The organism is Anaerotignum neopropionicum (assembly GCF_001571775.1).
Classification (GTDB): Bacteria; Bacillota; Clostridia; order Lachnospirales; family Anaerotignaceae; genus Chakrabartyella; species Chakrabartyella neopropionicum.
Genome location: NZ_LRVM01000010.1, coordinates 1 through 57,671 on the forward strand (window position 1 = coordinate 1; position 57,671 = coordinate 57,671).

At 36.8% G+C, this 57,671-nt stretch carries 57 protein-coding genes, 3 pseudogenes and 2 riboswitches; of the genes and pseudogenes, 17 read left to right on the top strand and 43 right to left on the bottom strand.

Annotated elements, in window-relative coordinates:
• Positions 1–783: 783 nt before the first annotated feature.
• The 3 genes from CLNEO_RS12400 to CLNEO_RS16785 form a co-directional block, all read right to left on the bottom strand.
• On the bottom strand, positions 784–1,086 hold the full coding sequence (locus tag CLNEO_RS12400) for a hypothetical protein (RefSeq protein WP_066089569.1): 303 nt from the start codon (positions 1,084–1,086) through the stop codon (positions 784–786).
• A 716-nt stretch (positions 1,087–1,802) separates the two neighbouring features.
• Complete coding sequence (locus CLNEO_RS12405) at positions 1,803–3,599, bottom strand: methyl-accepting chemotaxis protein (RefSeq protein WP_066089571.1); 1,797 nt, start codon at positions 3,597–3,599, stop codon at positions 1,803–1,805.
• 610 nt (positions 3,600–4,209) lie between these two features.
• Positions 4,210–4,341 carry a chemotaxis protein CheW gene (locus tag CLNEO_RS16785; protein WP_083532005.1) on the bottom strand — a complete coding sequence of 44 codons (132 nt, stop codon included), beginning with the start codon at positions 4,339–4,341 and terminating at the stop codon, positions 4,210–4,212.
• Positions 4,342–5,512: 1,171 nt separating this feature from the next.
• On the opposite strand from CLNEO_RS16785, the gene CLNEO_RS12410 reads away from it, so the two are divergent.
• The 6 genes from CLNEO_RS12410 to CLNEO_RS12440 all read left to right on the top strand — a co-directional run bounded on the left by CLNEO_RS12410 (position 5,513) and on the right by CLNEO_RS12440 (position 8,976).
• Positions 5,513–5,860 (top strand): NifB/NifX family molybdenum-iron cluster-binding protein, encoded by a 348-nt coding sequence (locus CLNEO_RS12410; protein ID WP_066089574.1) that lies wholly within the window; start codon positions 5,513–5,515, stop codon positions 5,858–5,860.
• A gap of 49 nt (positions 5,861–5,909) precedes the next feature.
• Complete coding sequence (locus CLNEO_RS12415) at positions 5,910–6,134, top strand: DUF5320 domain-containing protein (RefSeq protein WP_066089578.1); 225 nt, start codon at positions 5,910–5,912, stop codon at positions 6,132–6,134.
• 29 nt (positions 6,135–6,163) lie between these two features.
• Complete coding sequence (locus CLNEO_RS12420; protein WP_066089580.1) at positions 6,164–6,484, top strand: DUF5320 domain-containing protein; 321 nt, start codon at positions 6,164–6,166, stop codon at positions 6,482–6,484.
• A 223-nt stretch (positions 6,485–6,707) separates the two neighbouring features.
• Entirely contained in the window at positions 6,708–6,920 is a 213-nt protein-coding gene (locus CLNEO_RS12425; RefSeq protein WP_066089583.1) for a hypothetical protein, read from the top strand.
• Positions 6,921–7,361: 441 nt separating this feature from the next.
• On the top strand, positions 7,362–7,694 hold the full coding sequence (locus CLNEO_RS12430) for a CGGC domain-containing protein (RefSeq protein WP_066089586.1): 333 nt from the start codon (positions 7,362–7,364) through the stop codon (positions 7,692–7,694).
• Positions 7,695–8,499: 805 nt separating this feature from the next.
• Positions 8,500–8,976, top strand: a complete 477-nt coding sequence (locus tag CLNEO_RS12440; RefSeq protein WP_066089796.1) for a DUF134 domain-containing protein — start codon at positions 8,500–8,502, stop codon at positions 8,974–8,976.
• A 557-nt stretch (positions 8,977–9,533) separates the two neighbouring features.
• Here CLNEO_RS12440 and CLNEO_RS12445 read toward each other — a convergent pair.
• Entirely contained in the window at positions 9,534–10,700 is a 1,167-nt protein-coding gene (locus tag CLNEO_RS12445; RefSeq protein WP_066089591.1) for a YibE/F family protein, read from the bottom strand.
• Between the two features lie 65 nt (positions 10,701–10,765).
• Positions 10,766–12,304 carry an alkaline phosphatase gene (locus CLNEO_RS12450; protein WP_066089594.1) on the bottom strand — a complete coding sequence of 513 codons (1,539 nt, stop codon included), beginning with the start codon at positions 12,302–12,304 and terminating at the stop codon, positions 10,766–10,768.
• A 438-nt stretch (positions 12,305–12,742) separates the two neighbouring features.
• On the opposite strand from CLNEO_RS12450, the gene CLNEO_RS12455 reads away from it, so the two are divergent.
• From CLNEO_RS12455 to CLNEO_RS16125, 3 genes are all read left to right on the top strand, one after another.
• On the top strand, positions 12,743–13,366 hold the full coding sequence (locus CLNEO_RS12455) for a DUF4397 domain-containing protein (RefSeq protein WP_066089597.1): 624 nt from the start codon (positions 12,743–12,745) through the stop codon (positions 13,364–13,366).
• Positions 13,367–13,417: 51 nt separating this feature from the next.
• Complete coding sequence (locus CLNEO_RS15940; protein WP_157723575.1) at positions 13,418–13,555, top strand: hypothetical protein; 138 nt, start codon at positions 13,418–13,420, stop codon at positions 13,553–13,555.
• Positions 13,556–13,694: 139 nt separating this feature from the next.
• Positions 13,695–13,853, top strand: a complete 159-nt coding sequence (locus tag CLNEO_RS16125; protein WP_164493070.1) for a hypothetical protein — start codon at positions 13,695–13,697, stop codon at positions 13,851–13,853.
• 349 nt (positions 13,854–14,202) lie between these two features.
• Here CLNEO_RS16125 and CLNEO_RS12460 read toward each other — a convergent pair whose 3' ends face one another.
• Both CLNEO_RS12460 and nifJ read right to left on the bottom strand, forming a co-directional pair.
• Positions 14,203–15,690 carry a 4-hydroxyphenylacetate 3-hydroxylase family protein gene (locus CLNEO_RS12460; protein WP_066089600.1) on the bottom strand — a complete coding sequence of 496 codons (1,488 nt, stop codon included), beginning with the start codon at positions 15,688–15,690 and terminating at the stop codon, positions 14,203–14,205.
• Between the two features lie 59 nt (positions 15,691–15,749).
• Positions 15,750–19,277, bottom strand: coding sequence for a pyruvate:ferredoxin (flavodoxin) oxidoreductase (gene nifJ / locus CLNEO_RS12465; protein WP_066089604.1), 3,528 nt, complete (start codon positions 19,275–19,277; stop codon positions 15,750–15,752).
• Positions 19,278–19,613: 336 nt separating this feature from the next.
• Here nifJ and CLNEO_RS12470 point away from each other — a divergent pair, with 336 nt between their 5' ends.
• A complete protein-coding gene (locus CLNEO_RS12470; protein WP_066089606.1) occupies positions 19,614–20,261 on the top strand; it encodes a GntR family transcriptional regulator in 648 nt (215 codons plus the stop codon).
• A gap of 546 nt (positions 20,262–20,807) precedes the next feature.
• On the opposite strand, the gene CLNEO_RS12475 is transcribed toward CLNEO_RS12470, so the two are convergent.
• From CLNEO_RS12475 to CLNEO_RS12490, 4 genes are all read right to left on the bottom strand, one after another.
• Positions 20,808–22,049, bottom strand: a complete 1,242-nt coding sequence (locus CLNEO_RS12475) for an L-lactate MFS transporter (protein ID WP_066089609.1) — start codon at positions 22,047–22,049, stop codon at positions 20,808–20,810.
• The gene (purE, locus tag CLNEO_RS12480; RefSeq protein ID WP_066089612.1) at positions 22,006–22,572 is read right to left on the bottom strand and encodes a 5-(carboxyamino)imidazole ribonucleotide mutase; all 567 of its coding nucleotides are present in this window, start codon (positions 22,570–22,572) and stop codon (positions 22,006–22,008) included. Before purE ends, CLNEO_RS12475 begins: the two co-directional genes overlap by 44 nt.
• A 70-nt stretch (positions 22,573–22,642) precedes the next feature.
• The gene (locus CLNEO_RS12485) at positions 22,643–23,839 is read right to left on the bottom strand and encodes a 5-(carboxyamino)imidazole ribonucleotide synthase (protein ID WP_066089615.1); all 1,197 of its coding nucleotides are present in this window, start codon (positions 23,837–23,839) and stop codon (positions 22,643–22,645) included.
• 109 nt (positions 23,840–23,948) lie between these two features.
• Positions 23,949–24,311 carry a DUF2294 domain-containing protein gene (locus tag CLNEO_RS12490; protein ID WP_066089617.1) on the bottom strand — a complete coding sequence of 121 codons (363 nt, stop codon included), beginning with the start codon at positions 24,309–24,311 and terminating at the stop codon, positions 23,949–23,951.
• Positions 24,312–24,833: 522 nt separating this feature from the next.
• Between CLNEO_RS12490 and CLNEO_RS12495 the strand changes: the two genes are divergently transcribed.
• Positions 24,834–25,583 carry a GNAT family N-acetyltransferase gene (locus CLNEO_RS12495; RefSeq protein WP_066089799.1) on the top strand — a complete coding sequence of 250 codons (750 nt, stop codon included), beginning with the start codon at positions 24,834–24,836 and terminating at the stop codon, positions 25,581–25,583.
• Between the two features lie 332 nt (positions 25,584–25,915).
• Complete coding sequence (locus tag CLNEO_RS12500; protein WP_066089621.1) at positions 25,916–26,392, top strand: YbhB/YbcL family Raf kinase inhibitor-like protein; 477 nt, start codon at positions 25,916–25,918, stop codon at positions 26,390–26,392.
• Between the two features lie 165 nt (positions 26,393–26,557).
• On the opposite strand, the gene CLNEO_RS12505 is transcribed toward CLNEO_RS12500, so the two are convergent.
• From CLNEO_RS12505 to CLNEO_RS16790, 6 genes are all read right to left on the bottom strand, one after another.
• Entirely contained in the window at positions 26,558–26,977 is a 420-nt protein-coding gene (locus CLNEO_RS12505) for a pyridoxamine 5'-phosphate oxidase family protein (protein WP_066089624.1), read from the bottom strand.
• Between the two features lie 152 nt (positions 26,978–27,129).
• The gene (locus CLNEO_RS12510) at positions 27,130–27,519 is read right to left on the bottom strand and encodes a VOC family protein (protein WP_066089627.1); all 390 of its coding nucleotides are present in this window, start codon (positions 27,517–27,519) and stop codon (positions 27,130–27,132) included.
• Positions 27,516–27,722 carry a hypothetical protein gene (locus tag CLNEO_RS16555; RefSeq protein WP_330382602.1) on the bottom strand — a complete coding sequence of 69 codons (207 nt, stop codon included), beginning with the start codon at positions 27,720–27,722 and terminating at the stop codon, positions 27,516–27,518. The genes CLNEO_RS12510 and CLNEO_RS16555 overlap by 4 nt, the downstream gene beginning before the upstream one ends.
• A gap of 29 nt (positions 27,723–27,751) precedes the next feature.
• Positions 27,752–28,075 carry a hypothetical protein gene (locus tag CLNEO_RS16560; RefSeq protein ID WP_330382603.1) on the bottom strand — a complete coding sequence of 108 codons (324 nt, stop codon included), beginning with the start codon at positions 28,073–28,075 and terminating at the stop codon, positions 27,752–27,754.
• A gap of 36 nt (positions 28,076–28,111) precedes the next feature.
• On the bottom strand, positions 28,112–29,005 hold the full coding sequence (locus CLNEO_RS12520) for a helix-turn-helix transcriptional regulator (protein ID WP_066089630.1): 894 nt from the start codon (positions 29,003–29,005) through the stop codon (positions 28,112–28,114).
• 159 nt (positions 29,006–29,164) lie between these two features.
• Entirely contained in the window at positions 29,165–29,404 is a 240-nt protein-coding gene (locus CLNEO_RS16790) for an AlbA family DNA-binding domain-containing protein (protein ID WP_083532007.1), read from the bottom strand.
• 644 nt (positions 29,405–30,048) lie between these two features.
• Positions 30,049–30,179, top strand: a riboswitch (cyclic di-AMP (ydaO/yuaA leader).
• A gap of 157 nt (positions 30,180–30,336) precedes the next feature.
• On the opposite strand from CLNEO_RS16790, the gene CLNEO_RS12525 reads away from it, so the two are divergent.
• Positions 30,337–31,101 (top strand): 4-hydroxy-tetrahydrodipicolinate reductase, encoded by a 765-nt coding sequence (locus CLNEO_RS12525; protein ID WP_066089633.1) that lies wholly within the window; start codon positions 30,337–30,339, stop codon positions 31,099–31,101.
• A gap of 485 nt (positions 31,102–31,586) precedes the next feature.
• Here the strand turns inward: CLNEO_RS12525 and CLNEO_RS12530 are convergent.
• From CLNEO_RS12530 to CLNEO_RS12560, 7 genes and pseudogenes are all read right to left on the bottom strand, one after another.
• Positions 31,587–31,748: pseudogene (locus CLNEO_RS12530) on the bottom strand (transposase); the annotation flags it as partial.
• A gap of 88 nt (positions 31,749–31,836) precedes the next feature.
• Entirely contained in the window at positions 31,837–32,505 is a 669-nt protein-coding gene (locus CLNEO_RS12535) for a DUF1287 domain-containing protein (protein ID WP_330382604.1), read from the bottom strand.
• Between the two features lie 130 nt (positions 32,506–32,635).
• Complete coding sequence (locus tag CLNEO_RS12540) at positions 32,636–33,424, bottom strand: hypothetical protein (protein WP_066089639.1); 789 nt, start codon at positions 33,422–33,424, stop codon at positions 32,636–32,638.
• A 438-nt stretch (positions 33,425–33,862) separates the two neighbouring features.
• Complete coding sequence (locus CLNEO_RS12545; protein WP_066089642.1) at positions 33,863–34,192, bottom strand: hypothetical protein; 330 nt, start codon at positions 34,190–34,192, stop codon at positions 33,863–33,865.
• 97 nt (positions 34,193–34,289) lie between these two features.
• Complete coding sequence (locus CLNEO_RS12550) at positions 34,290–34,829, bottom strand: hypothetical protein (protein ID WP_066089645.1); 540 nt, start codon at positions 34,827–34,829, stop codon at positions 34,290–34,292.
• Between the two features lie 246 nt (positions 34,830–35,075).
• The gene (rsmH, locus tag CLNEO_RS12555; RefSeq protein ID WP_066089647.1) at positions 35,076–36,125 is read right to left on the bottom strand and encodes a 16S rRNA (cytosine(1402)-N(4))-methyltransferase RsmH; all 1,050 of its coding nucleotides are present in this window, start codon (positions 36,123–36,125) and stop codon (positions 35,076–35,078) included.
• Between the two features lie 266 nt (positions 36,126–36,391).
• Positions 36,392–37,252, bottom strand: coding sequence for a radical SAM/SPASM domain-containing protein (locus CLNEO_RS12560; RefSeq protein ID WP_066089650.1), 861 nt, complete (start codon positions 37,250–37,252; stop codon positions 36,392–36,394).
• 161 nt (positions 37,253–37,413) lie between these two features.
• Between CLNEO_RS12560 and CLNEO_RS12565 the strand changes: the two genes are divergently transcribed.
• Positions 37,414–37,911 (top strand): amidase domain-containing protein, encoded by a 498-nt coding sequence (locus tag CLNEO_RS12565; RefSeq protein ID WP_066089654.1) that lies wholly within the window; start codon positions 37,414–37,416, stop codon positions 37,909–37,911.
• 263 nt (positions 37,912–38,174) lie between these two features.
• Here the strand turns inward: CLNEO_RS12565 and CLNEO_RS12570 are convergent, their stop codons facing one another.
• Positions 38,175–38,831 (bottom strand): cyclic nucleotide-binding domain-containing protein, encoded by a 657-nt coding sequence (locus CLNEO_RS12570; RefSeq protein WP_066089657.1) that lies wholly within the window; start codon positions 38,829–38,831, stop codon positions 38,175–38,177.
• Between the two features lie 107 nt (positions 38,832–38,938).
• Here CLNEO_RS12570 and CLNEO_RS12575 point away from each other — a divergent pair, with 107 nt between their 5' ends.
• Positions 38,939–39,853: a DMT family transporter gene (locus tag CLNEO_RS12575; RefSeq protein WP_066089660.1), complete on the top strand. Its 915-nt coding sequence runs from the start codon at positions 38,939–38,941 to the stop codon at positions 39,851–39,853.
• A gap of 137 nt (positions 39,854–39,990) precedes the next feature.
• Here CLNEO_RS12575 and CLNEO_RS12580 read toward each other — a convergent pair whose 3' ends face one another.
• The 11 genes and pseudogenes from CLNEO_RS12580 to CLNEO_RS12635 form a co-directional block, all read right to left on the bottom strand.
• Positions 39,991–40,254 carry a hypothetical protein gene (locus tag CLNEO_RS12580; RefSeq protein ID WP_066089662.1) on the bottom strand — a complete coding sequence of 88 codons (264 nt, stop codon included), beginning with the start codon at positions 40,252–40,254 and terminating at the stop codon, positions 39,991–39,993.
• Between the two features lie 92 nt (positions 40,255–40,346).
• The gene (locus tag CLNEO_RS12585; protein ID WP_066089665.1) at positions 40,347–40,784 is read right to left on the bottom strand and encodes a flavodoxin domain-containing protein; all 438 of its coding nucleotides are present in this window, start codon (positions 40,782–40,784) and stop codon (positions 40,347–40,349) included.
• A gap of 173 nt (positions 40,785–40,957) precedes the next feature.
• A pseudogene (locus tag CLNEO_RS16795) lies at positions 40,958–41,359 on the bottom strand (lactate utilization protein).
• A gap of 189 nt (positions 41,360–41,548) precedes the next feature.
• Positions 41,549–41,740, bottom strand: coding sequence for a YwbE family protein (locus tag CLNEO_RS12595; protein WP_066089667.1), 192 nt, complete (start codon positions 41,738–41,740; stop codon positions 41,549–41,551).
• A 511-nt stretch (positions 41,741–42,251) separates the two neighbouring features.
• Positions 42,252–42,431: a hypothetical protein gene (locus tag CLNEO_RS12600; protein WP_066089670.1), complete on the bottom strand. Its 180-nt coding sequence runs from the start codon at positions 42,429–42,431 to the stop codon at positions 42,252–42,254.
• Between the two features lie 106 nt (positions 42,432–42,537).
• Entirely contained in the window at positions 42,538–42,954 is a 417-nt protein-coding gene (locus CLNEO_RS12605; protein ID WP_066089674.1) for a DUF3788 family protein, read from the bottom strand.
• A gap of 290 nt (positions 42,955–43,244) precedes the next feature.
• The gene (locus CLNEO_RS12610; protein ID WP_066089678.1) at positions 43,245–44,354 is read right to left on the bottom strand and encodes a hypothetical protein; all 1,110 of its coding nucleotides are present in this window, start codon (positions 44,352–44,354) and stop codon (positions 43,245–43,247) included.
• A 526-nt stretch (positions 44,355–44,880) separates the two neighbouring features.
• A complete protein-coding gene (locus CLNEO_RS12615; RefSeq protein ID WP_066089680.1) occupies positions 44,881–45,207 on the bottom strand; it encodes a ParA family protein in 327 nt (108 codons plus the stop codon).
• Positions 45,208–45,523: 316 nt separating this feature from the next.
• On the bottom strand, positions 45,524–46,042 hold the full coding sequence (locus CLNEO_RS12620) for a YehS family protein (RefSeq protein WP_066089683.1): 519 nt from the start codon (positions 46,040–46,042) through the stop codon (positions 45,524–45,526).
• A gap of 91 nt (positions 46,043–46,133) precedes the next feature.
• Positions 46,134–46,523 (bottom strand): hypothetical protein, encoded by a 390-nt coding sequence (locus CLNEO_RS12625; protein WP_066089686.1) that lies wholly within the window; start codon positions 46,521–46,523, stop codon positions 46,134–46,136.
• 858 nt (positions 46,524–47,381) lie between these two features.
• Entirely contained in the window at positions 47,382–47,828 is a 447-nt protein-coding gene (locus tag CLNEO_RS12635) for a staygreen family protein (RefSeq protein WP_066089690.1), read from the bottom strand.
• Between the two features lie 380 nt (positions 47,829–48,208).
• Here CLNEO_RS12635 and CLNEO_RS12640 point away from each other — a divergent pair, with 380 nt between their 5' ends.
• Together CLNEO_RS12640 and CLNEO_RS12645 are read left to right on the top strand one after the other, a co-directional pair.
• Entirely contained in the window at positions 48,209–49,714 is a 1,506-nt protein-coding gene (locus CLNEO_RS12640) for a phytoene desaturase family protein (RefSeq protein WP_066089693.1), read from the top strand.
• Between the two features lie 111 nt (positions 49,715–49,825).
• Positions 49,826–50,821: an SPL family radical SAM protein gene (locus CLNEO_RS12645; RefSeq protein WP_201032933.1), complete on the top strand. Its 996-nt coding sequence runs from the start codon at positions 49,826–49,828 to the stop codon at positions 50,819–50,821.
• A gap of 655 nt (positions 50,822–51,476) precedes the next feature.
• Here CLNEO_RS12645 and CLNEO_RS16800 read toward each other — a convergent pair.
• From CLNEO_RS16800 to CLNEO_RS12675, 7 genes and pseudogenes are all read right to left on the bottom strand, one after another.
• Positions 51,477–51,677: pseudogene (locus CLNEO_RS16800) on the bottom strand (hypothetical protein); the annotation flags it as partial.
• Between the two features lie 37 nt (positions 51,678–51,714).
• Positions 51,715–51,918 carry a hypothetical protein gene (locus CLNEO_RS12650; RefSeq protein WP_066089699.1) on the bottom strand — a complete coding sequence of 68 codons (204 nt, stop codon included), beginning with the start codon at positions 51,916–51,918 and terminating at the stop codon, positions 51,715–51,717.
• 129 nt (positions 51,919–52,047) lie between these two features.
• Positions 52,048–53,226: a cation:proton antiporter gene (locus tag CLNEO_RS12655; protein WP_066089701.1), complete on the bottom strand. Its 1,179-nt coding sequence runs from the start codon at positions 53,224–53,226 to the stop codon at positions 52,048–52,050.
• 10 nt (positions 53,227–53,236) lie between these two features.
• Entirely contained in the window at positions 53,237–53,638 is a 402-nt protein-coding gene (locus tag CLNEO_RS12660; protein ID WP_066089705.1) for a universal stress protein, read from the bottom strand.
• 45 nt (positions 53,639–53,683) lie between these two features.
• A complete protein-coding gene (locus CLNEO_RS12665) occupies positions 53,684–54,682 on the bottom strand; it encodes a GGGtGRT protein (RefSeq protein WP_066089709.1) in 999 nt (332 codons plus the stop codon).
• Positions 54,683–54,695: 13 nt separating this feature from the next.
• Positions 54,696–55,388, bottom strand: a complete 693-nt coding sequence (locus CLNEO_RS12670) for an iron-sulfur cluster assembly scaffold protein (protein WP_066089711.1) — start codon at positions 55,386–55,388, stop codon at positions 54,696–54,698.
• A 45-nt stretch (positions 55,389–55,433) separates the two neighbouring features.
• A riboswitch (Fluoride riboswitch) is annotated at positions 55,434–55,507 on the bottom strand.
• 663 nt (positions 55,508–56,170) lie between these two features.
• Positions 56,171–57,493: an EAL and HDOD domain-containing protein gene (locus CLNEO_RS12675; RefSeq protein WP_066089713.1), complete on the bottom strand. Its 1,323-nt coding sequence runs from the start codon at positions 57,491–57,493 to the stop codon at positions 56,171–56,173.
• Positions 57,494–57,671: the final 178 nt, after the last annotated feature.

Here is a 57,671-nt window from a genome sequence, read left to right on the forward strand (position 1 = left end):
CATTTATCAAGGAGGGAGCCTGAAATATCATATTCACGTATGATATCGCATTTTCTCTTACCGCTTCGGGAGAGATCAACAATTTGTTGTTTGAATTCGGACGTAAATGTACGACGATTTTTGAGTTCATTGTTTTGAGACATAGGGCATCATCCTTTCTTCATTAAGAATATCATATATGCCCTTAAAAATTCTGTCTAGTTAATTATAGCCGATCCAGCTACTTTGATACTAGTTCTGTTTGTTTTATCTTTATATAAGTTTGCATTTCTTATAAGTCTAGGGTTAGGCGTATCAGGTGGGTTAATTTTTATGCAAAGAGTTTGCTGTAAGAATATTTGTTTGCAGTTAATTTCTTAAAGTACTTTATTAACTTATGTCAATATCGTGGGCACAGAAAATGAAACTTTTACGCAATATGTTCTGTAGTCTGTTGAACTATCTCTGGGGTGATATGATTAAAGAAGCATCAGAATTCGAATATGGAATGATGCAAGCTACGATTGATACGCTTTGACTTGTAACCATTGCGGTAATCACCTCTGTCAGAGTGTTCTGACTTTTCATAGCTAAGATGGTCTTGATTGTGTAAAGAAAAGTCTGTACATACTAATCTTCTATGATAAGAACTGGTCTGAGGTCTGAGGGCTTAGGTATAAGCCTTCAGACCTTGTTTTATGGAGTCTGTGAAAGTTTTTTTGTAAACTAAAGGGTATGTGAAACAAAGTCTGTAAATTAAGTATTAAACTAAAAGCCTTCTATGATAAAATAAAAAATCATAGGTCAAGCTTGCCTTTGGTGAAATTTTAGTTGCTGTTGTATCATTAAATACAAGGCTGATAATATATTCTTAATATTTGTTTTTGCCCAGTCACTTACTTGGCTATAGTCCGTGTAACTTTCACATCTGCTATCATCACTTCCTATAAGCTTCGTAATCTTCATGGCTCTTGGGTACATAACCATGGCTTCTTCCCTTGCAATCTGGTTATCTCCTCTAAATGTTCTGGTATATGTACCTTTCCCTGCCAAAACCTCTGCAAGTATTTCTTTGACGCTTTCATCCTGTTCCTGCACAATTACCATTTCTCCATCCACATTGGTATAGCCAAAGGGTGGATAGGCAGCAACACGCAGTTTTTTTATTTTTTCATTTTATTACTTTTAGGAGGTTTTATTACTCTCTCACCTCCTCGTTCTGTTTGTTAATATTACCTCTGAAGTGGCACTATATCAAGGTTTTAGGGCAATAATTCAACCAAGGAAGGAGAGAATGATTTCTATTTAGTGCTGTAATTTTGTGAAATTTATGATAAGAACACTATGTATAAGACTGCCAGATGGAAGTTTTTCTTAACCAACCCGAAAACAGTTTGTAATACAAACAGGGCAAGAACCACAGAAAAATGGCCTTACCCATAAATAACTATCAATTTTTTATGTCAGTTTACACAGACTTTGAAAAGGGTTCTAATTTTTCACAACAAGGCTGATATAGCACCATGTATGGTCTTAGACACTTCACTCTTTGTCCTCACCTTTTAATTGCCTCGTACTTAGTATATTTTGTTTTCTTATAACATATCAACAACATTATAAACTGAACGCCAATCGAGTTACCACATGGCATACTGTCATACACCGTAAGCTTTATATGGCTAAAGGTAGAGAAGCTTTTTACGAAAGTACCGAATTTAAAACTTACAAACCTTGGTTTCAATTACGAGCGAACCCATCACAAAAATATTAGCGAATGAAAAACTGTGGCAAATCTCTTTGCTGACAGTGCTACTGTTTAGGTATCAGTATTTTTCATAAGGATTTGATTTAGATAGAGAAGTATAGGGTTCCTGACTATGATTTTTTATATTTGTCCTGTCACCCCCCGACATATGAAAGCTTTCATTCTCTTTACACAACTTAAACTTTCCTATCTCCTCTTGTAAAATCTGTGCTTGCGCTGCAAGTTCTTCACTGGCGGCAGAGCTTTCCTCTGAGGTTGCAGCGTTGGTTTGCACTACTGTAGACACCTGCAAAAGTCCCTGATTAATTTGTTCAATAGCTGATGCCTGTTCCGTGGATGATGCTTCGATTTCCCCAATTGATTTTACAACCATACTGGCTTTTTCCGCCACCGTAGCCAAAATCTTGCGTGTCTGTTCGGCAAGCTGTTCCCCCTCAGAAACGGTCTCCACAGATTTCTGGATTAAGTCTGAAGTTTGCTTTGCTGCCTCAGCAGATTTTGCCGCAAGATTACGAACTTCCTCTGCCACCACCGCAAAGCCCTTTCCTGCATCTCCGGCACGAGCGGCCTCTACTGCGGCATTAAGCGCAAGAATATTTGTTTGGAAGGCGATATCTTCCACAAGTTTGGTAATCTTTGAAATTTCCTGAGAGGACTGTCCGATTTCCCGCATGGCGTTATTCAGCCTATCCATATACTCGTTGCTGACTGTTACGCCTTGCCCAGCCTGCTCTACATATTCCCCTGCTTTTAGCACACTGTCGGCATTTCGTACCGCCTGCTCAGAAATACTGACAGCTGAGGCCGTTAATTCCTCAACAGTCGCTGCCTGCTCAGTAGCACCAGAGGATAATGCCTGTGCACCGTCAGAAACCTGCCCAGCGCCAACGCCGACCTGCTCTGCGGTTAATGATACCGATGAAATTAGAACATGTAGTTTTTTTACAAGATTCTCAAGGGCTTTGGCCATAACATCTTTATCAGAGCGGATAATTACAGTTGTAGTCAAATCTCCTGTTGCAATGATTTCCGCCGTTTTGCTAAGAGTAACAGTTTCTTCAATCAGTTTGTTGAAAGCAAGGGCGACCTTGCCTATTTCGTCCTTTCGATATTTCACTTTTTTGTCTTCTTCTGTTAGTAAACCATAGATGTCAACATCCCCAATCGCAAGATACTCGGATACCATAGCAAGCATCTGCATTGGCTTGCTGATGATTCCGGATATGTACATGCTCAAGAAAAGTGCAATGATAAGGGATATCGCAATTACAGCAAGCATAATAAATACTTCAATCCATGCCACCTTCTTACTACTTTCAAGATTATCTTTTGCAATTGTATGGTTATATTCCGTTATGGATTCAAAAGCATCTGTTGTATTCTGTGCAGTAGACGCTGCCCCTTTTATTAAAGATAGTATGTTTTCCTTTGATTCTCCTGAATGGGAAGCATTCACAATTTCATCAGCTACTTTTTTATAAGCTTCGAAAGCCGTTTTGGTTGAGTCATAATTCTGCTGATCTTGACTGCTCGAAATTGTTGTTGTGTAGTTATCCAACTGTGTCTGAACGAGATCCATTGAATCAGAAATTTCTTGCAAGTATTTTTCTTTATCTGTATCGTAGTTGATATATAAATAAAGGATAGAGTTTCTGAGTTCTTTCATATGATTTTCTGCTTCTGAAGAATATTCTATTCCCTTTGTGCAATCATCATATGTCTTTTGCTGGCTGTTAATCATGCTGATCATACTGATAATGCCAACAACGCCAATTATCACACCCATAAACGCTGTAAACAAAAATCCCACTTGTAACTTTTTGGATATTTTTTGATTTTCAAACCACTGTTTCATTTTTATATACCTTCTTTCTTTTAAAACAGAACAACTATTGCCTGTTCATCTTTTATAATGGAATTGTTTTAGTAAGACAGAACCCAATGTCCTTACAATATTTAAACATTTCAACACTTTTGTTACTTTAAAAATTGTAGCTTAAGATGCCTTGGTTTCCGCGAAAATAAATGATTGGGCTCTTTATTTTACGAAATGGCAGTTTGCATAGGAGCAAACCTACTCGTTGCCTTTTTTTGCTCCTACTATAACGTTTTGTTAATTTTAATGAAGTCTATAACAACTGTAAAACTTATCCAGCTAATGTAACTCCTGCTGTTGTTACATTTAAATCAAAAATATTATTCGGGCAGGTTATAAGCTCAATTGCCGCACTTTATGCATATTACTCCAAATTGTTTATCATTTATTCAGATAATAATTTAGCGCTGTCTATGAGAAAAACAACCTCACTTTCTAACTTTGCAATATCAGAAAGGTAATTTTACTTATTTACCCCTTTGTTTAGGTGGTTGAGCAATGCTTTTTCCATAATCGCTATTACAGCATCTACCTCATCTACAATTAACCCAACCTCTTTGTCCTGTATTAACACAACAACAAAACAGGTTCAACCATCGTAGGCTTTTTCTTTTTTCCCTAGCCTTAAACGAATGTCAATAACAGGAATAATACTTCCTCTTAAATTGATAACCCCTTTCATGTAATTGATAGAATCCGGAATCTCTGTAATCTTCTGCAATCATACAATTTGCACTACATTAAATATTGGAATCGCTATTATTTGTTTATCAATAAAGAATGTCAGATATTTACCTTCCATATCCGAATCCAGTTGTTTCATTTAAGGCTCTTTCTCAATACACACAGTATTTTTCATTTTTTCCTCCTTTTCATTTATAAATTTTTCGAATAATTATACAATATTGTTATAAACTTCCACAATCATAAACTAATACTATTTCTTTTTCAACTCGGAAACTAAAAATTTTGTTGTTTATTGTTTTTTTTGCTTTGATTTGAAATTTTTTATTTATTCTTTTAATTTATAGGATTTAAAATTGCTTGTAGTTGAATCATCTATTTCCTTTGTTTTTTCTAAAATTTCTTCGATAATTTATACCTTCTTCAACATCTAAAATAATATTTTGAGACTAATCTTGCATTTCACTTCTTGTTTCTACTCCTTCAAAATTTGCTTGTTTTAGCTCTTTTAATTTAAAATAGCTTCTTCAGTATTACTCATTTGATTTATATCATCTTTTGTAATACTTGAAACTACACTTAAAACTTCTTGTGCCGAATTTGCAAGCTTCTGGGCCAAATTTGCAAGCTTCTGGGCCGGAAATATATCCTAAAATTTTGCATTTAAACATCTTCAGTTGCTTGATTCCCCTCTGCTGTTCCATTGCATTCCACGTTTTCACTTGGTTCACTTTCACCGCATGTCCTAAAACCGGAAATAACAACAGCGTAGAGAAGCCAAGGTACATTACTAAATTTATTCTAAAAAAATGATGCTAAATATAGTTACGATGGGTTAGCCAATATAAATATTCTAAAGGCGATAGTTGATCGTTATTAACTGGCATAAAGTAGTATCTCTTGCTCATTTTCTCAACAAAATTATTGACGTATGTTTTTTCTCCAGCATTTAAGCCGGATATAAAAGAAATTTCTCATAAGCTAATATGCGTTTGAAAAAAATCAAAAATTTCAAATATTTTATTGACATATGCCCATAATAGCCTTATTATATTAATGAGCATATGCCAATAATAAATAATTCAATGACATTAGGGAAAAATGCAAACTTAAAATTGTAAATTAAAATAATGAAAACTCTTATGCATTAGCAACACATTAAATAATTTCTTAAACCAAAAATTTATTGTAAAAAGGAGGAATCTATATTGAAAATAGCCATAGCAGTTGAACAGAAAACAGTATCGGCGCATTTCGGAAAATGTCCAGAATTTTTAATCGCAGATATAAAGGGCGGAAAATTAATTCAATCAGAAACACTCCTCATCCCCAAACATTCACCTGGGTCTGTTCCTGAGCTATTGCATTCTAAAAAGATTCAAAGAATACTCTGCGGTGGCATGGGAACAACGGCAGCCGCTTTCTTTCACACTTATGGAATACAAGTAATTACCGGCGTTACAGGAGATGTAAATCAGGCCCTAAATGCCTTTATGAATGGAACACTTTTGGCAAATGGCCCAAGCTTTTGTACTCCAGGCAGCAAAGGCTGTTAAGATGAAACACACTCATATACAGTATAAAAAACTCTACGGAGGGTTCGCTATGGCAAATAAAGATCAAACAGGCCCTTTTGGAAAAGGACCACTGACAGGGCGAGGAATGGGTGTTTGTCAAGGCTTTCCAATGCCTCGCTTCGCCAAAACAAGAATGGGCCATGCCATGGGATTTGGGCAAAGACAAGGCTATCGGCATAGGTTTTATCTTGCAGGGTTACTGCCGGGATGTGCTTACTTGACTTATCGGTTATTCAACCGTAAAAAACACTAAAAAATATTTTTGAGAAAGGTGGAATTATTATGCCAAGAAGAGATGGAACAGGCCCCATGGGAATGGGCGCAAAAACAGGAAGAGGTGCAGGCTTTTGCGCCGACCTTGCAACGAAGAAAAATTTAGTGGGCTTTGGCTGCGGCTTTGGGAAAGGGAATGGCAACAGACGGATGTTGCATGCAACGGGTTTGCCAAGATGGGCACGCTTTGGAGCCCAAAAAGAAACCGAAGCATTCGCATGGGATGTTGGAGAAAAAGAACTTTTGAAAAAACAGGCAAATTTATTGGAAAGCCAGCTTAACGAAGTAAATAGGCTGCTTGCAAGCTTTGAAGAACATACCGGAGAATAACCTTTTATACGATGAAGGGCAGGCATATTTGCCTGCCTTATTCGCATTTCACCATTCATTCAATAATTAAAATAATACCATATCTGTTGAAAAGTTTTTAACGAATTAAAACAAAAAATAATTTTAAATAAATGATATAGGCTTTCTTAATCCACCGAAATATCAATTTAAAAGGAGATGCGATTATGATAAAGGCGACTTATCAAATGCGGATTGGGTTTCCGTGAAATTGAATGCAGTGAATGAGGGAATCTGGCACCAAATTGACAGGCCCCACGGCAGATTGAAGCTTGAACGCATTTTAGATGGTATCATTGACTTCTCAAAATCTTATCAAGGAACTCTTGTTACTGAAACCACGCTTGTTTCAGGAATGAATGATGGCACAGATCATCTTGAAAGCATTGCAAAGCAAATTGCAAAAATTAAGCCATAGAAATCTTATATACTGGTACCCACAAGGGCGCCAGCAGAGAGTAACATTTATAGAGCAACCAGCGAAAGTTTGATTGAGCAGCTGGTATCATTAACAGTATTTCCGGCGTTAATATTGAATGTATTACTGAGAATGATACCGAACAGGTTTTTTTCTTTACGTACAATATTGCAGAAGACCTATTAAGCATCGCTTCTGTGCATCCCATAAGAGAAAAAATTATTCAGCATTATATCCAAGGGAAGAACGCAGACCTTTCCATTTTAAATGAGCTGTTAGAACAAAACAAAATTGCGGAATATATCGATGTGGGCAAAAAATTTTAAAAAGAATCCTAATGCTACTCATAAAGAATCGTTAGCCCCCCCCCGAATAATTGACATATGCTAATAATCCAACTATAATAATAGTAAATTTTTAGTGATGGAAGGGTGAAATAATATGAAAGTAGGAATCATTCGATGTATGCAAACTGAAGATATGTGTCCCGGCACATCAGATTTTAAAGTAATGAAAGAAAAGAAAGGTGCCTTTGCAGGAATCGAAGAAGAAATTGAATTAATAGGCTTTAGTTCCTGCGGAGGCTGTCCAGGGAAAAAAGCGATAACAAGAGCAGAGGAAATGGTAAAAAGAGGTGCGAATACCATAGCTTTGGCTTCCTGTATAACCAAAGGCGCCCCTATAGGCTTTGTCTGTCCCCATGCAGAGGCTATGAAAAAAGCAATTTCCACAAAAATAGGGGCAGATATTAAAATCTTAGATTATACCCATTAATAAAGGTGTTACTATAGAAATTTTTCTTGCTTGCCTTCTGTGTATACTCAAGCAGATACTTGAAGCTGCCAGAATGGCTACTAACGATATAACTATACAGGATAAAATATTGATTGAAATGACAGGTATCCTTTCAAATTATAAAAACTACTGTAGTTCGCCAGATTTGGCATCGGTTATGCATCAAATTGTAAATATACCCATTTTTAAAATCCTTTTTGGAACAGAAAAATAACAGCTTATATTGGGCATTGAAAATCGTCCAACGGGAAATAACATTGATTCAGACATTTACAATAACATTGTTATTGAGAGTTGTAAAAAATCCGAGTTTGAAAAGGACTCTTGTTTTTGTGATATTGCTGGCTTTGAAGAGAAGCTTAAAAAAGCAAAACCTTTACTCATCCTCGGTAATAGTTCTGGAGAAACAGTGTTTGATAGAATTTTGGCAGAGCATCTTTCTCTGTATAATATAAAATACTATACGCCGTAAGAAGCCACCGATTATCGACGATGCCACCTTAAAAGAGGCCTACGAATTGGGTTTTATGGCTGCACCACAATCCTTCCCTTGTGGTCTGATTCACCAAAGATAATTCTTGAAATTTGCAACACTTATTTTTTAGATTTATTTTTGAAGCGGACCTGATCATTAGTAAAGGATAGGGAAATTACGGGGCCCTTTCCCATTGCATTCGATATTTTTTCTTCTGAAAGCAAAATGCACAGTCATTGCAAAAAAACTTGGTGCTGCTCTAAATGAATATGTTTTATAGGAAAATTAATTGAAATGGAGTTGAATGTTTTGGCAAGACCAACGAAATGGCGAATCATAGAAAATGCGCCTGCTATACCCTTCTTTGTGCCTTCTGAACAAGGTATCCCTGAAGTACCTAGTAATATTCTATTAATTGAAGAACTGGAAGCCCTACGCTTTAAGGATTTAGAAGGCCTCGAACAAGAAGAAGGTGCGGAAAAAATGCAGGTTTCACGGGCAACATTTCAGCGTATTCTGCTTTCCGCAAGGAAAAAGGTTGCAGATAGCCTTGTGAACGGTAAAGTGATTCATATCGATGGAGGTAACTATACTTATCATATCTGCGCCGTGAAATGCTTGGACTGTGGCAGAGAATGGAGGGAAAGCTATGAAAACCTTATGGCAATCAAAAACGAAGGATATTCCTGCCCCGACTGCGGCTCCTCTAATGTGATATGCGAACAAAACTGTAAAGGAAGGTCGCGCCATAGAAATTGCCGCCATCATGGCAGAAACCATATATAATTTTAACATAGACTTAAGATTCAATCAAAACCAAAAAGTTGATAAACATGAAATTTACAGTTTTAACTAACGACAAGGTACAAAAAAGAGGGATTCTGGCTAAGCATGGTTTATCTCTTTTTATTGAACATTAAGTGCGCAACATCTTATTTATACAGGGCAACGCGATGTTTTTATACACAATGCCTCCTCTTTCGGAATTGATTTAAACAAAACAGATTGCAGTCAAAATTCAGGAATACGGAAGCTAAAATAAATTATTTTCCTATATAATAATGTAATTTTTTCCTTGATAAATTTTGCATGATAATCAGCGGCTTTGAAAAGAGTCGCTTTTTTAGTTTATTGGCATAAGTCTGGGAATCCGCCCTCTTACATCATAGAAGGTTAGTCACAGACCCTCCCCCAGTTTCTTAGGGACGTATTTCAATTTCAACAACCTCAAAAGTTATCAACTAAAGCCAGCCGACTATTGGGTAAATAAAATATTACTTGATCGACCTGATAACGATTAAAATAAAATCACAGGCCACACCCGAAAGTTTTCTACCTTTGATTTATTTTAGATTTGGTGGATCAAGTTTTTTTTCTAAAGTATCCTCAGTTAAATGATCCTTTTTTGTTAGGAAAACACCAGCACAAAGGGCGGTTAAGGGTGCAACACTAACAAGACCAAAGCTCCCCACCAAGGTGTCTAGAATTTCTGCTGAAACATATTTATAATTTAAAATGTTGGATATGGGCGTACCCTGTGCCATGAAAACCATGAGGGACGCCATATATCCACCAGAATAAGCCAGCAACAATGTGGTTGTCATGGTACCCATGGCCGCACGTCCCACATTCATGCCGCTTTTGACAGCCTCAAAAACAGAAATATCCGGTTTTTTTTCTGTCACCTCTTGGACAGCAGATGTGATATCTACTGCTAAATCCATTACAGCCCCCGATGAGCCGATAAAAACACTTGCCATAAAAATTTGAGTTAGATTTAAATGGGCATAGCCGCTATATAGCAGGCTTTCAGAATAGGGCATAATGGCACCGTGAATTTTAAATTGCTTGGTAAAAAAAATGCCCAAAACTGCCGTTACCAAAAGCCCAGTTATTGATCCACAAACGGCACTTAGGGTACGGCGGTCAAAGCCAAATACCAAAGCGATGATGATTACCGTCAAAAAAGCTGTAAGGGATAGTCCAATATAAATGGGATTATAACCCTTTAGATATAAGGGTACCAAAACCTTCCAAAGCATAAGAACTGTAATGGCAAAGCTAAGAATTGCCCGTATGCCTGTTTTACCTGCCACCAAAATGAGGAAAACAGCAAAGGAAATTGCCAAAAAAAGTTCTATTGGATGGCGATAATGGTCAATCATATTGACAGAAACAATGGTGTTCTCTTGATAATTGATAACAACAAGGACTTTATCCCCCACCTGAAATATTTTATCGGTTTCTAGCGAGCCGTTTAAGATGTTAAAGCCATCCACAATTTCCCCCTTGAATTTACCTCCCAAAAGTTCCAGTGTACAATCCTGTTCCCCACTACGGACAAGGCCTGTATCAATGATATTGCTATTGTTGGTATCTAAAACCTTTGCAGCACATCGATCTGCACCTTTATAAATAACAGCATCCTCAAAACCGGTTGGGAGTAGTATTAAAAAAATGAGAATAAAGATACCTGCCAAAACAGGTGCGTTGTTTTTTAAAAAATTCATATTTTCCTCCCTAATAAAAAGGGGCAACTGCCATATCTAGGTATGGCAGTGCCATTTTGTGTTTCTTATTTCAAGTTGAGAAGTGATGCCAGCTTGTTGTAAATATCAGTGTTATCGTAGTAGCTAGAAAATAAATCTTCGCCTACACCTTCTGCAAATACACCTACCGGCAAACCTGTATGGGAATAAGATGAAAAATTAATACCACTTTTGTTATTCAAGATATGGGTGATAGTTACAGAAAGTGGTTCGTAGGTGCCATAAAGTACATATTCTTCTTGATTTGATTCATCCACTGCAACACCACTCATTGTTTTGTCATAAGCTGCTTTCAGCTTTTTTAATTCGTAGTCAGTTAAAATTAACTTCGAGTCTGCGCTTACAGTTTTATCCGAAGCAGTGGTTAAACCAAAGTTGGTTTTGATGTCTTTTAGTACTGTTTCAAAGGGCGTTTTATTTTCCTTATATTTGGCTACATAATCAGAATCATATTTTGCATAGGAAATCTTCTGGTTTGACAAATTGGTTAAATATGTATCATAGTTTGTTCCAGCATATCCAATCGTAAGTCCGCCTGTTTCGTGATCCCCTGTGACAAGAATTAATGTTTCATTGGGGTGCTGGTTGTAAAATTTAATCGCTTCCTGTACAGCTTCGTCTAATGCTAAGGTGTCAGCAATGGTACTCCCTGCGTCGTTAGCATGGCAAGCCCAGTCGATTTTTCCGCCTTCTACCATCATAAAGAAGCCCGTACTGTTATCTAAGACTTCAATGCCTTTTTTCACATAGTCTGCAAGGCCCCATTCTGAATTTTCTTTGTCGTTTGCATAGGTCATAGAGTCACTATCAGCAAGCCTTTCAGCAATGACAATGGATTTCCCATCCTTTGCGGTGAGTTTTTCAGCTTCAGACTGCGTTTTGATTACATTATAGCCCGCTTCCTTAGCAACTTGGTATACATCGGTTTGGTCGTTATTTTTGCCTGTGGTCTGCTTTAATGCACCTCCGGCAAAGTAATCAAAATCGCTTTCCACCATTTCAAGGGCAATTTCATAGTAGTTATTTCTGCTTGCCTGATGGGCATAAAAAGCAGCGGGGGTGGCATGGTTTATATTTACACTGCTGATGATCCCAACCTTATAACCAAGCTGATCTCTTACCTTTTCGGTAATAGCAGTATATTCCTTTGTTTTACTTTCATCCATATTTATAACGGAGCTATGGGTTTTCTTACCCGTGGAGATAGAGGTTGCGGTAGACGCAGAATCAGGACAGAATGATGTAGAATCGAAAGTGGTCGCACTGCCTACAACATCAAAATTCATAAAAGATAATGCTTCTCCCCCTGTGAGGATGGAGCTGTTTTTTGCCTGCGCCATTGCACCCAAATAGTCGCTGGCAGCTTGAATTTGGGGATAGCTCATACCGTCGCCGATAAAGAGAAAAATGTACTTGGGCGCAGAACTTTTTGCCGCAGAAGTGGCGTTAGTGGTACTGGGGTTGATGATGGTGTTTTCGGTAGAACCAAAGGCAACAACCGTGGAAATTGCCATTGCACCAACCAAAGCAAAGATCAAAGCCTTTTCTAAAAAATTTCGTTTCATCTGAAAACCCTCCATTTTCGTTTTTAATTAATTGATATTAAATACAAACAAATTATAACAAAAGGAAAAAATGGCAAACCACCTTTTTAATGTAAAATAAGGTTAAGATTTTGTTAAAGCAACAAACAATAACCTATTCTTTTTTTTGATGAATTTCTCTCGTGCACTGAGATATTCCTTCATCAAGCAATTAATTGTAGTTCTTGTGCTAAAACAAATATCAGCTTGGGAATAATGTCTTTTCTTACCCATTAGGCTATGGATCAGTTGCAAGAAGATTGGCAATCAGAGCAAATAAGCCTAAGTCGTTGCCCCTGATTAAATCTTGACAGAGGACCAATGACAGTATTTGCTAAGATAAATTTTCAACATAAAAACATCACAAATAAATATATCAAAACATATTTTATACCATACTGTATTTGGGAGAGATAAAACATGTATAAAAATAACATATCTAACCAAAGAGAAATGCCAATGGGTTACGTACGTGTAATTCACACTGTACCAGATGCTCCTAATGTTGATATATATGCTAACGACAAACTAATCGTAAGTAATCTTGCCTATGGAAAATATACAGATTATTTGCCTATACCTGAGGGAATTTACAAAATATCTCTATATGTTGCTGGAACTAAAGATTCTCCTGTCTTATCAGATATGTTAACCGTGGATAAAAATTATATATTGACTGTAGCAGCAGTCGGAAATCTTAAAGATATAGAATTTCGTGCTATTACTGATGCTAACGAAGTTAAAAAGACAGGCAAAGCAATGGTACGGTTTTTGCATCTTTCGCCAAATGCTCCCGCAGTAGACATTACATTGCCAGATGGAACAGTGATTTTTAGCAATATTCCATTTGAACACATTACGTCTTATATTGATGTTATGCCGATGAATTATACGCTTCAAGTTAGAGTTGCCGGAACTGACAATGTAGTTCTTACGGTACCAAATGTAAATCTGAGTGCAGACAAATTCTATACAGTTTATGCAATAGGTCTGGTAGGCGAAAAACCTGAACTTCAAGCATTATTAATTCAAGATGAAAAATAGCATTACTAAACATTAGACTAGGAAAGTGCTGATTTAATGAAGGGTGCGCAGATGGTTGAGGAAATTATTCAATTGGCAAGGAAAAAAATCGTAGGAATCGTACCCCTATTGCGGGGCTATGATGCCCAGCTAATGGCAGCACAACATATCCCCTTGCCTGGGTGCGTGGCAAATACGGCAAACAGATAAAACTAAGCACACCGCATATTTGTTTTATACAAATTTGCGGTGTGCTTGATTTTACTATAATTGATGCAGTGACAAACTTTTCATAAATGTTATATATGCTTATAATTTATGTAAGCAAGGCACTTGGAGGTGATTGCGAATGGAAAATATTAAAAATTTACTTGATAATACTACGACTGCTGAACCATATAAATGCTATGAAAAAACCAAAGCATATCAGTATTCTAGCAATGTACTTTCTCAGATTATTGAAAAACATGGTGCAGAGGTGTTCGATGAAATCAATCGTATTGTCTAAAAGTACCGTGATTAGACAAATTCCAACGTAATTTCTGTAAATCTATCAATAACTCCAAGTAAAGCAAAAGAACACATCTAAAAATCACACCTAAACCTCCTATTGAAATTGCTACGAACACACGCCCCCAGTATTCCCAACACCCAAGTAAATGGGAGAACTATACAGCATAGCCATTGAACGTATTAATAAAAGATTAATTATTTAAAATTGGATAGAGTAGATCATTGTTTTCAGGTTAATGTTGGGCATTGCCCCCTACAAATACAAGAATTTTTAATATTTAGTAGGGATACAGCTTGCCTCATCCCTTTACATCTAAACACAAATCTTATGTTCTCTAAGATTTTTACTCTTTAATACCTACAATATTCTTAGCCAGCTGTTTTTTGCCTTGAATGTTTCCTTGACGAGCAATCATAATACGTTGCGCCTGGGGAGAGCCTGCACCATGTAAAGATTCTGTACGATACCCCACTGCTGCTGCACCTAAGCATATATTCTCAAGAAAACGCATCACGCGCTGACGATCCTCCGCAGAGACACCTTCTCTGGTAGCAAAGTACTTATTACAAATTTGACTGATGGTTTCTCCCTCTCGTCCCACGGGAAGGTCGGACTTAAAATCCTTTTCTGATGGCATGGTAACCATCAAACCGCCTGCAATATCTTCCGCAAGACGTACGATTTCATAAGGAAATCTTGTAACATTTTGCTTGCAAACATTTGCCAATAATAAATCGATTTGGTAATTACCGGCTTTTGTAGCACAACCCTCGCAAGAGCAAGCAATCCCACAGGAGTATAGTGTTTCATTAAGATGGGTCATTTCAATCAGCTTATCCTTAACCGCACTGGCTTTTTCTACGCCGTTATATTCTGCTGCCAAAGCGGTTGCACCAATGATGACATCACCTACGCCAACCTTACAACCACCATAGCTTTGACGATGATAACCGGCAAATCTCTCTACCATCATGCCGGTAAATTCATGTTCCCCATTTAAGAAAATATTTTCATTGGGTATAAATACATGGTCAAGAATAACAAGTGCCTCCTGCCCGCAGAATTTAACATTACCCACGTCTATGGCTGCATCCTCCAGTTTACGGGTATCACAGGATTGGCGTCCATAAATCATATACATACCCTCTGCATCAGATGGACATGCAAAAGAAATTGCCCAGTCCTTATCGGCTTCACTCATGGCAATTGTTGGCATAAAAATGTGCCAGTGAGAGTTTATTGAACCCGTCTGATGACATTTCGCACCGGAAACTACAATGCCATCCTCACGTCTTTCTACAACACGAAGATACATATCTGGATCGCTCTGTTCATGAGGCGCTTTCGAACGGTCACCCTTTGCGTCGGTCATCGCACCATCTACAGTGAAATCGTTATCCTGTACCATTGTCAAAAACTTCTTGAAATTCTCGTGGTAGTCTGTTCCGTGTGCCTGATCAACTTCAAATGTTGTAGAAAACACCGCATTGAAAGCATCCATGCCTACGCACCGTTGGAAACAGCTGGCGGTCTTTTGACCCAATAAACGCAGCATTTTTATTTTATAAATCAAATCTTCTGATGATTGATGTAAATGCGTAAAACGATTAATTGTATGTCCTGTTAAACTGGATTTTACTGTCATCAAATCCTTATGTTGCGGGTCTTGTGCCATGGCATAGGTCATAGCAACACAGTTTATGGATGGACGAATGATAGGATCGTCCACCCAGTTATCAATCTTTTTGCCGAACATGTAAACACGGGTGTTCATCTTGCGAAGGGACTCAATATACTCTTTCGGGGTCATTAATTTCGCAGTTGTTGTCATTTTTGTTCCTCCTTTTTATCTCAAATAATTAGTTGCTTTCCAAACCAAAAAGTTTTCTTTTATTTCTTTGCTAAATCTTGATAAGTAGCCAGTCTTTCTTTCGCCTCTTTTTCTGCTTTTGCATATAACTGTTCCGCTCTTTCAGGGAATGACAATTTTAATGAGGCATAACGGTTTTCTCCCAAAAGGAATTGTTTGAATTCCTCAGATGGTTCTTTGGAATCAAGAGAAAATGGATTTTTGCCTTGTTCCTTTAAATCAGGATTGTAGCGATAAAGATGCCAATATCCCGCTTCAACTGCACGTTTTTCTTCTAACTGGCTAAGACCCATACTTGATTTCATACCATGCTCAATACACGGGCAATAACAAATTACAATGGATGGCCCATGATAGGCTTCTGCCTCGCGAATTGCCCGCAAAGTCTGTGCAGGGTCTGCACCCATAGCCACCTGTGCCACATACACATAGCCATAGCTCATAGCCATCAGTCCTAAATCTTTCTTTTTTGTCATCTTTCCACCAGCAGAGAATTTCGCAATCGCTCCTGTTACCGTAGCTTTTGAGGACTGCCCGCCGGTATTCGAATAAACCTCGGTATCTAAAACTAATAAATTAATATCCTTCCCCGACGCTAACACATGGTCTAAGCCACCATAACCAATATCATAAGCCCAACCATCACCGCCAAAAGCCCATACACTTTTCTTTGTCAAAAATTCTTGGTTTTGACGAACAAAAGCAGCCTCCTCGCTATTGTTATTTTCAAGGGCAGTTAATAAAGAATCGCTAACGGTGCGTGATTGTTCGGAATTATCACCGTTTTCCAAATATGCTTCACAAGCTTCTTTTGCTATACCTCTCTTTGCAAGGGTTTTAATTTTTTCAACCAATTGCAATTTTACAGCGTTTTGACCTAATAAATAACCGTAAGCATATTCAGCATTGTCCTCAAATAAAGACATTGCCCATGCAGGTCCAAACCCTTTCTTATCCGTACAGTATGGAGAAGATGGCGTAGAACCACCATATGCAGAAGAACAACCGGAAGCATTCGTGATATACATCCGCTCACCAAATAATTGTGTCACTAGCTTTATGTACGGTGTTTCTCCACAGCCTGCACAAGCACCTGAAAACTCAAAATAAGGTTTCGCAAACTGTGAATTTTTAATGGATTTATTATTTACAGCATCTTTTTTAATTTCTACAGCTTCAACAGCGTATGTCCAGTTTTCTGCTTCCCTAAGTTGACTTTCTAATTCTTCCATGATTAAAGCCTTACTTTCATTATTTTCTGCTTTTTTATTTACAGGACATACATTTGCACAGCTTCCACAACCAGTACAATCATAAGGAGACACTTGTATACGGAATTGATACTTCTCTAAACCGGAACCCATCGCTTTTTTCGTAGCAAAGCCATCAGGTGCAGCCTGAACCTCTTCAGCATTCAGCAGAATCGGACGAATGGCTGCATGAGGGCATACGAAAGAGCATTGATTACACTGAATACAAGCATCCATTTGCCATTCTGGAACCTCAACAGCAGCACCTCGTTTTTCGTATTTAGAAGTACCTGCAGGCCATGTACCATCTTCTAAGCCGTATTTTTTTAATGTTGCTACAGATAAACTGTCGCCCTCTTGTCGGTTCATAACCGATACAACTTCCTTAATGAATTCCGGACTGTTGTCCTGTATAGAAGGGTCTTGAACATTAAGCCAAGCACTTGGAATTTCAATCTCTTTAAGCTCTTGAATCCCATGCTCTATAGAGGCATTGTTCATATCAACAACAGCTTGACCCTTTTTCTTATAATATGACTTGTAAATCGCTTCCTTCATTTCTAAAACAGCTTTTTCCACAGGAATAACATTGGTAAGCTTGAAAAATGAAGCTTGTAAAATCGTATTTGTACGGTTTCCAAGTCCTAGCTTACGGGCAATCTCTATGGCATTAATGGCATAGAGTTTCACTTTCTTGTTTGCCAAGCTTCGTTTCATAGAGGCAGGCAAGTTTTTCTCAAGCCCTTCCATGTCCCAACTACAGTTGAGTAAAAATATACCACCTTCTTTTAAATCCTTTACCATATCATATTTATTTACATAGGAAGACTTGTGACAAGCAACAAAGTCTGCTGAATGAACAAGATATGGAGAACGAATCGGTTCTTTACCAAACCGTAAGTGAGATTGGGTTAAACCACCTGATTTTTTAGAGTCATAAACAAAATAAGCTTGACAATACAAATCTGTAGCATGACCAATAATTTTAATGGAGTTCTTATTTGCACCAACAGTACCATCAGAACCCATACCCCAAAGGATTACATTTGATTGATCCTCTGGCGAGGTTTTAATCTCACATGTAACAGGCAAAGATGTAAACGATACATCATCCTCTATGCCAATGGTAAAATTGTTCTTCGGCGCTTTTTGCTTAAGGTTTTCATAGACTGCCAAAATTTGGCCAGGGGTAGTATCCTTAGAGGAAAGTCCATAACGTCCACCCACAATTTCCATGGGTAATCCACTTTCTTTATATAAAGCACAAATATCTTGATACAATGGTTCACCTATGGCACCGGGTTCTTTTGTTCTATCCAAAACAGCCAATCGTTTCGCAGAAACAGGCATGCTTTTTAAGAAATGGGCGGCAGAAAAAGGTCTATATAAGTGAACATTAATCAAACCTACCTTTTCACCCTTTGACATTAAATAGTCCACCGTTTCTTTTCCAGTGTCGGCAGCCGAACCCATAAGAACAATCACATTCTCCGCATCGGATGCACCGTAATAATCAAAAAGATGATGAGTGCGACCTGTAATTTTACCAATTTCCTGTAAATAATGTTCCACAGCCCCAGGAATTGTAGAAAACTTTTCATTGCAAGCCTCACGACATTGAAAGAAAATATCAGGATTCACAGTGGTTCCTCTTGTTGCCGGATGCTCTGGATTGAGGGCATGTTTTCTAAAAGCCTTCATTGCGTCCATATCTACCAACGGACGCAAATCCTCATAATCTAAAGCTTCAATTTTCTGAATTTCATGGGAAGTACGGAAGCCATCAAAGAAGTGTAATATGGGCATGCGGCAATGAATTGCAGCCAAATGTGCCGCAGCACCAATATCCATTACCTCTTGTGTAGAGGATGAGGCCAACAGCGCAAACCCTGTGCTTCTTACCCCCATAACATCTGAATGATCACCAAAAATGGATAATGCGTGAGCCGATAGTGTACGGGCAGAAACATGGAATACCCCCGGTAGCATTTCCCCGGCAATTTTATACATGTTCGGTATCATAAGTAATAAGCCTTGGGAAGCCGTATATGTAGTCGTTAAAGCACCGGATTGCAAAGAACCGTGTACCGTACCGGCAGCACCGCCTTCTGACTGCATCTCAACAATCTGAACCGGTTGATCAAACAGGTTCTTTTTTCCATTTGCCGCCCATTCATCTACATACTCTGCCATAGGTGATGACGGCGTTATGGGAAAGATGCCAGCTACTTCAGTAAAAGCATAAGAAATATACGCAGCAGCTTGATTTCCGTCCATAATTTCAATTATTTTTGACATGCTTCGACCCCTCTCGTGTTAAAAAAATAATTGCATGTAATTACTAATTATGTATTCAATATTATATTGATGCATGCAATTTGTCAATGAGCTTTGTTATTTACCCTATACTTCACAAAAATGAAATGTGATATTTAGTAAAAATTTCGATAATTGTTCTGAAATATCATTCAGTTAATGATTCTGAAATTGCTTTTAACTATTTTTCCATCAAAAATTTAATGCGTAATCTTGACACTTTTTTAAAGCATGCAAATGAAAATTATTTGACCAAAAGCATAAACTGAGATATACTGCTGTAGTATATTAACTTATTAAAACAACAGGAGGGTATGAATGAGATCACAGAGCAGTATTGCATATGAAAAAATTAAGGAAATGATTTTTCAATTGGAATTGCTTCCTGGCGCACGTATTTCAGAGGTTCAAATTGCAAAAAAACTGTCTCTCAGCAGAACCCCTGTTCATGATGCCCTTAGACGCTTAGCTTCCGAAGGACTGGTGAGAATTGAGGCAAATAAAGGTGCAACCGTATCAGAATTTTCAGATGAGGAAATAAGAGAGATTGGTGCTGTACGTCTATCGCTAGACCTTTTATCACAACAATTAGCCTCCTATTATGGAAGTGCAGCCGATTTTGATCATTTGGATCAATTAGCCGAAATATGTGAATATGCGTCTTCTCAAGGAGATGTATACGGACGAATTAGAAAAGACTGTGATTTCCATTTAGCCATTTCTGAAATATCAAAAAATCAAAAGCTAATTGAACAACAACAAGAAATATATCAACAAATATATTTAATTCAAATTTCAAAATATACAGATATTGAAGATAGCATGGTTCAGATTTGTCACCATAAACCATTGGTAACAGCTATGCGTAAAAGAGATTTAGAACAAATTCGTTCATTGACATATCAGCATCTTTTTGATTTTTATCGTCTTAATTCATATCTTCCAACAGGTTTTAATGCTTTATAAACAAATATTGAGGACACGGATCTGCCGTGTCCTCTTTTTGTTTAATGAAAAACCCCGACTACTGTGGGATGTTTTTTTGATTGAAGTTACCTCATATTAATCCGATGTTTTAGACTAAATCCGAAATATTAATTTTTTTGCTTTTTTAGCATCATGTTTTAGATTAAGTAAGCTGAAATATAATACCTTACTACTAAATTCGGCTTAACAATCTTCCTCATTATAGGGAGTTACATATGGCATTTCCTATGAAAAAGGAGTCAAACATGGTTAACTATCATTTGAAACCATTTTATTTCTTTATCTTGTTTCCCACATGTATCACCATTTCTAGGGAATATCCAGTAAAACCTTGGCCATTAAATATATTTGCAAGTCTTTCTGTGATTTTAATTACATGGCTTCCCCTATATTTATCATCGAGTATTTCCATAAACATCTTTTTCTTCATCTGGGCGGTATTTCAATGTAAAGAAGTTAATTGTTTATACTTAATAGAACCACATTGGGGACAAACGAATAATTTTATTTCCCAAATATGGAGATTCAACCAAGCTTTTCAGTTTTATTTTTAATATACTTGGTTGTCAAAATTATACCAACCATGCATAGCGCAATGATATAATAGAATACATAATCATAATTTCCATAATAATCAAGTATCAATCCAGAAGTTGAAACACCTGCAATCGCACCCATACCATAGGCCGTAAACACCAATCCATAATTTTCACTATTATTCTTTATTCCATATAACTTAATTGTTGAAGTTGGTGCAATTGCCAGCCATCCACCCAAATTAAACCAGAAGATTGAAAAAGTTAGGATATAAACAAAAGTATGTTTGCCTAATATGACTAGCCCCATTGCAGATGACATAATCAAAATATATGAAATTATCATTGCCTTTCTAGATGAATATCGATCTGTAACCCAACCAAATGCTGGTCTTCCAACCCCATTAAAAATAGCGAAAATCGCCATTGTTCTTGTCACAGTTGATGAATCAAGCTGAAAGTAGTCTAAGCCTACGTTGATCGTCATCCCAACCACCATAAGTCCTATCATTGTACCAATCATAAAATTAAAATATAAACCTTTAAAGCTCTTTGTTCTAATCATTTGTTTTAATGTTAAATCCCGTGAAGTTTCGGCGCTCTTATTTGCTTTTTTATTGAAAACTAACACCTCTTCGTCACTTGGATATTTAAAAGGAATCGCTAAAATTGGCAACACCACAGCAAAACTCACTCCAAGAATGAAAAATGTTTTCATTACGCCATAACTTTCAACTAAAGATCTGGCAATTGGAGCCATTACGAGAGGAGAGAGTCCGAATCCGATAAGAATCAACCCAACTGCAATCCCTTTTTTATCCGGGAACCACTTTGCAATGACAGACATGGGAACACCATAAGCTATTCCAACACCCGCGCCACTAATACATCCATAGGTAATCGTTAGCAAAATTATATTCGTAACAAAAGATGACAATATCCAACCTAAGGAAACAAGCAAACCGCCAAGTATTAATATTTTTTTCGCTTGAACCTTCTCAATATATTTGCCAGTTAGAAACATAAACAATGCATAGAAAGCCAATGCAACCATATATGGCATTCCGCTTTCAGCAGCACCTATCATCAATTCCTTCTCTAATGCAACTCTGAATACACTATAAGAATATACAGTTCCTAAAAACATCATAAAAATAATACCTAAAACAATATATACCCATCTCTTATTATATTTTATTGTTTCTGCCAATTTCGTTTGTTGTAATCTCATCAGAATTTATACACCCCTCTATTTTTTCATTTAAGTCATATATCATTGTTTCTTTTATCAGTTCTCTTCTCTCATTCAATTTTTCGTATAGTTCGTGATTGTTTATCCCAAGTATTCGTGCAGCTAAAAGACCTGCATTTTTTGCATTATTGATTCCAACAGTTGCAACAGGCACGCCACCTGGCATTTGTACAATGGACATTAAAGAATCTAACCCCTCTAACTCTTTAAGCCGTATAGGAACACCAATTACTGGAAGTTGCGTCATAGAAGCAACCATCCCAGGTAAATGAGCAGCTCCACCAGCCCCTGCAATAATAATCGCTATTCCTCTATTGTGAGCAGATTTTGCATATTCAAACATTCTCTCTGGTGTTCGATGTGCAGAAACGACTTTAATTTCATAGGGTATGGATAATTCTTGCATTATAAAAGCAGCATTTTTCATCACTTTTAAATCCGATTCACTGCCCATGATAATCCCTACTTTGGGATTCATTTTATTGCTTTCTTCTTTTTTCATAAACACATCTCCTAATTAAAAATGATTCTGAATTTACTTTTGAGTATTACCCAATCTTCCTCTTTTCCGATTAGGTCTTGTTGCTGACAGCAGAAACAAGCGTCCTTTTTCTAACAGTTAGCAACTCTAAAGCTTTTTTCCCTTTGTAATCCGCAGCCTCAACAGTATCATCTAAAGCTGTTATATGTCCGATTTTTTTCAAATTGCTCGTTTCTGGTTTTCCATACAAATGAAAATAGCAATTTGGTATATTTAATACTGCATCTAGCTCACTAACCACATATTCCCCATCTACACTTTGATTGCCTAGAATATTGTACATTGCACAGGGTGTTTTTAGCTGAGTTGATCCGGCTGGCATTCCACAAACCACCCGAAGCAACTGCTCAAATTGAGAGGTTTCACAGCCTTCAATTGTATAATGGCCTGAATTGTGAGGTCGTGGTGCAATTTCGTTAACCAAAACTTCAAGGTTTTTATCTACAAAAAATTCAATACAAAACACGCCTGAATCATTTAATTCTTCAACGATTTTTTCACAAGCTATATGAATCTTGTGAAACACTTCATGGGATAACGAGGCGGGTATCAGTGTTTTTATTAAAATGCTATTATGATGGACATTTTCAACCACTGGATAAAAAAACACTCCCGAATCATTGTTGACCACAATAATTGAAACTTCTTTTACAAAATCAATTAGTTCTTCTATGAAAATCTCTTGTTCACCAAATATGTGATATGCATTTTCTAAATCAGCTACATCTTTAATAATTACATTACCTTTTCCATCATAACCATTCGTACAGGTCTTCAAAATAGCCTTTTGATTCAAACGCTGAAATTCTATTTTCAAGTCTTCTAAATTACATACCATGCTAAATTTAGGAACTTTTACGCCAATTTTCTTCAGCATCGTTTTCTGTTTGTACTTATTTTGGATAACATTCAGTGTTCTTGAAGATGGTATCACCTTAACTCCTTCGTTTTCAATTAATTCTAAAATTTCTACGCTAATATGCTCAAATTCAAAAGTAATTACGTCAGTTTTTCCAGCTAACTCTCGATAAGCCCCGATGTCTTCAAATCCTGCAACAATTTGTTGATCTGCCACTTGCCCAGCTGGTGAATTTCCTTTTGGGTCTAACACAACAACAGAATAACCCATTCGTTTCGCTTCAAAAACAATCATCCTGCCAAGCTGTCCCCCTCCAACGACTCCGATCGTTGCCGGAGGATATATTTTATTGATTTTACTTTTAACCATTATGCACCCCTCATTCGTAATAAAAAAAAGCCAATAACAAATCCCATAAGGAAAATTGTTATTGGCTAACTATGTGACTGGTATAAAACCTTTCATTAGTCTTCCAATTCTATTCATTTATACTTTCTTCAACATTTTTATCCACAACAACTGCTATAATCTTTTCTCCTGTTTTCGTGCTAACATCTGAATACGTACTAATCACGTTAACATCAATTACGGACTTAATGGCACCCTCTAAGTTCATTCGTGCGTTTTCGAATAGAGCAGTTCTTACTTTTTTTATTAGCTCTACACCTTCACGGTTTTGGGCTAAATTTTTCTCCGAGGGGCTTAAAAACCCTTTCAATCTAATAAAAATTACATCTTGTATAATAATTGTCCGTATCTTTTCTGGTCCACGTCCCATTTGTTCAATTTCAAACTTACTTATTGCTTCGCTTATTTTCGACTCAATTTGTCCTTTTGTCATGAACAGTTTCTCCTAAAGTAACAATGGTATTATAGTAATTTCGGAACTTAATTACCTTTGTTTATTATAGCATAGTGATACTTTAGTTTCAATCCAATTTTAAACTTTCATCTTAGTTTCATAAATTTAGCTCCATAAATTAATTCTTTCAAACTATAACTATTTCACTTTTTGAAAATCCACTGTATATGTTTTCTACAACATGGCATCACCAATGTATTTTTCACATTTAAGCATTTTATGAACGGAAAAGTTGGATTTGGAACAGGTTACGGAAGCAATTCATTGCTCCAAATATCACCTTCATAGGGTTTTCATGAAACCTCACTCCTTCCCCATGTTCAAATTGAATCTGTTGAACATTTCACTTTGATATGGTAAAATTATACTAATATCTACCAAATAAACCTTTTTTGAACGGTCGTGTGAAACTTAACGCTTTGAGAACAAATTTACATTATCCTATTAACGGATAAACCAAATGTGAATTTGGAAGGATTGTGAGGCTGTAGAATGGAAAATTTGAATACTGATTTTGTAAACTTAACAACAGAAAACCTTGGGGTTGAGCATTTGTGCTGCATTATCCGCAGTAAAAAGCTCCATCCGGGCGTTGAAGCGAAGCGGAAATGGCTTTCTGACCGACTAAATGAGGGTCATGTCTTTAGAAAGCTAAATGCAAAGGCTACTGTTTTTATTGAATACGCTCCTCTTGAAACTGCTTGGGTTCCCATTACTGGTAAAAACTATTATTATCTGTATTGTTTATGGATTTCTGGTAGTTACAAAGGAAAAGGGTATGGGAAATCGCTGATGGAGTATTGTATGGCTGATGCCAAAGAAAAGGGCAAATCCGGCATTTGTATGCTTGGAGCTAAAAAACAAAAATCATGGCTTTCTGACCAATCATTTGTAAAAAAGTTCGGCTTTGAGGTTGTTGATATCACCGATAATGGATATGAATTGCTTGCACTTTCTTTTGACGGAACAACACCAAAGTTCGCACAAAAGGCTAAAACCCCAAAAATTGAAAGCAAAGAACTAACAATTTATTATGATATGCAATGCCCTTATGTCTATCAAAACATTGAGATGATAAAACAGTATTGTGAAATAAATGATGTTCCTGTATCTTTCATTCAAGTGGATACGCTACAAAAAGCAAAGGAATTGCCTTGTGTTTTCAATAACTGGGGTGTGTTTTATAAAGGAGATTTTGAGACGGTGAATTTGTTAGATGTCGCCTACTTAAAGAGAATACTCAAAAAATGAAAATACAATTTCGGTTTTTCCCGTTGATTGTTAGGACTGCATTTTAGACATTAGATTAAATGCTTCTTATCCATAATAATGTACCGTTATCAAATTCCAGTATGTCGCTGTGATTATCAGCATACCCATTCGTATGCCTAAATCAGCACTAGTAAAGCTAATCTTGATAACTACGAAAGTGTGGGCAATGTCGCCATTTTTAGGGCTTGGTTGCCCTCATTTTATTTAGCCATCACATTCCAAGTATAGCCCAGTGCATACTCGCATAAAGATTGGAAATTCTCAACAATTTATGGTACTGTATTCGTATAATTGGCATAGGGGGAAAATGCATGGAAACATTAAAACTTAAAAGCAATGCATTTGATGAGGGTGATTGGATACCTATAAGATATACAGCTCGAGGAGACAATGTATCGCCGGAACTAGAATTAGTGGGGATAACTCAAAATGCAAAATCAATTTTGATTATGCTAGATGATGCATCACATCCCATATTTCCCAACTATAACCATTGGGTGATATGGAATATACCGGTACAAAAGGTTATACCAGAGGGAATACCTCATGGCAAATATGTAGATAGTCTGGACGGCGCAATTCAGGGAATTGCATACGGAAGGAATAGATATAAGGGTCCGAAGCCACCATTCAAGGCTATCCACACATATGTGTTTACCGTTTACATATTAAATTGCAAAATTGACTCTGCGCCAAACAATAAAAAAAGGGATCTGTTAAATAGAATTGACGGGCATGTCTTACAGCTAGCAACTCTGTCTGGTAAATTTCAAAGCGGCCGATGCTGAGCATAATAGAAATCGGCAGTTAGTTTAAAGAACAGGCTTACTCCAAAATGAGGAAGGAATCTGTTCTTTTCCTATATACCCAAAATGCTCCAGTCACTTCTTAAAAAATCATGTACTTCTTCTAAAAAATAAGCCCTGCTGATTTAATTTCAGCAGGGCTTGTACTTATATTGTAATAGTGTCCATGTGCTCAAAATCAAGCACCACATCAGCATTGTCAAAGGTAATATCAAACAAAACGAGAGCAGGCAGTACATCTGGAATGCTCATAATGTATTCCGGCAACTTTGCAAGAAACTTGCCCTTGATTTCTTCTACAGCAACTGTACTTTTACGAGTCATACCGTTTTTAACTCGAACGTGCTCCTCACCATTTTTGGCAATAGTGGTAAACGCAACACGAGGGTTTTGTTCCAGCTCCGCTACTTTTTGATTGTCTGCAAAGCTTGAGAAGTACAGCGTTTTATTATCTGCGTCATAATAAAAATTGACAATGCGAACATTGGGCAGTTCATCAACGGATGTTGCAAGCGCAATTTCGGTTTGTGTTTCCATCATGCGTTCAAATTCTTTTCTATAATCCATTTGTCACCTCTCCTTTTTCCTTTTCGGCTTGGGCATGGGCAGCTGGTCACAGGTTTCTGTAGGTGATAGACCCTGCAAGGCACATCAGCTCGCAAACATTCACAACATAATCCATTGATGATGACATTCACAGTCCTCCTATGGTACTGTTCTTATTTTGTAAAGGAGCCGATTTCAATTAAGTTGCCCTCTGGATCTGCAACATAGCAAGTCCTCTGTCCCCACGGTTCTGTTGTAGGTTCTAAGACAGACACTGCACCTTTTGAAACAACTCTTTTGAATGTATCATCTACTGCATCATAGTTTTCAACACTCATAGCAATTTCATAATGACCATTAATACCTTTTGCATAAGAAAATGACCTTTTTGTCATCTGTTCAAAATCACTTCTACGAAAAAGCAAAAACAAAGTTCCATCTTTCAGCAGATAGACATTACTTGCATTTTCTTCCTCCTTAATTTCAAAACCAAGAACATCACGGTAAAAGCGTACCATGATTGGCATGTCTTTCACGAAAATTCCAAAACCATCTAATTTCATAAGTTTTTCTCCCCTTCTTTTCTTCTGACAGGAACACGCAGCACAGTTTTCATCTTTGCACTTTCAACTTTTCTTGGATCAAAAAGATAAATTTCATGATAACGGCGAGTCTCGGACAAATCATTTTGCAGACCATTCTCTGCTATAAATGCTTTCATCTTTGCAAGGGTTGCAGGCTCATCATGAAAGCTGCTTTGATGCATACACTGTACACAAAGGCCCTCGGTAAGAGTTACAAGCCTTGCTTTTGTAAGGTCAAGATGCGGCTTTTTCTTTGCTGTAATTTCACAGGCGGCGGCACGACATATTCAAAGTAATCTGTCGGCGTATTACCGCTATTCGGCATCATTTTAATAGCATAAGACAATACATACAGTGTTTCAACAGCCCCTTGATATTTACCGTTTTCCTCGTTAGGGTTGCCATGACCATCTATCCCGATAAACTTCATTTGTGGCACATCTGCCACAAACGGCACTAATTTTAGATGATATGGCTCCTTAAACTTCTTCTTATAATCAACTTCTCCATTTGCGAGCCTCCAATCTACACGCAAAGCATATCATATTTAAATAGACAATAGCGTGTCATATTATAAATATTGGGATAGGGTTTTTTGCAACTTTTCTTTGATTTGCAGTCGAATGTCTATGGGCTCCAATATCTCGCAATGTTCACCAAAGGTGGCAAGGTAGTGATATACCCATTGACCTCGGGGCATAGTAAGCGTTGCTTTGAAGCTGCCGTCTGGCAGAAGCTCACAATTTGGAAATTCATCATAAACCCGATAAGCCATTTCTTCTGAACATTTAAGGGTTATTGTGACAAAATCATCCTGAAACACCTCGCCACCATTAAATATTTTTTCAGGCTTTTGACGTTTAAATTGTTCTGTTAAAACCGTCAGTTTTTTAATGCGACGAAGTTTGAAGAAACGGTAGTCGTTTCTTACGCGGCAATAGCCATAGAGATACCACCCTTGCCCCTTAAAACAAAGCTTTAGCGGTTCAACTTCTCGCTCTATGTTGCTTTCACCACCATGATATAAGAATTTCACGACAACCTTTTGAAGAATTGCATTTTTTAACGTAGAGAATGTCAAGGCCTCTGACTCAGCGTTTGACCATCCAGAAAAGTCCACCTCAACCCAGTCACTATCATCATTCCCAAAAAGTGAGGAAAGTTTTTTGACGGCTGTATCTGTTTTTTCTAAGCTAACGGAATCCATTGCGTGTAGTGCGGAAAGAATATCTGCCTTTTCATTTTCGGTCAGCACCGTTTTGTTCAAAACAAAGTCAGGTAAAAGTGAGATTCCTCCCCCTTTGCCTTTGGTCATATAAATAGGAATACCCGCCGATGACAACAGTTCTACATCACGATAAATTGTGCGAGGGGAAACCTCAAAATGCTTTGCCATTTCACCTGCGGTAACGCTCTCTTTATTTAATAATAAATACACCATTTCAAATAATCTGTTGATCTGCATGTTTTTCCACCTCTTACTTTTCATTATAAGAGGATAATATGACATCAGCAAGACATATTTAAGCGTTTGTCTTACCAATGTCATAGTTTTTTGAAGGTGCTACACACCCAATATGGTCCAGAGTATTCTTGCAAAAGAAGGTGAACGAATTTTTGTTTACTAATTACTTGTACTTTTTTTCATATTACCTTGGCTTACGGACAGTTTCATAGAATACATTTTTTCTTCTTGTAATAATTCAATATTAGTAAACATAGAAACATCCGGTCTGATACTATCTCTTAGAGAATTGGAGATTTGTTGCATTACAAAATAAGCGTTGTCAACACCAATGATTTCTCTGCTATCCTGTACACCAATATAAATTGTCTCACCATTTGTATTTGCAAAGGCAATAATTTATTTCTTTAAATAAGAGGTGTAAATTTCTTTTAATTCAACGATTTCCCTTCATATAATCTCATAATGCCGCTCCTATATCAGTTTCTGTCGCTTGTAGTACTATAGTAACAAAGGAGGTAAAGCAATATGGGTTTTAAACTAGCCTTCCAATTATAAAATTTTATAGCTTCAAACACATCTTTATATTTATACCAAGCACTATTTCTATACAATTAAAAATTTGGAACCGGCCATTTTTAAGAAGAAAAATAGCTTTAATCATTATGTGTGGGAACCAATTACCTAATATTGTTTTTTATTGACAGTTCTTTTTAAAAATGATAAAATAAAAATATACTTTTTGGTTGGCAGTTATTTACTCTTTCAAGCCTTAAGTTTAAAGGGTGGGAGCTTCTTTATTGAAGTTCTTTTTTTATAATATTTAACCATTTTTCTTGAAGTTACTTCAGTGCCACAGCGACCGGTTTTGAGTTCCTGAAACCGCAAACATTAGAATTCAATTATCTGTTGATGCATGCCATGTGACCAGATGTTGAGATGTAATTGGTTTCCTATGGTTCGGGTGTTCTTTTATCATTGTTTGGTTAATTCACAATGATTGATATGGTAGGAAATCTTTGCAATAGATTTATTAATTTCATATTGAAAACACGCTGAATCCATTTATGGAATGGGAGAACCAATATTTTGGGGTGAATCACAATTTTGTGTAGGATATTCTTTTCAATCCGAATCCGTCAGCTAATCTCGTAAGCGCAAGAAAAGAAGATAAAAGTATACCTACATTCTACTACTCTTTATTTTATTTGCTATTTTGCGCTACGGGGATATTCCTGTAGCTTTTTGTTTTCAGTTAATTTATTTTTACTTTCTAATAAAAACAAGATAAATTTCAAAATAAAAAACAAACAACAAAGGAGGTATTACGTATGGAACAAATAACCATTGGTCTTTTTGGATTTGGTAAAACAGGTTCGGTAGTAGCACAGGAAATTATTGAGGATACCAATCTAAAACTATGCTGGGTAATGAGAAATACCACAATGAATGAAGGAGAATATGCTAGTCGCATATTGGGTTTTAACCATGATGAAGGTAAAATATTTTCTGTTAAGAATACAGATTTTGAAACGTTTTACAAATTAAACAAAGTTGACGTCATTATTGATTTTTCAAATCCATTCTCAGTTAATGAATATAAAAATGCTGGCGATCTAGGTATACGCATCGTTTCTGCCATATCTAATTATGATGAGCATAACTTTAAACTATTACAGGCTATGAGTAAAAAAACTCCTGTCCTCTACTCACCTAATATTACATTGGGCATTAATTTTTTAATAGAGGCTTCCAAACTTTTTAAAAAAATTTCTCCTAGTGCAGATATTGTAATTATTGAAGAACATTTTATGAAAAAAAAGAGTGTATCCGGAACAGCTTTACGAATAGCGCACGATTTAGACCTCGATAGTAAGGAACATATCAAATCAATTCGTGTAGGAGGAATTGTTGGTACGCATGAAGTAATTTTTGGGTTGCCAAATCAGACGATACGAATTAAACATGAATCACTGAACAGAGCTGCGTTTGGGCAGGGGGCCATTTATGCTGCCAAATGGTTAATGGATAAAGATAAGAATATGTACAGCATGGAAGAGGCGGTTTCTTCACTCATGGCATCATCATATCAATGATTGGTTACGTAGTTTGTAAATTTCACGCATTGTAGACACGACTCAATCCTCAACTTAAACTTTGGTATCTAAATCAGCAACTCAACTATCTAATTTCCGATATACAATCCACTGACTAAACCCTCCTGATAACACGATAATTGATAATTGAAGGATACACGCTATCGTTCCATCAAAAACTACTGAATATGACATTGAACGGCCACTGGGGAAATAAAAATTCTTATTCAAATTTCAATAGCCTAATTATCATTGAGCCCTTCTTCGGCATTGATAATCAGGCTATTATAAACATTATTGTAAACCTATCTACCCTTTCATAATCCTATCTCCTCACCTACAAAAATGGTAATTTGTCCACTCAACCTTAAGGATTGACCATTTCTCAAAAAGTAATTTTCAAGGACTTTGGAAAATTTATGGCACAAAAGGATTTTATTCAAAACCTCAAAATCCTCATATTTCGACCTTTTTTAAGCATCTTTTGTATGGACATAACCACTTCCAGCATCCGCACCAGAATGAATCTTCATTCCATGGTGCCAATGGTTTCCTTTTTTCGTCTGTTGCATCTCTGTGTCACGTTTGCCAGCCTTATTCTTCGTGGAATTTGGGGCAGAAACCATAGTTGCATCAACAATAGCACCATCATGCATAATCAGGCCAGGCTTGCGGAATCCACCTTTGACGTCATTAAAATCTTCTCGCCTATTTTGTTGTCTTTAAGCTAATGCTTCAGCTAATTCTATAATGTCCAATAATATCGTTACGATTTTCAAGAATATCTTCTTCATAATTAATCTGAAAAGGGTATGCATGATGAATTATAAATGGCACACCTTTTTTGTTTCTGTTATCTGATACAATTCCGATATGCCCGTTAAATACAACAATATCTCCGCCTTGCCACTGCTCAATGTCTGATCTGTCTGTTGTAAGTGAAATTGCGTTATTTGTAAAATATACCCTTAAATTTCGCACCCTTCTAAAATCAATATTTTTGTTTACCGTTTCTATGTTGTACAACTCCCTGTGGTTAAGTATATCTTCGTTCACAAGTTCCATTAAGTCATATCCCCCACTCCGTAATCCAAACGCCACAACATCGGTGCAAACTCCGTACTCATCATCAGGATAACCGGTTTCGTAATATTTGCTTTTATATTTGGGGTTTGTGGAGACATAATTGCGAACGCCTTCTAAAATATCGGTTTGGTCATCAATTCCGTCAGAATCTCTGTCCACTTCACTTACATACTGCTGTATGTTAAAATCCTCATTGCTGTATTTTTTATGGGGTATTATATTAAAACGGTAAAAGATATAAATTACAACTATAATAAAAGCGATACCTATTAACGTGAAAAATGCTCTTTTCTTACGCTTCATAGTATTCTGTTTCATGTTATTCTCCTTAGAAAAATATAAATAATTCGTATTTCGTATCATCTGAATCATTATTATTTATAAACATAGCAGAAAATTGGATTTGCTAAAGGTCATGCTCATACATGCTCATAATAGATACATTTATTTAATCTTGTTTCTTCCCTTTTTCAACTTCCACTGAGGATGGTTCCTTTTCTTCCCCCCACAAAAGGAAATATCGCACAAAACACAGACCCAAAAGAAAAATCACACCCAAAATAAAATAAACCAGACCGAGCTCTGCACTACCAACACTAGGAGTTTTCCCCTCTACTGCCACTGGTACACTGTCAAGGAGTTCTCCTTTATCCAGTTCGGCTCCCAAATCATCATAATAGTGAACAGCAGTAAAAGGTGAATAGATATTTTCTCCATTTGTCTTAACTATACGCAAAAACGGTGCTTTTTCCGCAGAATTTTGAAAAAGAGGTTCTTGTTCTGTATTATCATAAGAGAAAACAGCATAGCTTGTTACATTGGGCAGATCATATAGTCCACAGATAACCAAATATTCTTTACCTAAACGTTGGCCATCCGCATAATTACACCAATATAAGGAAAAATCATTTAACCCTGCATTTAAAAAGCGATATTTCCCAAAAATGCCCCGCTCCAAAACTGCAATGCCATAATGTCCCACATATCCATCACGCTGAAAAAAGACAAAAAGCTCCCTTCCTATATTCTCTCTTGCCAAAATATTCGCCTCAACTGTTTCTGTAAAAAAATATTCATCAATTGCAACAGAAAGAATTTCATCATCTTTGGTTGAGATGCTAAACTCTAAACCATAAAATAAATACATACATATTAAAGTAATCATTGCTGCAAAAAATGCAAGATATTTTTGTTTTTTATTTCTGTTTTTAAAAAAAGATGTTATTGCGTCCATCATTGATACTCTCCACTCTTATTATTGAAAAAATATGCACTTTCTTTGATATTCATGTCATAGGTAATGCTCCGCAACTCATTAAGCATAGCACTAAACCGCCTTTCGGCGGTGGTATTGACAGCCATAATGCATACGGATAAACTCTAAACACAATGAAAACCTCGTTACCTCTAAAGAAAAGCGTCTGGAACAATACCAGTAGAGGTTTTTTATGAAAATATGCTTTTCCCGTATCCGGCGGTTTCGTACTATGGAATTATCCAATCAAAGGCAGCTGAGTAAATACTCTGTTGCTTTTTTTGAGCCTTTGCTCGGATAATTCACTACTCCTAATGTGAATCTCAAATGGCACACATGTTTTTTGGGCAATACCATAATATAGAGCTATTCTGACTTATGCCAGTTTATGGTTTAATTTAATAATTGAGACGTACTAGGCTACTCTTTATTCTCTGCATAAAAGCAATGCCACTCTCCATCATTTAAACAAACCATTATAAACCCATCGCCATCATCATATGTATAACTGTTTCCAATGCACCCAAAGTTAGAAGAACCATTTTCAGTGGGAATAGAATTCAACTCAACCGAAGAAGTGATTTCTCCTTCGACACACCCTGCGTCTCCCATGGGGCCTACCTCATCCGTTCCATAATACAAAGTATCATTCACTTTCAATATCATTTCGCTTTTAACAGTTTCAGTCCTGCATCCACCTAAGAATGTCAGGGCTAATATCAATCCAACTAACCACAAATACCTTTTCATCATAACCTCCTTAATATCGCAATTCTTATGGTATTAGCACAATGTGTGTTTTCAGTGTGTAAACAAAATATGAATTTGTACAAATCATGGGTTAAGATCAATCAATATTGTTTTCCAATGTATCATAATACAGATTTTTCGAATTGTTGAAAGCAACCAAAAAACAAATAGCTGCAATAACAGCAAGAATGATGCAAACGATTGCAAATGCTGGAATCAACAACGATACAAAAACCAAAATATTTAAAACTGCAAGAATTGTCCATTTAGATTTAAGATTTTCTCCATTCAAAATGATACTATATATTCTCTCCATGTCTATTACACCCATAACGATTTTATATGAAATATACAAAGATACAATGGTTGACGTGATGGCAAGGACGTAAGACAATGCACCTAATGACACTGAAAAACCAACTACATCAATTAAATACAGGATGGCAGTAAAAACAGTCATACCAGTTGCGTATGGTTTCGCATCCATAAACATTGGGCTTTTTTCGGACATTTCAACCAGCCCGTTTATCATAACAAAATAACCCACAAAATCTGGTATTAAACCAATATGTGAGTTGCCAAGATTTAAATTAAAATCAAGAAATATTAAAATAAATCCGATAAATATGTTTTTCATATTCACACTCCTTTTCTTTTTAGATAGTTTCTCCCTAATGGTTAGGGCACTAGATAGTATGTTTTTCAATATACAATCCGATATGTGGTATTTATTGAATAACAAGACATTCAAAATATTTTCTTAATCGCCATAGCCTATCCCTTATCCATAAATTCCAACAGATTGCTCTCTCGGATAATTTAAAATATGTGCTGCTTCTCTCCCATGCAACTTGTCTCGTTAAATTCCTTGATCATAATTTAATCACGCTTTGATTGCCCATCTCATTTTTGCTGAACGAGCACGACTATTCATATTACATTCTTCTGCTGTCGGCCTGATAACTTCGGTTGAGATTTCGCTGTAAACGCCTTTGTTCATCAAGCTTTTAAAAGACTTTTTAACTAGTCTGTCCTCGCCTGAATGGAACGTTAGTATCGCTACACGTCCACCTTTATTCAAGGCATTCGGAAGTTTTTCTAAAAATTCAAATAACACTTCAAATTCACTATTCACATCAATGCGCAGTGCTTGGAACGTTCTTTGGCAGGATTTCTTGATTGCTTCTTTTCGTTCGCCTGTTGGAATAAATTGAAGGGCATCTCCAATCATTTGTTGAAGCTTCGTCGTCGTAGAAATATCAGCTCCATTTGCAATTTCCGAAACAATCGTTTTAGAAATTATTTCGGCATACGGTTCGTCTGCATTTTCAAGCAGCATACCTTCTAATTCTTTTTGTGTAATCATCCTTAATCGTTCAGCCGCAGAGATACCCTTTTCAGGATTCAGTCGTAAATCCAAAGGTCCCTCTCTTTTATACGAAAACCCTCTGTCCGGATTATCTATTTGCATTGAAGAAACGCCTAAATCTGCTAATATAAAATCAAACAAACCTGCCTCAACAACAACTTCATCAATATTGGCAAAGTTCAGATGCTTGGTAGTCAGTATTTCCAGGCCATAACCTAAATTCTCCAGACGTTCTCTGGTTTTGGTTATTTCAATAGGGTCTACGTCAAGTGCGTACAAATGTCCCTTGGATTCTAAGCGTTTTAGCATTTCTAGCGTGTGTCCACCATAACCCAAAGTTGCATCCAAACCAGTTTGTCCTGGCTTAATTTTTAAGAACTCCAGAATTTCATTGACGCATATTGGAATGTGCATACCCGCAGGTGTATTGCCCTTTTGAATGACTTTTGCCACAGTATCAACGTATTTTTCCGGTTGAAGCTCCTTATATTTTTCTTTATAGCTTCTGGGATGAGCCCCTTGATATCTGGTGCGCCGTTTGTGTTCCTTATCTTGATTGTCCATGAATTATATACCACCTTTTCTTAACTCGTCTTTATTTGTTTTCTCCCTTATTATGTGGCAAGAAAATTATAGTATCTTGGAAAAATTGCTATTGATTTCTTTCAGAAAAAAAATGCATGTTCCTAATAATTCTTCCAAATTTATATCTAATAACTAACTTCCGAAATTCGAAAATTCCTATTAAACATAATGCACAGTTCAAAAAAACAGACTTCTAAATGCTTATATTTAAAACGAAATTATTATTTCCTCACTTATTTATTTCCTTAAAAGCGTTTTGCATACCCACATCGGCGGCAAAGCTCTTCGCTAGGTTGGCGTGCCGAAAACCCTTTGTAAAGTGCTTGCGCACGTTCACCGGACAGAATTTGAGCAAGGGGCGTTTGAAAAATGTTGCCCAGTGCAATATCACCTCGGCTATCCAAACAGCAAGGCACTACGGTGCCATCGCTTAGTACGGCCATCTGGCTCCGTAGCCCATGACAGAATACGGGTTGCTCCGTGGGAGGTTCATCCATACTCGGCCATGTAAATCGTGCAGCCTTTCCAAGGAAAAGTCGCGGCGCTAGTGTGGTATTACCACTTTCACAGATTTTAATCTGTGCCGCTTCTTGTGCAGCCTTGTCCAATCCTAAAAAACCACACAACGGGGTGAAAATAGCTTCATTATCAATGGTATTTGCTCCTAAATTCCACATTCTCAGCTCGCAAAAAATTCCTTTGTCTGTTGCAGCTGCAACAAACAATGCTACATCTCGTAGATATTCCTCCTTACAATAAGCGTTACCTGGCTCCATGCTGTGCAACGATACGCTTACTTTTCGCAATGCAGGTGCATTCAGCAGTACTTTCTGTTTTTTCGCAAGCAGCGTACCATTTGTGGTAATGTTTACAATCATGCCCAAGTGATATGCTACAGCCAAAAGTTCTTCCAATTGCGGATGTACCAGTGGCTCTCCCAGTACGTGCAGATAAATGTGGTTCGTATAAGGCTTTGCTTCCTGAATTACATGTGAGAACTCATCAGTACTCATAAACCGTGGTACACGAACGTTACCAATGCAAAAACTGCACGACAGATTACACATATTGGTGATTTCAATGTAGATACGAGAAATTTTTTTCATAAGGTTTGTTCACTTTCACTGCTTTTGTGCAGATAAAATATATTTTTGTTGTATTTTGGGTCTACTATTTGTAAGAAAATATTTGCCAATACAGACTTTTATGAATTTCTCCCTACTCACCTATACGGTCATCTGCATACAATAGCATAGAGGTGAAAACCATGAGAAAAACATACTATGATCGAGAAAAAGCTGTATCGTATGCGCACAAGTGGGCATATGGGCGCAATCCACAATTCTACAATTTTGATCGCCTAGGCGGGGACTGCACAAATTTTGCCTCACAGGTGTTGTATGCCGGTTCAGGGGTTATGAATCCCAAACCGACCTTCGGCTGGTATTATTACAGCTTGAATAACCGTGCGCCTGCCTGGACTGGTGTTGAATTCCTGTATAAATTTCTTGTAAATAACCTGGGAATTGGCCCTGTTGCCGTAGCGACAGATATTTCTCAGGTAGAACCAGGGGATATTGTCCATCTTTCTTTCGAAGGAATGGTGTTTAGTCATTCACCTGCGATCGTTTCCGTGGGAAAGATTCCTTCCCCCTCTAACATCCTCATCGCTGCACACACGTTCGACGCTGATAATCGCCCATTGAATACTTATCCGTATGTAAGCATTCGCTATTTGCACATCACGCATGTGAATACTTGGTAAGATGAATGGAGATCGCTCAAAATTTTAATGCTTCTGCGCCCCATTGATACACATACTAGCTATGAATGGCTGCAAAACTACTGATGATTCCAATTCATAAGCCCTGATGTTTCGCTAAACATTAGGGCTTGCTTTTTATGGATAAAGTGGCAGTTTGCCTGCAGGGCCGCGATATAGGTTATAACCATAATAGGAAACTGTATTCACTATAGATGACGCTCATAATCCAATCGAAATATATCTGAGATGAAAGCAGTAAGCGTTTACATACGAGCACTTTTTTCGGTCAAATATTGTCTATCTATAACTAAAAATCCCGACGCTCTCTTCTCTAATACCCCTCTCTGGCACATGTCGTTGAGTAGGCGAAAAAGATGACGATAGCTAATTCCAATAGACTTGGATACATCGGAAAGAATTTCTGTAAACATCTGGTTATGCTCCGCCATAAGAATGTAGGAACACAGGCGTTCTTCGCCTGAATACAATGCCGATGTGATGTGCGCATAGCTACTGTTTAATAGTTTAGTTGACAGCCCACTTGCCAGCTGATTCATAAACGTAATGTTATGAATAAGATACTCTTGATTGAGGTTCAAAGGAATTCTGATACACTCACACGCAAATGCTGCAATAGATGTGGCTGATGCAGATTTGTTCTCCTGCACAAATTCAACATCTCCTAAAATTCCACTGGATATATAATAGCACAGCGTCAAATCCTTCCCATTTGCGGCAAGCATACACACCTTGATTTTCCCTCGCATGATAATAAATAGATGTTCAACGATGTCCCCTTGATTTAACAAAACTTCACCTGCATCGAATCTGCAAACAACACAGTCTTTTAAGTAACTGAGATCAAGTCCGTATTCTTTCAAGTCGGAGTTTGAGTCTGCAGTTATCGGGTACTTTATCATGGCCTTCACTCCCCTTAGTTTGTATTGAATATGCACCATCATCCTGACAAATGTCCTATATGATTTGTATGGAGAGATAATACAATGAATCCAAAGGGGGTGTTCAAATGTATTATTTACTGTCAATCTTGGCGGGGGTTGTCATTTCTGCCATGGTGTCGCTAAACGGTAGGCTAACAGCATCTTATGGCACTTATTCAGCAGCCGTAATTATTCATATCGTTGGCGTAATATTTGCAACCTCAATATGCGTAATAAGAAAAGAGCACATACAAATTAAAAGCCGGGCTCCGCTATGGGCTTATTTCGGGGGCGTTATCGGCGTGCTTACAACACTGTTTAACAATTACGCTTATGGGCACATCACCATAACCAACATCGTAGCCTTGGGGTTGCTGGGGCAGAGCATTACATCCGTCGTTTTAGACTCCTTCGGGTGGCTTGGTGTAGAAAAGCGACGGATACACAAGAGCTCTATTGTTGGCTACCTTACTGCGATTATCGGTATCTTTATCATGATGGATAACTCCGTTTCAGAGGCTGTGTTTGCCGTCGTTCTGTCGCTGAATTCCGGTATTACAGTGGTGCTATCCAGAACCGTAAATTCAAGACTGTCAACAGAAACAAGTCCATTGGTAGGTTCATTAATAAACCATCTAGTAGGTTTGCCTATTTGCATTGCTCTTGCACTTTGCTTACAGAGACCCGTCTGGTTGATGCCTACTGGAACAAAACTCTGGATGTATTTGGGTGGTGCACTTGGGGTGGTAACTGTTCTGCTGTTAAATATCACTGTCCCAAGGGTGTCAGCGTTTCGCTTGACACTGTTATCGTTTGTGGGGCAAATCTTTACTGGAATAATACTGGATTTGGCACTCGGTTTGGAATGCTCCACTTTCACCTTTGTCGGTGGACTGATAATCACTGCTGGCTTGCTGGCAAACATGATGTTGGAGTATTGGAATAATTGTAGAATCCAAAAAAAGAATCATATTGGAGCAGCGCCAGAGCAGCAGAAATAGCTCTCTGAGACAAAGTGTTCGGAAGCAAATAATCAGGGAAACCATATTCTTAGCCCAAGGTAGAATAAAATACCTGTAGTATTCCATTATCGATACGATGACATGTCCATCATAAACATAACTAGAAACTGACTTTTCTAAAAATCACCCTCATAAAGAATACTTATGCAGCTCTTTTCCACAATGTGGACAATACTCAGGAACCGGCCCCCTAACCCAAGAAAGAGACTTGCCACAACGGGGACATTGGTAAGAATGGAGAATTCAATCATTTCAGCTATCACAATAATGGCTCCCACAACAAACATCCAAGTTTTAGCCATAATCTCTCCTACTAATAAAACGAACAAACGAATAACCATTCCAGACAACAGCATAGTTCTGCTTTTATAACAGTTCATTACGCATCACCTCTGCAAATTAAAAAAATCATATTATCCGTTATAAATATAATGGCAATTGTCAGCATCTGTAATATAAACAGTGGATATAGTCATAGAAGGGATATATAAAAATCCACAGCGCCTCTGACTTCACTTTCATCTGGATGCCCTTTGTTGATCCCGCCCACCAGTTTTAAAGGACCATATGTGTCATACCCGGAGCAGCCATATGAACCAAGGGATACGCAGCCCCTACCCTCTAAGGCTGTACATATGTTTTGCGAAAAATCTTTGTTGTTTTTACCACAAGAATATATGAAGAACACTTTCTTTCCAGAAGGAACAGATTGTGCTAAAGATGTAATCTTCTTGTAGAACTTCCCAAATGCAACGCCCGATGCGAAGCCAATAATATCATAGCTTTCATAATTAACAGAATTAACTTCTGTTGCGTCGACTAGGTCAACTTCATTTTTTGTGGCAATGTCATCCACTAGCTTTTTCGTATTTCCATGATGGGTTGATTCAAATACAATAACTACTTTCATTTACAATAACCTCCAATTTACTCAGTTTACTCAATAATGGAACATTTATCAATAACCATAATTTCCGTTTATAAAAATCACTTTTATTCTATCCTTTGAAAATTGTCCTGCTATCAAAATAAAATCATTGCAGATGCGCCGCTAATGTTTGCAGGCGATGCACCTCCCAAGTCTTACACATGGCGTATTTTTATTAAGCCTTTTCGCATCCAGTGGTGCTGCAATTTGTCTTGTGGCTCAATAGCATCTTCCACAGTATCAACTAATTTATTCATGACAACAACAACTATGACCTGCCTGGGCCCATAAATCACAGGAGCAACACGGCTGCCAATTCCATCGATGTTAAACAGCTTCCCATTCATGATGACTGCGTTTGCGCCTGTAATAAAAGTGGCTGCGTCAAAATTACTGAGTTATAGTTTTCGCTTATCCTCGGAAGTCAAGTTTTGCTGGTGTTTATCATAAAAAGTATATTTTCCCTTCCGAAGATATTCGAATACCCCAGTTTCATCTAATGTAGCGGTATCTCCGCAGCCAATCTTTTCGCCCTCGGCAAGCTGTGTAGAAAGCAGAGAAAGCTATTCCTGTCTGTTTTCTACATAGTAACTCCCCCATATTTTTGTTCTATAAATTGTTAATCGTTTTCTTTATTCTCTCATCCATACAAGTAAAAAACTCCTAAAAATATAAACAAATGAAACTTGCCTTCTTCTCACAGTTTAACATAATACGCAACTCGAATTACACTCATTAACCTTAAATTAAATTATTTCTTGGACCCTTCCCACTTGTCCATCAGTTAACATTACTTTGATACCGTGAGGGTGAAATTTACTGTTGGTTAGTATTTTCCCAACTGTTCCCTCTGTAAGTTTTCCTGTTCTTTGGTCAGCTTTCAATACAATCTTTACTTTTACACCGATTTTAACATCAGATCTATTTTGTCCGTTCATATTTTCTCCTTATTTGTCCATTCACTTAACACTTACCAATCTCAAGTTCAGTTCATTGACTGGGATTTCTGTAATCTTAATAATCCAACATTCCAAATCATCATCTTATAATTGAACACAATTTCATTTTAATAATTATACCATTCTTCACTGTGTTTTTCCTGAGAGTGCCCTCATACTCATTATAATTATCCTTTCTTATAGCTCGTATAATTGAAAAAACTCTAAATACATGTCCATGTCACGGATTACTGTACTGTAAAAATTAATCTAAACCTTATATTGCGTGATTCAAAATACTTAATAGTAAATATAAAAATCATTCGCACATTTCTGGATGACGCAAATTTTAACGTGTTTAAGATTCCCATTATGGTACTAGTATGTACCCAACAAACTGGATCCGCTGTGTAAACATAACTAGAAATTCAAATATACACGCAACCTTATCCTTATTTTAATTCATTACCACAATGCGGACAATATTTTGGAATGCCATCTCTACAATCCATTAAAGACTTATAGCAATAGGGCATCTATAAAAAATTACTGACTGAAGAATACCCGCAAAAGTACATAAAGTTCCAATTACTAAATAAATCATTTCATTTTTTATATATCCCACAGCTAATAGCAAAAAGCTAACTATAAATAACCCCCACATAAGTCTATGACTTTTACGATAGTTCATAAGGCATGACCTCCATATATAAAAAAAATCTTTTTCGTTAAACATAATGCGTTTTTCAATGAACGATTAAGCGGCAGGTTGTTTCATGAGTTCTCACGACAATCCGCTATTTGCAACTTTGCTTATAGGAAATCAATGTAAAAACATCTTTGAGCTGTGTTGATTCTGAAACATCTATTATTAGGCTTACCAACTTCCCCTTGACCTGCTCATTTCTCATCTTTGTTTTTATTTCATTTGCAATAGGCAAATCCATTACCCCTAATCGAGTTTTCTGGGTAAAATGAAAACTTACTTTAAAGAAACCTTGCCAAATTGAAATCCAAAAAACAGTTTTTCTCTTCGAAATACCTTTGCTTAGCCAAGCATTACCGTCATTATAAAAACGCCATTCCAGTTTTGCTCCATACTCTGGAAGGTTTCCCGTAAAAGTTTGATAAACTTCAATGCAATTACCCAATATAGAGGTCAGAACGGCATCAGTAGGATAAATATGAGCATCATTTAACAACGGTCTGTCCAAGCTTCTCACCTCCTATATCAATAACTAGTTCGAGCTTACTTCGCATGTCATAAACATAATACGAAGCTCATCAGCTCAATTGAATGTCTCTCCTCTTACTATAATTTTTCAATTATAATTTATTTCATTACAACCAGATAGCCCAATCACCATAATCAAAGTACCGCTACCATGATGTAGGTTGCCATCAGCTTTCAGTTGCCTGAAAGCATCTCGCATAAAACTCTTATTTCTTGCTCCACTTGATAATATATATGCTCAAACTTTACGTTCTTCAGAGTGTAAATATATTAGTTATAATAGAATTCATGAAGTGATGTCCAAAAATTTCCTTTATTTGCATTAAACAGATCAAGATGATGATTAACAAAACCATTATCTTGAACACTCGGATCAATGATATTAAGTGTTTTTTTACTTCTGCCAACACAACTTTTCTTTATTCGTTCTTCTAACTCTATATCATTGTTCATAAAACTTTTGCCAACAATCCAAATAATTTCGGCATCCTGTAACGACTTATAAAATAATTCTTGATGCAAAGATAGCAACCGATTATTTTTGTACAAATCTTCTTTGTATTTAATTGGTAAAATTACTCGTGTCAAAGTATCTCCAAATATCCTAAATTCTGTACCTTGAACTGGTAAGTTATAAAAAATTTCTTCATGAGTTGTCCCAACCGTTTCTAATTTAGAATACCAATTAAACGAACCATGAACCTTTAAAAGTTTAACCGGAACTTTTCCAATAAGATGACTAGGAATATTTATCCCTGCAAATCCTAAGCTTTCTAATGACGCTGGTGCTAATTTTCCCAGATTAAGTAAAGTATAATCTGCAATTTCATCATAATTAAATGAAACAACAATATCATTTTGTTCTAACGAGTTAAATAATTTAGAAAGATATTCACACTGAATGTTTCCTCTATGACATGAATAAATATAATTACGAAAATCCACCATAAAAATAGTTTGAAAGTTATTATAGGCTATATACTCTTGTGCTAATCTTTTATGTTTAGTAGCAAAAGATAAAATATCTATCGCAAGATTAACGTATTTAGGATCTGGAATAAAACCATTTATAATAGAATGATTGCTCAGAATATTTTGCAATGTTACATCATCAAAAAATGTATATTGAGGGATAATTGCACGTCTGATTTTTTCAATGTAATACAAAGCTGTACAAAAGATTTCAAAATCATTATTTATTTCAAGGGATTGATATAAGCTTTCAAACTCCTTTACAATTTCAATATCTGGATTCTTATATTCCTTATGTGCATCTGCTGCCACCGAAAATAAATCCTTCAGCAAAGGCGGTCTATATCCTTCCCTAGCCCAACTAGAACCATACGATGCACCTGCACCTAGAATTATCAAATTATGCAACTCAAATTCCTCCTTCTACTCATTTTTCTCTCTACGAACTCAGAATATGTAGACTGTCTCTCACTATTTTTTACCTTAATCCAACTTCCCATTATGGTACAAACCCGCAGATATTCGAATTGCATGTTATTGCTAATACTGGAATCTTTGTTTTCAATTCTCCCAATCATAATTAAACAATGTATTAATCCACAATGCTTAAATCAAAGTAGTTAATAATATTTCATATCAGCAATATCGGTTAAAAATGCGCAACAATTAAATCCATCGTTCCTTGTACCTTTTTGCTTTATTATACATTCATCTTCATAATATTTCCATATATATTAAAAAAGGTTACGCCTAAGTATCATTTTATGACCTAGACTTAACCTTGGAATTTACTATATTTTCTTAAAACGCCCTATGTCATCTATATTTTCACCATTTTTAAGGCTCAAAAACGGCACTTTTGTGCCTTGTCACCACAATTCGTCATCATTATTATCGTTTTTGCGAAAATTTTCTATTACGAATGATTTAGGAATCACTTCACTAGAGGTGCTTTTTGCTGCCCAAAAGGAGGTGACCCCATGGCAAACAACATCAAAGGCATTACCGTAAGAATCGGTGCCGACACCACGGACCATGGTAAAGACTCGTCTTTAATCAGCTTGCGAAGGATCGTATTGATGGTTACCTCCAATTTGTTGTTGTTTTTCACGCCAAAGATAATACTTGAATGCCCTTGACCTTCAAAGTCAGCAAGGGCAGTTCTGTGTCCCCGCTGGGACAAAAGATAGGCAAGCGTAGTGACCGTGGCCGTTTTTCCCACGCAGCCCTTCTCGTGTATAATTACAATTACTTTTGCCATCGGTAAAACGCCTTTCTTGGGTAAAAAGGGCAATAAAAAAATAGACGTAATCGGTGAAAACCCGCTTGCTTACTGGGTTTCTCTGATTACTGTCTATTATAACTCAGGCATTGCTTAACATAACATCAATAGTTCGCTCGCACCCTTGTCTTTCCCTGTAGGTGATTTAATACCTATGAAGGTACGGCAACAAATGTGGGTAAGATTTTCGATCTTTATCTCCAAGGTAAAAGTGTTGTCGGTATTATGGCAGAATTAGAACGGCCTTATTCCGTTGAATACTCCTGATACTACAACCTTAACTTTGTAACGCCACCTATTTCCTGTTTTTTAAAGCTAATCCCTTGAGAAAATTCCTAGCGTATTTATCACCACACTCTTTATAATGCTTATGCCCCTCTTTTCTAAATAAAGCACTTAATTCCCCTTTTGTTACATTTAATCCGGAATCATTAAATATATCAAGCATATCTTCACTGGTTAGTGATAGGGCTATTTTCAATTTTTTAAGCATAATATTATTAACATTTTGATTATTCTTTATAGCCAAAACTGGTTTTTCAGACTGACCTGGTTCTTGATCTTGTAGTCCTCTTTTGAATATAATAAATCCATTTAAAAATGACTCTAATTCACTGTTCGTACATATTATATTCTCTTCTATTTCGTCTTGAACTTCATCTTCTAGATTGCAACTGTCTTTAGCTTTTATGAGCATCTTCCTTACTTTTTCTATTGTTAGCTCAATGCCACCAATTTTAAATATTTCCACCATTTCTGTATCCTTTATATCTAGTGCATATCTTAATCTAATTAAAATATCATTATTATCCATCTATAAATCCTCCCGTAATTTACGAAGAAACCCTCATTTTATCGAATTAGCCTTTTGGCAATAATAAAGATGCCACGAGAACCCAATACATTTAAAAATCCTTTAATGCTTCAGCCCATTTTTCCAACTTCACATGATCTGCACTAACATTTTCAATCGTAAAATTTTCAAACCCGTCTAATTTTTTTCTTGTTTCCTTTGCCATTTTAAGAACATCTATATTTTTTGTTCTTAACGTTCCTCTAATGGATTCATATAACACTGTATCATTAACAACGACAACTATTTCTTTATCCAAATATTTTTTCAATTTGTTCACAAGTATTTTCATGGCAACTTGTCCTACAATTGCAGGCTTCACATAATCCATTTTTACTGATTTCTTGCATATGAGTTTCAAATCATCATAGATACAATATTGAATTTCTATATCTTCTCCCTCATATAAGGATGCAATCCCTGCTAAATATGCTTTAATCATTAGATACCTCCGTAATTTATTATTCAATTCAATTAATAATTCTTTAAAACCTTGTTGAATGCCACACTCAAGCATTTATTTTAACTGAATTTTAGAAATATATCAAATCAAATAAAAGTATTTAACCTACCTAAAGCTAATCTGTCCACTCACCCCTAAGGATTGACCAGTTCCCAACAAGGGATTTCACATGGAATTCAAAGCCTTCAGGTCACAGAAGATTTTTACTCAAATCCCCGAAACCCCCATATTTCAAGCCTTTTCAAACACCTATTTGTCCTCCCTTGTATCAATTCCATTTCCAACTAACAAATTACGTTCCATAACTTTCATCCTATTCTTTCGTTTTTTATCTCGAACTATTATTTGCAAAATTCCTAAAAATTGTGGCATCATTATTTTCTTATAGAGCGTCTGCAGAATATCAAAAGTAACACTGATATCGTTACGAAAATGTTCAAATAATGTGTCTCTTAATAACCTCGTCTTAATCTGCATTGAATTCACTTCGTTTATTTCTATCAGGATTTCTCTTTACATTAGAATAGTCCATAGTGATTATCCTTTCTGTTAAGTTTGTTTTGTGGTGATTCAATCTTAACACAGAAAAATCTCTATGGTTTTTTTATTTAATTTTATTTAATTCAATTTAATTTTACAATGAAGCGCCTATTTTTCTTTTATGTTCGACTTGATTTTTTAAAATACCCCTAAAGGCATGGAGGATACTGTTCAAACCGTTATGACACAGTGTGAACTTTGGACCGATAAGGTAATGGATACATAAACCAAACAAAAAAACAACAAAAGCACCCTGGGAATGATAATCAAAGCTGGGGTTGCTTTGGTTTGTCTATCTTACTTATAATCTCCTATTTTACCAAAATTGTACATCTTATCAAATTTGGGATTATTAGAAATAAAATGAATATATACAGGTGTTTCATCAAAAACAGGTTTGTTCATAAATAAAAATCTATCGCCTTGGCGTAATGCCTGTAATGCTGTGGGCATCTCATTATAAAAAATCTTATTTCTAATAGAAGAAATTCCTTTTATGTCAATACCATCAACAATAACAGAACCGATTAAAACAAGACCTTTTTCTGATTCTTCCCAAGCAACTCTTACCTCATCTCTCATTTTTGTAATCTGATCATCGGCATATTTTTCCGCTATAAATACAAACAGTTCAGCAGTTATATCAGAATGAGTTATGGTATATCTCCTTTTCATAACAGGTTCATATGGTCTCATATCATCCCTATATTGAACAAAAACTTTCTTAGGATTCAGTATTTTCATTATTCAACCACCTCTAATCCAATTACTAAAATTTTATTCGATGATTTCAAAAATGTGATTGTTTTCTTATTTTTGATTTTTCTTTTAAAAATTCTTCTATAAAAACAGTTTATCAACAGTCTATTTTCATTTATCAGCAAAATTACAAACTCTTAATAAATCATGTAAAATAGATACAACTTTTATCAGGGCTAATAATTATGCTAATTCTAACAACTTAAAACATTATCTTGGATTTCCCCTTACTTAATGGGTAATACTTATAGCAATAAAAAATTTAAAAAAAACATTCTGCTATAATCCCTCAAAAGAATTTCCCATTATGCGTAGGCTATAAATTTATGGTAGAATACGCAAATTTTTACACTTGGAGGCAAATCATGAAGGAAATCAAAAAAGTGGTTATTATTGGTAGTGGTATTGGCGGTCTGTATAGTGGTATTAAATTATTACATGCCGGGTATAAAGTGGAAATTTTTGAGAAAGAAAATAAAGTTGGAGGTGTAGCTGCAACGCAAATAATTTCCCCATTAAACATTCATTTTGATGAATGCGCCTCTATCGTTATTGAACCCGAAGAATACAAAAAAATTTATTATGACATAGGCTTAAATCCAGATGATTTTTTTACTTTTATTCCCTTAAATGATTTATATAGAGTGTTTTTTTATAATAAAAAAACTTATTCAATTTCCAGTGAAATGTTTTGTCAAAAAGACCCTTTTGAGAAGTTATTTCATGAATCTTTCTGCCACTATGAAAAATTTGTAGAAGACTTAAACAAGATTTATTGTATAGCTAAACTACAATTTTTAACGAAACCTTTTTTTAAAATCAAAAAATCAGTCATAATCTCACGTAACATGATGAAAACTCTATATGCCCTAAAACCTTTTCAAACTGCATCATTTTTAATACGTCATTATATTAAAAATAAAGACTTTCAAAAGGTACTTTTATTTCAATGTCTTTATATGGGGATTTCCCCATATAGGTTAATGGCCACCTATGCCATGATACCCGCTGTGGCTCAATCAAAAGGTATCTATCATATAAAAGGGGGTATGGGCGCCTATATGGAAGGATTAAAACAAGTATTTGAGCTACTAGGCGGTACGATTCACCTTAACACCCCTGTAGAACATATCAATATGAAAAATAGTAAAGCAAATGGCATTATAGTAAATAAAAAGCGAGTAGCTGGGGATTATGTAATCTCCAATGCTGACTACTGTTATACAATTTCTAATTTGATAAAAAAACAGAAAGGTACAAAAAAATGGAAAAGGAAATGTACTACTTATAAGCATACATGTTCTGTATTCATTCTTAAATTATGTTTTAATAAAAAGTTTGATTCTTTAAGCGTGCATAACATCTATATTAATGAGAAATTTAAAAAGGAGGTAAACTATATTTTTAAAGGACGACTGCCAAAATCCCCGCCTTTATACATCTACTATCCCTCTTGTGTTGATGACAGCTTTGCAAATAAAAATTTTAGTTGTATGAATATCTTGATCCGCGTCCCCAATTTATCTCATAAAGATATATATTGGGATAAAAAAAACATCTCATTACTTCGTTCAATTTGTTTGAAAACTTTAGAAAAAATAACAAAATGCTCGCAACTTGAAAAGTTGATAGTATATGAAGAATGTTTAACTCCGACTACATTAAATACGAAATATAACTTAACAAATGGAGCTGCATTTGGTATTGCACCTACTCTTTTTCAAAATATTATGTTTCGTCCACAATTATCAATGCCCTCTATAAAAAATCTATACTTTGTTGGGAGTTCCATTCATCCTGGCAACGGAGTTTCTATTGTAATGAAAAATGCAACACAAGTAGCTACTTATATTATAAATAATAATCGTTAAAATAAGGTTTTCATTAAAATTATAATTCCAACTTATCTCAATTATCTGCCTGGCTACCAGCTTTAGTTCACCATTTCAGCAATTTACGTTTTGGAGGTGCTTATTGTGAAAATAGATTTTGATGCAGTATATTACGAACCTCAAATTCTTAACTATGAGTTGGGTATATTTCTTAAAACAAAATATTCTTCCCTACCTTGGATTGAAATTGACTCACATAATCGAATTCCTGAATTATGTACTTTGAACAACAAAAGCTTTCCTAAGCTGAAACAGCATTTAATTTTGGGGATACGCAAAACCCATAAATATACTGAAAATCATAAAATATCCGACTGGCTAGTTCCCTATACTTCTTCAGGGTGCCGTGCTATGTGCCTCTATTGTTATCTTGTATGTAATTACAACAAATGTTCATACCTAAGGTTGTTTGTTAACCGAGAGGAAATGTTAAATAGGCTATTAAAATTTGACGCCAAAACTGCTTCACCTCAAACCTTTGAGATCGGAAGCAATAGTGATCTATTACTGGAAAATAAAATTACCAATAATCTAGCTTGGACAATTGAAAAATTCGCCTTACAAGGTAGAGGAAAACTAACATTTCCAACTAAATTTGACATGGTACAACCATTATTAGGTCTTGATCATAAAGGGAAAACAATATTTAGAATGAGTGTAAATCCTGATGAAATCATTCGCAAGGTAGAGTTTGGCACCTCAATATTATCAGAAAGAATAAAAGCGCTAAATTATATGGCAGATTCTCAGTACCCTGTGGGTTTGTTAATTGCACCAGTAATTTTACTGCCTAATTGGAAAAATCTCTATAATGAATTAATAGAACAGCTTTCCGACCAACTGAGTGATAAAGTAAAAGAAAATGGATTTATTGAGATTATATTGATGACATACAGCTTTGTTCAAAATGCGATCAATACCGAAGCATTTCCCAATGCAACTCAAATTTTTGACCGTGCGCTGATGACTGGCAGAGGGAGAGGAAAATATTGTTATAAGGAAAATATCCGTCAAGAAGCCGAGGCGTTTTTATGTCAAACACTTGAAAAAAAATTACCCCATATGAACATTGTTTATATTTCATAATGAGGAAGTTTTTTCATGATTTGTAGTGAATCAACGGTGTATTCCATAATTTGGGTAAAAATCGTACACTCTAAATAACCATTATCAGTAAAATGATATAAAATGAAACCATACTATTAGTGACTAGTCTGATTTTAAACTTTATAAAATGCATTTTAATAACGGTTTAAAACTCAATTACAAGGGGTTTCCTTTGCTTTATAGTAAACCTACCTACCGCTAATCTGTCCACTCAATCCGAGAAATTGACCAGCTCTCAACAGGCGATTTTACAAGAAATTACGGGGATTCATGGCACAGAAGAATTTCATTCAAAGCCTCGGAATCCCCATATTTCAAGCCTTTTTCAAGCCCTACTTGTTCACCCTGGAATCAACGCTATCGTCTCAGCGCACGCCAGCCATAAGGAATACATCAAACGGATTTTATAAATATTTATATAATAATGTATAAATAGCCCCAAATACCGCATTAACCACTACAGTGCTATCTATTTATTCCATCATCTTTTTATATCCTCAAGGGGTGGTTGAGATGTTTGGTTTTTATCTCCGATTATAAAAATTTTTTGACTCTACATATAGAACAACAACTCAAATCATTCATTTCACTCGCTTATAACACATATGTAAGTACTTGCAAAAAAAGGAGTGCCCTAAATTTTAAAGCACTCCATAAGTAAAAAACATTCGTTTATCAGATTCGATTCCACCAAGAGATTTTTAATCACTTGTGCCGCTTCTGCGTAAGTCAAATTGGATTTTGGTGAAATGGCTGTTGCTGTAGTTCCGTAGAAGCCATGGGCCGCTAATGCTTCCTTTACATATCCTATTGCCCAACTGCTTACATTCGCAAAATCCGTGTAGGTTAGGTATCAGTTCCTATCACTTCAACTAAGCTTTGATACCTTCATAGCTCGTTGGTAACTCATCAAATCCCGAAACAAATCCAATAGCTGCGGCACTGGCTCTTGCCAAGCTAAGGTATGCACCAAAAATACTGCGAGCACCTTCATGTGTCATATCACTAAAAAGACTTAGGATTCCCATGAGTACAATAAAAGCCATTGCACTTCCTGTTGCAATTTTTCTTTCCACTGTTATTTCTCCCTAGTTGTGATTAATTAAACCAGTATAAAATAAACCAGTAAACACTGAACTAATTGTAAAAGCTACAAATAATTCTTCTAACAAATGACTAAAAACATACAAACTAATAATTTAAATTTACTTTCTTGTGAGTAAGTGGCGATATGTCATATCTATACTAAATGCACCTAAAGGTGCTATAATTAAAATTGCAAGTACAGCTACCGTAAGTACAATCTGTCCGCATGAAAGTCCCATAGTAAGGGGTATAGAACCTATAGCAGCTTGAACTGTAGCTTTAGGTGAATAGGCTATCATACAAAACAAGCGCTCCTTGTTAGATAAATTTGTCTTAAGCATACAGATAAACACACCCAGCATACGAAATACAAGAGCCCCCAAAATTACCAAAACAGCAGCAAACCCTGCAGATACCGCATATTTTATATCAACAGTTGCTCCTACAAGTACAAACAACATTACTTCCGCAGCTACCCATAACTTTGAATATTTAACTGCCAGCCGTTTCGCAATCTCTGGTCTCTTACGTTGTACAGCAATACCACAACTCATAACCGCCAATAATCCTGAAAATGGAAATATTCCATTTAATACGCTTTCAATTGCTACAAGAAGAAACGAAATGCTTAAAAAAACTACCACCTTAACAGAATCCCTCACATGAACCCTTTGATAAAAAGCTGAAAATAAAATACCAATTATAATGCCCGCCAAAATACCTGTAACAATAGAAACTGGTATTTGTACAAATGTAATAGGTGAAATGTTTCCGCCCTGTGCCAGTCCCATAAAGGAGGTAAACATTACAATAACAAATACATCATCTACCGAAGCTCCTGCTAAAATCATTTGTGGAATGCTATGATTTACTCCGTACCCCTCCTCCATCAACTTTAACATTTTAGGCACAATTACTGCTGGAGATACTGCCGCTATTACAGAACCCATAATAGTAGCATCCAATACTGAAATGTTTAAAAGTCTTGGAGCAATAATAATCATACCAATAATTTCGAAGCAGGCTGGAACAAAGCACATTAACACAGCTGGTCTGCCTACCTTTTTCAAATCATTAATATCCAAAGAAAGCCCCGCGCGTGTCAAAATAATAATAAGAGCCATCTGACGCAAATTAGCTGATATACCTAATATGGATGAATCCAACAAGTTCAAAACATACGGCCCTAGCAAAATTCCCGTAATAATCATTCCTAGCAAGCTGGGCAGCCTTAACTTTGTAAAAATCCAACCTAAACTCATTCCAACTAAAAAGCTAAGTGCAAGGCTTGTTAACATTTAAAATCACTCACCTTTCTGGTACAATTACAATGACACAATTTGCATACTTTACAACGTGAGTAGTTACAGAACCAATAAAACGTGACCAGCCGCTTTTTGTTGATTTTGTCATAACTATGGTATCAATGTTATTTTGATTAGCAAATGTTAAGATTTCCTCTCCAGCACGCCCAAATCGAAATTGTGTATCAACAATAAAATTATTTAATAGTGTTGCATTTTTTTGCAATATTGGCTGTGATTCCAATTTGGCCTGTTCGTATTCATCCATCGAACGCATATCGTTCAAGTCCTCTCGCACAATCAATATTGTAATATCAACATCATTAGGTGAAAACTGTGTTTCAACCCACTCAATGGCTTTCATACTTCTTTCGCTTCCGTCTATTGGGAGTAATATTTTCCTCATAATTTAAAACTCCTTTTCACTATACTATTAGAATCGTCAATGTGCTTATTTCAAACTTTCCGCAACTGCAACTGCTACTGCCACAGTGGCTCCTACCATTGGATTATTACCCATACCAATAAATCCCATCATCTCAACGTGCGCAGGCACAGATGAAGAACCTGCAAACTGGGCATCTGAGTGCATACGTCCCATAGTATCCGTCATGCCAAATGAGGCAGGACCAGCCGCCACATTGTCCGGGTGTAGCGTTCTACCAGTGCCGCCGCCTGATGCTACAGAAAAATATTTTTTACCCAGTTCTATGCATTCTTTTTTATAAGTACCAGCTACTGGATGTTGAAAACGAGTTGGATTTGTGGAGTTGCCTGTTATTGATACATCTACACCCTCAAGATTCATAATGGCAACACCCTCACGCACCTCATCGGCACCATAGCAACGAACCGCTGTCCTTTCGCCTGTTGAGTAGGCAATCTCACGCACTATGGCTACCTCGCCTGTTACATAGTCGAATTGTGTCTGCACATAAGTAAAACCATTAATTCTAGAAATAATCTGTGCAGCATCTTTTCCTAAGCCATTTAAAATTACTCTTAAAGGCTCTTTTCGAGCTTTGTTGACATTTTTTACGATACCAATTGCACCTTCTGCTGCAGCAAATGACTCATGCCCAGCTAAAAATGCAAAACACTTTGTTTCATCTCGTAAAAGCATTGCACCCAAATTGCCGTGACCTATTCCTACTTTACGATCCTCGGCAACTGAACCATGGATGCAAAATGATTGCAAACCTGTTCCTATTGCCTCGGCTGCCTCCGCTGCTACTTTACAGTTCTTTTTAATTGCAATTGCGGCTCCCACAACGTAAGCCCAGCAGGCATCTTCAAAAGCAATAGGCTGAATTCCCCGTACGATTGCATAAGGGTCTATTTTCTTTGAGTCACAAATACTTTTTGCAGAATCTATATTGCTAATCCCCGATTCCATCAAGACGGTATTAATTTTATCAATGCGTCTTTCATAATTTTCAAATAGTGTCATATTTTTCGCCTCCTTATTCCTTTCTAGGATCGATATAATTAACGGCATCATCAAACTGACCATAGGTGCCCTTGGCTTTTTCAACTGCTTCGTTAGCATCAATGCCATTTTTAAGAGCATCGGTAAACTTTCCTAAATTGAGGAATTCATAACCGATAATTTCCTTTTCTGCGTTTAGCCCAAGGCGAGTCACATAGCCCTCTGCCATTTCTAAATAACGTGGACCTTTGGCTTTTGTTCCAAACATAGTACCCACTTGGCTCCGAAGCCCTTTTCCTAAGTCCTCAAGCCCTGCTCCAATAGGCAGTCCTCCTTCTGAAAAAGCAGTTTGGCTTCGCCCGTATACAATTTGCTGAAACAACTCTCTCATGGCAACATTTATGGCATCACATACCAAATCTGTATTTAGAGCTTCCAAAATTGTCTTACCAGGTAAAATTTCGGCAGCCATAGCGGCAGAATGTGTCATTCCAGAACAACCAAGTGTTTCTACCAAAGCCTCCTCAATAATACCATTTTTGATATTCAAAGTAAGTTTACACGCTCCCTGCTGAGGTGCACACCAACCTACACCATGTGTTAGTCCACTTATGTCCTTAATTTCCTTTACCTGAACCCATTTTCCTTCCTCAGGGATTGGTGCTGGTCCATGGTCAGCTCCTTTTGCCACAAAACACATATCCGATACTTCTTTTGAATACATCATACTTTCACTCCTTTTTTATACAAATAAAGCCGGTGATTCTGCAAATAAATTGCAGAAGTCATCGGCTAAATAAGCGGTTTAGGTTTAACCCTTGGGAGAACTTCATTCCCAAGAATTTATTATACAAGAACATCTATCCAATGTCAATTCAAAAGATTTATTTAAGAACTGAATCAGTGTATTGCAAGGATTTTAGAAGAACATGGTATGAGAATATTGGCGGTACACGTGCTCTGGCACCTTTCATCATCGAGACGAGTTTTAATATGTATGTAATCAGGGACTTGAGCAACGCCAAGAATTAACGTAGCAATCACTATGCCGGTAATAAGAACAAGCGATATGGACTAATGACATCCTCAAAGGCATACAACCTAAGCACCTATAGAATAAAAGCGCAATTCCAAGCGGATGTAACTACATGGTTTGATAGAGCTTCTTCAGAAGTTGGTGCATGCTGGGAAACGCGCAAGCAAAACCTGTAGCTTTTGTCCATATGCAAAAGAATTGATTGACTCAGATAGAGCCCTGTTTAGCCTCCAAAATCAGTAATAAAAATCCCGATATAGTGTTCCTTTCATATGACAGGCACCCTATCGGGATTTTTACATTGAAGAATATTTAAAAAACCCGATCAGGAAAATTTGTCACGTTCGGCTGGCAGACTGACAGGCAGAAAAGCTTTTCTCATAGACTTGATGCAGCACCTCCATACCGAGAGGCGTTCGCATCCTGCTTCCGATGCTGTTTATATGTGCCCTTTTTCGTTTTGACCGGAATAATTATACGTTCTCGTCGGGAAGGTGGGCGGGAGCGGTGATCCGCGCCCAGATCATATTGGCCCGATCCACAGAATCAAAATACAAACTGGTGAGCAGGTTAGTGGGAATATGAAGTTCGTCCGCCAGAGTAGTGATGCGATCCCAGTCGGCCCGTTCATAGCTGAGAAGCAAAGAATACAGTTTGCCGGCGGGGCCCTTTTGGTAGAGCAAGGCATCTTTGACTTCGTCTGCGACTGGGACTTCGGCCAAAATTTCTTCCATGGGTGCGTCTACCAGACAGCCCAGTGTAGAAAACATGCCGATCAGGTAGGCATCGCCCTTAGAAATTGAGAGCGTCTTCTGAGTGTAGTCACTCAGAACGCTGCAGAAATTCGCCCGCAGGAAAGACAACTTGAGGAACTCCTCAGAGGATGGATCGATTTCATTTTCCGCATTGCTGGCACTGAGAAAATAGATCCATTGACGCAACTGCCCCAGCCCCAGAGTCATAATGGCCTGGCGGATGGTGGTAGAGCGGTGTTTGGAAGAAAAATAGACGGAGTTTGCCATGCGCAGCAGGCCGAAGACCATGGAAGCGTCTTGGGAAACCAGCTGCTCAATCTCGTCAATATCCGGCTCATCCTGGGTGATGGCCACTATCAGTCGGAAAAAGTTGCTTTGCAGATATCCGCTGGTGTGTGCTTTAGATGAGAGCTTTTCTGCCACAAAAGTACCCTCCAACGCATCTGCGCGCAAATTTATTGCGCAATTATAAAGCTCTTCGTTGGTAATATTCGTGGCGATACATTTCTTATCCATGCTATGGGCAAGCTCAATGATGTTGGACAATGTCGTCACCGAAGTCGTAGAAAAATTTAACTTGATATAATGAATCTTGTCCATCAGCGCTAAATAACGAGGAGCGAATCTGAACTCGTTTACCGCGATTTTGTAACCCTCCTTTGCAAACTTCTGGACGAAATTCATAGCCAGTGGGTAGATAATTACGTTATCTTCAATCTGAATAACCAATTCCGTCTTTTTGAATAACCGGGGCGCACTCTTCATTAACAGCGTAGGTGTAAAAGTCATGAAATTCAAAGTTCCCGTCAGAGCTTTATCGGTATTCTGCGTTAAAAAATTATAAATGGCATTTGCGGCGGCAAAGTCATTTCTAAAGGCCGGAGCATTGGATGCAGAGGTCGTAGAAACGTTTGTCTCCCCCGAAGAAGAGGGGCTGTCAGCGCCAAATGCCTGATTTTCGCCGTAGTAGAGAAGTTCGTAGCCGATGACATTGCTGTCCCTGTCTTTGATTGGCTGCCGTACAATATACTTGTTGTTCACCGTATTCTCCTTTCGACAGGCTGCGGTAGCGTTCTGTTTTACGGCCCGTTACGCCTGCTTTATATGTAGATTAACATCTTTATATTATATTAATCGGCATAATCTAGAAAGAAATAACACTTTTTTGAGTTTTACACACAACTGCGATATTTCTCACCCCAAAAGCATTATTCAAAAC

Bases quoted from the DNA above. Each gene is read 5' to 3' on its own strand.
- rsmH (WP_066089647.1), bottom strand. From the start codon at position 36,125: ATGGACAATCAAGATAAGGAACACAAACGGCGCACCAGATATCAAGGG.
- CLNEO_RS12455 (WP_066089597.1), top strand. From the start codon at position 12,743: ATGTATAAAAATAACATATCTAACCAAAGAGAAATGCCAATGGGTTAC.
- CLNEO_RS12445 (WP_066089591.1), bottom strand. From the start codon at position 10,700: ATGAATTTTTTAAAAAACAACGCACCTGTTTTGGCAGGTATCTTTATT.
- CLNEO_RS12565 (WP_066089654.1), top strand. From the start codon at position 37,414: ATGAGAAAAACATACTATGATCGAGAAAAAGCTGTATCGTATGCGCAC.
- CLNEO_RS12400 (WP_066089569.1), bottom strand. From the start codon at position 1,086: ATGGTAATTGTGCAGGAACAGGATGAAAGCGTCAAAGAAATACTTGCA.
- CLNEO_RS12420 (WP_066089580.1), top strand. From the start codon at position 6,164: ATGCCAAGAAGAGATGGAACAGGCCCCATGGGAATGGGCGCAAAAACA.
- CLNEO_RS12570 (WP_066089657.1), bottom strand. From the start codon at position 38,831: ATGATAAAGTACCCGATAACTGCAGACTCAAACTCCGACTTGAAAGAA.
- CLNEO_RS12450 (WP_066089594.1), bottom strand. From the start codon at position 12,304: ATGAAACGAAATTTTTTAGAAAAGGCTTTGATCTTTGCTTTGGTTGGT.
- CLNEO_RS12615 (WP_066089680.1), bottom strand. From the start codon at position 45,207: ATGGCAAAAGTAATTGTAATTATACACGAGAAGGGCTGCGTGGGAAAA.
- nifJ (WP_066089604.1), bottom strand. From the start codon at position 19,277: ATGTCAAAAATAATTGAAATTATGGACGGAAATCAAGCTGCTGCGTAT.
- CLNEO_RS15940 (WP_157723575.1), top strand. From the start codon at position 13,418: ATGGTTGAGGAAATTATTCAATTGGCAAGGAAAAAAATCGTAGGAATC.
- CLNEO_RS12620 (WP_066089683.1), bottom strand. From the start codon at position 46,042: ATGGATAATAATGATATTTTAATTAGATTAAGATATGCACTAGATATA.
- CLNEO_RS12660 (WP_066089705.1), bottom strand. From the start codon at position 53,638: ATGAGGAAAATATTACTCCCAATAGACGGAAGCGAAAGAAGTATGAAA.
- CLNEO_RS12550 (WP_066089645.1), bottom strand. From the start codon at position 34,829: ATGAAAAACATATTTATCGGATTTATTTTAATATTTCTTGATTTTAAT.
- CLNEO_RS12490 (WP_066089617.1), bottom strand. From the start codon at position 24,311: ATGACAAAAGGACAAATTGAGTCGAAAATAAGCGAAGCAATAAGTAAG.
- CLNEO_RS12500 (WP_066089621.1), top strand. From the start codon at position 25,916: ATGGAAACATTAAAACTTAAAAGCAATGCATTTGATGAGGGTGATTGG.
- CLNEO_RS12640 (WP_066089693.1), top strand. From the start codon at position 48,209: ATGAAGGAAATCAAAAAAGTGGTTATTATTGGTAGTGGTATTGGCGGT.
- CLNEO_RS12635 (WP_066089690.1), bottom strand. From the start codon at position 47,828: ATGAAAATACTGAATCCTAAGAAAGTTTTTGTTCAATATAGGGATGAT.
- CLNEO_RS12655 (WP_066089701.1), bottom strand. From the start codon at position 53,226: ATGTTAACAAGCCTTGCACTTAGCTTTTTAGTTGGAATGAGTTTAGGT.
- CLNEO_RS12625 (WP_066089686.1), bottom strand. From the start codon at position 46,523: ATGATTAAAGCATATTTAGCAGGGATTGCATCCTTATATGAGGGAGAA.
- CLNEO_RS12460 (WP_066089600.1), bottom strand. From the start codon at position 15,690: ATGACAACAACTGCGAAATTAATGACCCCGAAAGAGTATATTGAGTCC.
- CLNEO_RS12525 (WP_066089633.1), top strand. From the start codon at position 30,337: ATGGAACAAATAACCATTGGTCTTTTTGGATTTGGTAAAACAGGTTCG.
- CLNEO_RS16555 (WP_330382602.1), bottom strand. From the start codon at position 27,722: ATGCATCAAAGCAGCTTTCATGATGAGCCTGCAACCCTTGCAAAGATG.
- CLNEO_RS12585 (WP_066089665.1), bottom strand. From the start codon at position 40,784: ATGAAAGTAGTTATTGTATTTGAATCAACCCATCATGGAAATACGAAA.
- CLNEO_RS12505 (WP_066089624.1), bottom strand. From the start codon at position 26,977: ATGGATTATAGAAAAGAATTTGAACGCATGATGGAAACACAAACCGAA.
- CLNEO_RS12520 (WP_066089630.1), bottom strand. From the start codon at position 29,005: ATGCAGATCAACAGATTATTTGAAATGGTGTATTTATTATTAAATAAA.
- CLNEO_RS12405 (WP_066089571.1), bottom strand. From the start codon at position 3,599: ATGAAACAGTGGTTTGAAAATCAAAAAATATCCAAAAAGTTACAAGTG.
- CLNEO_RS12540 (WP_066089639.1), bottom strand. From the start codon at position 33,424: ATGATGGACGCAATAACATCTTTTTTTAAAAACAGAAATAAAAAACAA.
- CLNEO_RS12535 (WP_330382604.1), bottom strand. From the start codon at position 32,505: ATGAAACAGAATACTATGAAGCGTAAGAAAAGAGCATTTTTCACGTTA.
- CLNEO_RS12510 (WP_066089627.1), bottom strand. From the start codon at position 27,519: ATGAAATTAGATGGTTTTGGAATTTTCGTGAAAGACATGCCAATCATG.
- CLNEO_RS12560 (WP_066089650.1), bottom strand. From the start codon at position 37,252: ATGAAAAAAATTTCTCGTATCTACATTGAAATCACCAATATGTGTAAT.
- CLNEO_RS12580 (WP_066089662.1), bottom strand. From the start codon at position 40,254: ATGAACTGTTATAAAAGCAGAACTATGCTGTTGTCTGGAATGGTTATT.
- purE (WP_066089612.1), bottom strand. From the start codon at position 22,572: ATGAAAAAAGAAGAAAGCAATAAAATGAATCCCAAAGTAGGGATTATC.
- CLNEO_RS12545 (WP_066089642.1), bottom strand. From the start codon at position 34,192: ATGAAAAGGTATTTGTGGTTAGTTGGATTGATATTAGCCCTGACATTC.
- CLNEO_RS12600 (WP_066089670.1), bottom strand. From the start codon at position 42,431: ATGAACTATCGTAAAAGTCATAGACTTATGTGGGGGTTATTTATAGTT.
- CLNEO_RS12670 (WP_066089711.1), bottom strand. From the start codon at position 55,388: ATGATGTATTCAAAAGAAGTATCGGATATGTGTTTTGTGGCAAAAGGA.
- CLNEO_RS16125 (WP_164493070.1), top strand. From the start codon at position 13,695: ATGGAAAATATTAAAAATTTACTTGATAATACTACGACTGCTGAACCA.
- CLNEO_RS12475 (WP_066089609.1), bottom strand. From the start codon at position 22,049: ATGAGATTACAACAAACGAAATTGGCAGAAACAATAAAATATAATAAG.
- CLNEO_RS12415 (WP_066089578.1), top strand. From the start codon at position 5,910: ATGGCAAATAAAGATCAAACAGGCCCTTTTGGAAAAGGACCACTGACA.
- CLNEO_RS12575 (WP_066089660.1), top strand. From the start codon at position 38,939: ATGTATTATTTACTGTCAATCTTGGCGGGGGTTGTCATTTCTGCCATG.
- CLNEO_RS12470 (WP_066089606.1), top strand. From the start codon at position 19,614: ATGAGATCACAGAGCAGTATTGCATATGAAAAAATTAAGGAAATGATT.
- CLNEO_RS12595 (WP_066089667.1), bottom strand. From the start codon at position 41,740: ATGAACGGACAAAATAGATCTGATGTTAAAATCGGTGTAAAAGTAAAG.
- CLNEO_RS12485 (WP_066089615.1), bottom strand. From the start codon at position 23,839: ATGGTTAAAAGTAAAATCAATAAAATATATCCTCCGGCAACGATCGGA.
- CLNEO_RS12430 (WP_066089586.1), top strand. From the start codon at position 7,362: ATGAAAGTAGGAATCATTCGATGTATGCAAACTGAAGATATGTGTCCC.
- CLNEO_RS12665 (WP_066089709.1), bottom strand. From the start codon at position 54,682: ATGACACTATTTGAAAATTATGAAAGACGCATTGATAAAATTAATACC.